The sequence below is a fragment of the Kitasatospora arboriphila genome (genome assembly GCF_039528095.1).
Classification (GTDB): domain Bacteria; phylum Actinomycetota; class Actinomycetes; order Streptomycetales; family Streptomycetaceae; genus Kitasatospora; species Kitasatospora arboriphila.
Window position 1 is genome coordinate 1 of record NZ_BAAALD010000062.1, and the last position, 48,912, is coordinate 48,912.

Consider the following 48,912-nt stretch of genomic DNA (forward strand, 5'->3'; position numbering starts at 1 on the left):
CCCCCGCCCCGGCCGCGCCCCCGCCCGCGGTCGGGGCGGCCTTCTGCGCCGCCGCCCGGGCGGGTGCCGCGGCGTCCGAGGAGGAACGGCCGCCGCCCTCCGCACCGCAGCCGCTCAGCAGCAGCACCGCCGCCAGCGCGGTGCCCGCCAGCACCCGTCTGCCCGCGCGTCCCGTGTCCGTGCGCCCCATGTCCGTCCTCCCCTGGTCCCTCCGCGCGGTCTTCCGCGCCGGTCGCACCATTGGACGCGCCCGCGGCCCGTCCGGACCCGTCCCGGCGGTCCCGAACGGGTCACGGTCCGGCCTCGCCCCGGTGTACACCGCCCGTGCGGGGAAGCGGAGTTGACGGGCCGCCGACAGTCCGGCCGGGACGGACCGGCCGCGGCCGAGCGGGGCACCCCCGGCCCGGGGGTTAAGGAGTGCAAGACTGCGGGACATGGCAGAACCTCATGTCGTGGTGATCGGCGGCGGCATCGCCGGACTCGCCGCAGCGGTGTTCCTGACCGACGGCCCGCACCGGGTCACCGTGCTGGAGGCGTCCGAGCGCTTCGGCGGCAAGCTGATGGCGGGCGAGGTCGGCGGCGTCCGGGTCGACCTCGGCGCCGAGTCGATGCTCGCCCGCCGCCCCGAAGCGGTGGAGCTGGCCCGCGCCGTCGGCCTCGCCGACGAACTGGAGCCGCCCACCGGCGCCAAGGCCGCCATCTGGACCCGCGGCGCCCTGCGCCCGCTGCCCGGCGGCCAGCTGATGGGCGTGCCCGGCGACCTCGACGCGCTGGCCGCCACCGAGGTCCTCTCCGCCGACGGCCTGGACCGCGCCCGCCACGAGCGCCCGACCAGCGTCGGCGAGGACGTCGCGATCGGCGCCTACGTCTCCGCCCGGCTCGGCCGCGAGGTCGTGGATCGGCTCGTCGAACCGCTGCTCGGCGGCGTCTACGCCGGCCACGCCGACGAGATCTCGCTGCGCGCCGCCGTCCCGCAGCTGCTCCCGCTCGCCCGGAGCGGCGGCACCCTGGTCGACGGCGTGCACGAGCTCGTCGGCCGGGCCCGCCCCGACGCCGGCCCGGTCTTCCAGGGCATCCGCGGCGGACTCGGCACCCTGCCGGAGGCCGCCGCGGCCCACCTGCGCCGCGCCGGCGCCGACCTGCGCACCGCGAGCCCCGTCGACGCACTGCGCCGCACCCCCGAGGGCTGGCGGGTGGCCGTCGGCGGCGAGCTGCTGCACGCCGACGCCGTGGTGCTGGCCGTGCCCGCCCCGCAGGCGGCCGCGCTGCTGCGCCCCGACGTCCCCGCCGCCGCGGCCGAGCTGGACGCCGTCGAGTACGCCGGGATGGCCCTGGTCACCATGGCCTTCGAACGCACCGACGCGGCCGCCCTCCCGTACGGCAGCGGCTTCCTGGTCCCGCCCGTGGACGGCCGGGCGATCAAGGCCTCGACCTTCTCCTCCTACAAGTGGGGCTGGCTGGACCGCGCCGCCCCCGGGGCCTTCCTGCTGCGCACCTCGCTCGGCCGGCACCGCGAGGAGGCCGCCCTCGACCTGCCGGACGAGGAGCTCGTCGCCCGCTCGCTGGCCGACCTGGAGCGGGCGACCGGGCTGCGCGCCGCGCCGTTCGCCACCGCGGTCACCCGCTGGCGGGCCGGCCTGCCGCAGTACCCGGTGGGCCACCTGGACCGGACGGCCCGGGTCCGCCGGCTGGTCGCGCAGGCCGGCCGGCTGGCGGTCTGCGGCGCCGCCTACGACGGCGTGGGCATCCCTGCCTGCATCGGCAGCGCCCGCCGCGCCGTCAACGACTTGTTGACCCCGGCGGACGGCGCCGGGGCCCCGGAAGGGACAATGAGGACATGACTGAGAGCACTGAACAGCAGCCCGTGAAGAAGAAGGCCCGCGACCTCAACCAGGTCATCCGCTACACCATGTGGTCGGTGTTCAAGCTCAAGGGCGAGCTGCCCGAGGACCGTGCCGCCCTGGCCGCCGAGGTGGACGAGCTCTTCGCCCAGCTCGCCGCCAAGGACGTCACCGTGCGCGGCACCTACGACGTGTCCGGCCTGCGCGCCGACGCGGACGTCATGGTCTGGTGGCACGCCGAGGACTCGGACGACCTGCAGGAGGCGTACAACCGCTTCCGCCGCACCGCCGTCGGCCGCGTGCTGGAGCCGGTCTGGTCGAACATGGCGCTGCACCGCCCGGCCGAGTTCAACAAGTCGCACATCCCGGCGTTCCTCGCCGACGAGCGCGCCCGCGACTACGTCTGCGTCTACCCGTTCGTCCGCTCCTACGAGTGGTACCTGCTGCCCGACGAGGAGCGCCGCGCCATGCTCGCCGAGCACGGCAAGATGGCCCGCGGCTACCCGGACGTCCGGGCCAACACGGTCGCCTCCTTCGCCCTCGGCGACTACGAGTGGCTGCTCGCCTTCGAGGCCGACGAGCTGCACCGGATCGTCGACCTGATGCGCGACCTGCGCCCGTCCCGGGCCCGGCTGCACGTCCGCGAGGAGGTGCCGTTCTTCACCGGCCGCCGCAAGCCGGTCGCCGAGCTCCTCGCCGGCCTGGTCTGAGCCGCGCCGGTCGGCTGCGGCCCGGTCGGCGGCGGCCCGATCGGCGGCGGCCCGATCGGTTGCGGCCCGGTCGAGGCCGGCCCGGCCGGTTGCTGCCCTGCGGGCGGCGCCGCGGACTCAGGTCCGCAGCGCCGCCCGCAGCCGTTCGTCGGTCAGCGCGGCCGGGCCGACCATCGCCACCGCGGTGAGCAGCGCCTGCTCCGGGTCGCGGGTGTGGCCGAGCTGCCGGGGCACCCGCGCGGTGCGCAGCACCTCCAGGCCGGCGGGCGCGGCGAACCGGGTGTAGGTGTGCACGTCCACCCGGGCCATCAGCAGGGTGCCGCAGGTGAGGATCAGCGGCAGCGAGAACCAGGCGATCGCCGCACTGGCGTCCCCGGTGCCGGGGGCGGCGAGGGCGAGCGAGGCGGCCAGCAGCAGGACGCACAGCAGCAGCGCCATCCGGACCTGCCGCACCGCCCGCGAGGTGTCCCGGCGGACGGTCTCCGGCGTCGCCAGGCCGGCCCGGGCGAGGCGGTCGCCGATCTCCCGCACGGTCGGGTGCGCCGCCAGCGAGGCCCGCAGCGGCCCCGTCCGGCACTGGCCCTCGGGGCCGATCTGCTCGATCAGCGCCCGCTCCAGCCGACTGCGGCCGCGCGGGTCGACCACGGTCGTCCAGCCGGTGTGCGCGAGGTGCAGCCGGCCGCGGCCGGCCATCAGCACCAGCGCCAGCTCCACCACCCGGCCCGGTCCACCGGCCAGGTAGGCGGTCTCGTACAGGCCGATCCCCACCGCCTCGGGGGGCCGGGGGCCGAAGCCGTCGAGCAGGTCGGCCCTGGTGGCGACCCGGACCAGCTGCAGGCAGGAGAACGCCGCAGCGGCGCAGGCCGGGATCAGGAGGAGCACCCACATGGGGCTGTTCTAGTCCCGGCAGGGGCGGGCGGGGAACACGTGCCCCGCCCGCGATACGAAACTGTGACAAGCCGGGTCAGGAGCTGCCGCATCCTCCGCCGCCGCAGCTGGAGCCGCAGGAGCTCCCCGACGAGCAGGAGCTGCCCGAGGATCCGCACGAGCTCCCGGACGAACCGCAGCCCGACGAGGAGCCGCAACTGGACGAGGAGGACCCGCAGCTGGACGAGCCGCAGCTCGACGAGGAACCGCTGTCCGAGCCGGAGCCGCACCAGGTCGCGGTGGAGCAGGACGAGGACGACGAGGCCGAGGACGAGGACGAGGAGGCGAGCTGCCGGGCGGTCAGCGCCGCCCGCATCTCCTCGTCCAGCTCGTCGGTGCCCTCCAGGGCCAGCGCGCCGAGCACCGTCAGCGCGGCGACGGGCGCCACCACGTCGTACGGGCGCCAGGCGCCGCCCTCCTTCATCATCGACAGCTGGCGGCGGCCCGCCGGGGTGACCCGGCCGCGGTCCGGCCTGGTCGCCACCATGGAGACCACGCCGGCCACCAGCAGCACCGCGAACGGGAAGACCGGCGGCGGGCCGGTGTACCGGCCGTTGAAGGTGCGGTCCGTCCAGTCGACCATCGCGAACACGCCGAGCACCACCGTCGCCAGCAGCGCCAGGCCCATCACCCGGCGGGCCCGCACCACCGCGCGGTGCCGGTCCGGCCGGCGCATCAGGCCGCGGTCGGCCAGCCGGTCGCCGATCTCCTGCACGGCGGCGCTGCGCGCCACCTGGCGGCGCAGCACGTCGGCGTCCTGCTGCCGGCCGGGTCCGGCCGCGTCGATCAGCGCCGCCTCCACGGCGTCCCGCGGCGCCGGGTCGGTGACGGTGACCAGGCCGGACCGCGCCACGATCACCCGGCCCTCCTGCTGCATCCGCACCAGGGCGGTGACCGCGACCCGGGTCGGGCCGCCGGCCAGGAAGGCCGTCTCCATCAGTTCCAGGCCGCGCCCGGACAAGCCCTGCGGGTGGGGCACCCGGCGCAGCCGCGCCCGGGTGACACCCACTGCCGTCCCGGTGACCAGCACCAGGACGAGGGCCACGGTGAACTCCGTGCTCCACATCGTTGTCTCCCCCGTGGGTCGAACGGGTCCGGTGGACCCGGTGGTGCCGTGCTCAGCCCCGGGACGGGGCCGGCCGGCCGTGGGTGGCCGCGCCGCCGCGGCGGCGCAGGCGGTCGTGCACCGCGCGGGCCAGCACCGCCCGGCCCGCCCGCAGCGGACCCGGGGCGTGCGTGTCGGCCGCGGGCCGCAGCCAGTGCTCCAGTTCGTCCCGCCAGGCGGCGGCCGGGTCCGCGGCCAGCGCCCAGGCGGCGAACTCCCGTGCGTCGGCCCGGTACCCGCCGCGCTGCGGGCCCTGCCGGGCGTACCGCTCGAACAGCGGGCGCCAGTCGGCGCCGAGAATCCGGGCCGGCTCGGGCACCACCCGCGCGGTGGTGTCCCGCCGTTTGGCGAGCAGCCCGCGGGCCTGGGTGGCGACCTGCGCCGGGTCGAAGCCCTCCGGTACCGGACCGCCCGCGACCAGCGCGGCCATCAGCCCGGTCTGCCGCTCGGCGAGCCGGGCCCGGGCCACGGCCAGCTCGGCGTCGTCCCCGCGCAGCAGGTACTCGTCGGGTTCAGCCACCGTGCCGCACCCCCTCGGCGAGCGGGGCCCGCTCCAGGACGGCCCGGATCGCGTCGAGTTCACCGGCCAGCTCGGCCGGCGGCGGGAAGGCGTCGTCGCGCTCCAGCAGCACACCGGGCGGCACCGCGCGCCCACACAGTTCGGCGAGCACCTCCAGCACCGGCTCGGTGACCGGGTGGGCGTGGGTGTCGTGCCAGACGCCGTCCCGCTCCACCCCGCCGGCGACGTGCACGTAGGCGAGGGCCTCCAGCGGCAGCCGGGCCAGTTCGGCGGTGACGTCCAGGCCCAGGTTGACCCGGTTGGTGTGCAGGTTGGCGACGTCCACCAGCAGCCGCACGCCCGTCCGCTCCACCAGCTCGGCGAGGAACTCGCCCTCGGTCAGCTCGTCGTCCGGCCAGCGCAGGTGGGCCGCGATGTTCTCCAGGGCCAGCGGCACCGGCAACTGCTCCTGCGCGATCCGGACGTTCTCCGCGACCACCCGCAGCGCGTCCCGCGACCGCGGCACCGGCAACAGGTGGCCGGACTCCATCCCGCCCGCCCGGACGAACGCCAGGTGCTCGGTGACCAGCGGCGCACCGAGCGCCTCGGCCACCCCGGCCAGCCGCTCCAGCCGGTGCGCGGCCGGCGGCTCGGCGCCCCCGAGGCCCAGCGACACCCCGTGCGGGACGACCGTGACGCCGCGCTCCCGCAGTACCTCCAGCGAACGCGGCAGGTGACCGGCGCAGACGTTCTCCGCGACCACCTCCACCCAGTCCACGCCGGGCAGCCGCTCGACCGCGGTGTCGATCTCCGCCCGCCAGCCGATCCCCACCCCCAGCCGGGGCGACTCCGTCGAGTGCGCCATGCGCGCTCCCCCCTCTCCTGCGTCCCGTGCTGCCTGTGTCCGCTGCTGAGGGTGTACCGGCCGGACACGGCTGCCAACCACCGGCAGCCGAACTCAGAGCTGAACTTGAGCTTTCTCCGCGGTGCCACCCGATTCGCGGGCAACTCCCGCCCTGGAGGCCGATATTCGAGGGCGCGGAGGCGGCCGAGTCGTTAACGTGACGTGTCTATGACGCTCACGATCCGCGCCTTCCGGCCCGACGACGCGACAGCGGCCTGCGCCGCCCTGCGCGCCGGCCGCCCGTATCTTGTCACCACCCCCGAGACGGTCGCCTGGCAGGTCGCCGCCCAGCCCCACCTGCGGATGCTGCTCGCCGAGGCGGACGGGCGGATCGTCGCCACCGCCCGGTTCGGCGCCTACCCCGACAGCGAGGAACCCGGCCACGGCTTCGCCGCCGTCCACGTCGTCCCCGGACACCGCGGGCAGGGCACCGGTACCGCCCTGCTCACCGCCACCGAGGAGGCGCTCGCCGCCGAAGGCGTCCGGCACGCGCACTGCTGGGTGGACGACGAACCGGCGGCGCACGGCTTCGCCACCGCCCGCGGCTACACCCGCGGCCGGGTCGCCTACTTCGCCGGACGCGACCTCACCGCCCCGCTGCCGCCACTGCCGGCCCGCCCGCCCGGCGTCGAACTGCGCACCGCCGCCGAGTACGCGGACGACCCGCATCCGCTCTACCTGGTCGACGTCGAGGGCACCCGGGACGAACCCGGCGACGTCGACCTCGCCGACCAGGGCTACGCCTCCTGGCTGGCCGAGATCTGGCACCGGCCCGACCTCGACCGCGAGCTCACCACCGTGGTGCTCGCCGACGGACGGCCGGTCGGCTTCTCCGCCGCACAGACCGACGGCGAGGGCCGCTACTGGTCGTCCTTCACCACCACCGTCCGGGCCCACCGCGGCCGCGGCCTCGCCAAACTCGCCAAGGCCGACTCCCTGCACCGGGCCCGCGCGGCCGGCATCACCGCCGCCTTCACCCACAACGACGGCGGCAACGCCCCGATGCTGGCGGTCAACGACTGGCTCGGGTACGAGCGCTGCGCCGCCGAATGGAAGTACAGCCGCGAACTCACTGCGTGAGCCGACACGGGGGCGCTGGGGGCACCTCCCGGCCGAAGGCTGGGGGCGGAACTGCGCAGTCCGAGTGCGGCTGTCACCACGGATTTGGGCCGACCCCGATCCGTACGGTGGCCCGCATCCGAATTGCGCAGTTCCCCGCGCCCCTGGGGTGTCGCCCCCTCAGCCGACGTCGACGCCGTGGGCGCGGGCGAGGCCGGCGAGGCCGTCCGCCCAGCCCTGGCCGACCGCGCGGACCTTCCACACCTCGGGGCCGCCGGCCGGCCGGTGCCGGTAGACCTCGGCGACCAGCATCGCCGACACCGCGGGGTCGGACGGCGGGCGGAACGACCAGGCGGTGCCGTCCTCGGTGTGCAGCAGCAGGTCCGCGTCGGTGAGTCCGGCGCAGGTCAGCCCGGTGTCGGCGTCCATGTTGACGGAGACGGCGACCCGGTGGACCTCCGGCGGGAGGTCGGCCGGCCGCAGCACCGCCGACTCGGTGCGCCGCCCGTCCGCGGCGGCCTTCTCGCCGAGCAGCACCGCCCCGTCCGCGGCGCTGCGCTGGTGGTAGAAGACGAAGTCGCCGTCGGAGCGGACCAGGCCCTCGGCGGTGAGCAGCAGCAGCGTCAGGTCGGCGTCCGCGCCGGCGGAGGAGAAGCGGACGGTCAGCGCGGCGAGCGCGCTCTCCGGCAGCACCGCGTTCTGTCCGGGCGCGAGCACCGTCGGCACCGCGGCCGCCGCGGGCACGGCGGGTGCCGGCCGCCGCCCGGTGCCGCGGCCCGCCGTGCCGTCCGTCCCGAGCCGTCCGGCGAGTCCGTGCTCGCGGAGCAGGGCGACCAGCATCGGGCCGTCCACCAGGGTCAGCGGCCGGCCCTCGACCCAGCGCCGGGAGCCGGGGCCGAAGCCGGAGGTGGTGACGAGGATGCCGCGGTTGGCGCCGCAGCGGGCCATGGTGGCGTCCAGGTCGCGGACGGCGGTGGGCGGCACGGTGTGCCGGTAGCGCTTGGCCTGGATGACGATCTGCCCGCCGGTGATCGGATCCGGGTCCTCCGCCAGCACGTCGACGCCCTCGTCGCCGCTGCGGGCGGTCGTCCGGGTGCGCAGGCCGCGGCGGCGGAAGAGTTCGGCGATCAGTTCCTCGAAGGCGATCGGGTCCATGGTGAACAGGTCCGGCCCCTCGTCGCCGGCCGGTGCGGCCGCCGCCGCGGGGGCGCCCGTGGCGTGCGGCCGGACGCCCTCCGGCTTGTCCGGGCGCGCGGACAGCCGGCCGTCCAGCGCCTCCACCAGGCAGTCCACGGCCTCCACCCGCTCCAGGTCGAGCGCGAGGAAGTCGGCCCGTTCGGCGGCCACCGAGACCAGGCAGCGGCTCTCCTCCCGGCCGGTCGCCGGGTCGACGGCCTCGACCACGCCGTGCACCACGACGGAGGAGAGCAGGTCCGCGTCGTCCGCCCGGAACGCCTCCGCGAGCACCCGCAGCGCGCACTGCGCCACGGCCTCCCGGTAGAGCGTCCGCCGCTCGCCGGCCGGGCGGGCCACCTCGGCGTCCCGGTCGTCGGCCTTCACGTACCGGTGCCGGGCGACGGCCGGCACCACCGAGAAGTCCGGCAGCGGCCACTCCACGACCAGTTGGCGGGCCCCGGCGTCCCAGCGGGCCTCGGCCGTGTGCGGGAAGCCCTCGGGCCAGTCGTCGCGCCAGCCGAGCGCCGTCTCGAAGTACTCCTCGACGGCCTCCGGGGCGCCCGAGCGCAGTCCGGCCACCAGCTGCCCGGCGTGGGCCGCGAGCTGCTGCCGGGAGGCCAGCCAGCCGTCGAACTCGGCCCGGTACTCGGCGAGCCGGCGCTGCCGTTCCTGCTCGGCGGCCTGCGCCGCGTACCAGTCCTGTTCGAACCGGGCGCGGGCCTGCGCGGCCTGCTCGTCCCACGCCCGCCGGGCCGCCGGGTCGAAGGCCTGCGCGCCCGTCAGCGGCGGTATCAGGTACCAGGACTGGTCGGGCACCGGCACCGGCACGCCCAGCTGACCGGGGGCGAAGGCGGCCGCGGGCGCCGCCAGGTCCGCGGGTGAGAAGGGCCGCCCGCGCAGGCCCGCGGCGAGCGTGCCGCGCAGTGCCGCGACGCGGTCCTCCAGTTCGGCCGTCCGCCGGGCCGCGTCCGCCTCCCGGCTCTGCCGGTACGCCTTCAGCGCCTCGCGCTGGCCCTGGGCGGCCGCCCGTTCCGCCTCCCGGCGGGCCCGCTCGTACTGCCGCTGCGCGGCCGCGTCGGCGCGGCGCTGCGCCTCCTCCCGGCGGTGCTGTTGGCGCTGTGCCTCCGCCAGCATGGCCAGTACTCCGGAAGTGCGACGCCCTGCCACCGTTGTCCTTTCGTGCGGTTCGACCGATGATCAGTCTGGCACGGTGTGGCGCCGCGGTGACAGGGCGTGCGGAGGTGTGCCCCCCGGGCCGGCCCTACTCGGCGGGCCGGAGGGTCAGCGAGATGCTGTTGATGCAGTAGCGCTGGTCGGTCGGGGTCTCGTAGCCCTCGCCCTCGAAGACGTGGCCGAGGTGGCTGCCGCAGCGGGCGCAGCGGACCTCCACCCGGCGCATCCCGAAGGACGTGTCCTGGATGTACTCGACGCGGTCCTCGGCCAGCGGCGCGTAGTACGAGGGCCAGCCGCAGTGGCTCTCGAACTTCGTCTCACTGCTGAAGAGCTCGGCCCCGCAGGCCCGGCAGCCGTACACGCCGACCGTCTTGGTGTCGGTGTACTCGCCGGTGAAGGCGGGCTCGGTGCCGGCCTCGCGGAGCACGCGGTACTCCTCGGGCGACAGCTCGGCACGCCACTCGGCGTCGGTCTTCTGGATCTCGTGGGTCACGGAAGTCCTCCCATCAGGCACCGGGTGCAACGTCCGCGAGGCGGGCGAGAATTTCCGGTCCCAGGTTGGTCACGTCGCCCGCGCCCATGGTGAGCACCAGGTCGCCCGGCTTCGCCAGGGCGGCCATCCGCTCCGGGGCGGCGGCGAAGGCGTGCTCCGCGGCCACGTCGGCGCCGGCCTTCCGGGCGGCGTCGATGATCAGCTCGCTGGTGACGCCGGGGATCGGGTCCTCGCGGGCCGGGTAGATGTCGAGCACCACCGAGGCGTCGGCCATCGCCAGCGCGTCGCCCATCTCCGCGGCCAGCTGCTGGGTGCGGCTGAACAGGTGCGGCTGGAAGACCACCAGCACCCGGCCGGCGCCCGCGGCCTCGCGGATCGCCTCCAGGTCGGCGGCCATCTCGGTCGGGTGGTGCGCGTAGGAGTCGATCACCTGCACACCGGCGGCCTCGCCCTTGAGCTGCAGCCGGCGGCGCACGCCGGTGTAGCTGCCGAGCGCCTTCGCCAGGTCCGCGGCGGGCACGCCGAGCGCCACGCCGGCGGCCAGCGCGGAGACCGCGTTGTGCGCGTAGTGCCGGCCCGGCACGGAGACGGTGAAGGAGAGCTCCTCGCCGCCCAGCTCCACGGTGACCTCGCTGGTCATGCCGCGCGGCGAGACCGAGAGCACCCGCACGTCGGCGTCCTCGGCGGCGCCGACCGTCACCACGTTCAGGCCCACCCGGCCGCGGACCCGGCGGGTCAGCTCCCGGGCGCCCTCGTGGTCGGCGGAGACCACCAGGGTGCCGCCGGGCACGATCCGGCCGACGAAGGTCTCGAAGGACTGGTGGATCTCCTCGATCGAGGCGTAGTTGGCGTGGTGGTCCAGCTCCACGTTGAGGACGATCGCCACCTCGGGCGCGTACTTGTGGAAGCTCCGGTCGCTCTCGTCGGCCTCCGCGACGAAGATGTCGCCGGTGCCGTGGTGCGCGTTGGAGCCCGGCGCGTCCAGGTCGCCGCCGATCGCGTACGAGGGGTCGAGGCCGAGCTCGCCGAGGCTGACCGCCAGCATGCTGGTGGTGGTGGTCTTGCCGTGGGTGCCGGCGACGGCGAGCGCGCGGCGGCCGCCCATCAGCGCGGCGAGGGCGTCGGACCGGTGCACGACCGGGATCCCGCGCTCCCGGGCGGCGGCGAGCTCCGGGTTGTCCGCGCGGATCGCGCTGGAGACGACCACGCTGCTGGTGCCGGCCGGCAGGTTCTCCGCGGCGTGGCCGACGGCGACCTCGGCGCCGAGCGCACGCAGCGCCAGCACCGTCTCGGACTCCTTCGCGTCGCTGCCGGAGACCTTGGCGCCCCGCACCGCGAGGATCTTCGCCAGTCCGGACATCCCGGCGCCGCCGATGCCGATGAAGTGCGGGGCGTGCAGGTCGTGCGCGGCGTCGTTCAAGGGATGCTCCGTACAGCCGGGGACTGGGAGGACGAGAACCGTCCTCGCGGTGGTTCCGCAAGGACGATTCTGCACCACCGGCGGAGGAGCTCAGGAGTCGCTGGCGAACAGCTTGAGCACCGGGACGCCGACCTTGTGCCGCGCCCGCGACGCCCAGTCGCGGTGGAAGAACTCCTCCACGAAGTGCGGCGAGGTCAGCACCAGCACCTCGTCCGCGCCGTGTTCCTCGACCACGCTCCGCAGGCCGTCGAGCGGATTGTCCTCCACCACCCGGCCGGTGGCCTCGGCGCCCGCCTCGCGCAGGTGCCGCAGGCTGTGCTCCAGGGACTCCTCGGCCACCGTGGGCACCGACTCGTCGTCGTGCTCGTGCACCGCCTTGTCGAGATGGCCCAGCGCCACGTCGTCGAGTGCTCTCAACAGCTCGTCCTGTCTTCCTCTCGGCTGCATGAGCACCACGAAGGAGACCTTCTCGTCGCCGTGCAGCGTGGTGACCAGCTCGACGTCCGCGTCGGACAGCGCCTTTTCGATCATCAGTACGGTCTTGAACACGTGAGTCCCTTCGTGCAGTGCAGGCCCCCCGGTCCGCTGCCCTCATCTTGCCCGGCGGAAGCTTTCCTCACGCTGCACACGCACCACACGGGCCACGGCGGCCGCCCGGGGTCACCCCGCGGCCGGACCGGTCGGTCCGTCCTCCACCCGGACGTAGCGGGTGAACAGGAAGCCGCCCTCCTCGATCAGCGACTCCAGCCGCATCGCCCGCACCTGCTCGACCGCGGCGCCGTACGCGATCCTCGGCGCGTCGCCGGCCGTCAGCAGCGGCGCCAGCGACAGGCACAGCTCGTCCAGCAGCCCGGCCGCCGCCAGCCCGCCCAGCAGCCGCGGGCCGCCCTCGGTCAGCTGCCGGGTCCAGCCGCGCGCCGCCAGCGCCGCCACCGCCGCGGCCAGGTCCACCGACCGCTCGCCGGCCACCACCACGTCCGCCACCGCGGCCACCGCCCGGCGCGCCTCGGCCGGGGAGTCCTCCGTGGTGACCACCACCGTGCGCACCAGCGGCTCGGTGAACAGCGGCGCCGAGAGGTCCAGCGCCAGCCGGCGGCTGACCACCGCGACCGCCGGCGCCGGGGCCTGGCCCGCCGCCGCCCGGGCCGCCGCGAACTCCTTCCGCGCCCGGGCCGGCCGGTAGCCCTCCGCCCGGACGGTCTCCGCCCCGACCAGCACCACGTCCGCGAGCGCCCGCAGCACCCCGAAGATCCGCTTGTCCGCGGCGCTCGACAGGCCCTCCGACAGGCCCGCCAGCCGGGCCGAGCCGTCCAGGCTGGACACCATGTTGGCGCGCAGCCACGGCCGCCCCCCGCGCACCCCGTCCGGGTACGCGTACAGCGCGGCGAGCGCCTCCAGCGCGGCCGGGTCGGCGACGGGGGCTGTGAGCGGATTCATCAAGAGCTGCATGGTGGCGAGTCTTCCACGGGGCGTACCCTGTACTACCGTGCCCGCAGCCCCCCACGCCGACGCCACCGCCCCCGAGACGGCCACCGTGACAGCCCTCACCGACCGACGACCGGTCGTGCCCGCCGAGCGCCTGGTGGCCGAGATGGTCCCGCCGCCGCGGTTCGCCGGCGTCAGCTTCGGCAGCTACCTCCCGGACAGCACCCAGCCCAGCCAGTACGAGGCGGTGCAGGTCCTGGAGCAGTTCGCGGCCTCCCTCAACGGCAGCGGCGCGGCCCCGAAGCGCAGCTGGTTCCGGCGCGGTCCCGCCGCCCCGGCCGGCCCGGCCGGCATCTACCTCGACGGCGGCTACGGCGTCGGCAAGACCCACCTGCTCGCCTCGCTCTGGCACGCCACCCCCGGGCCCAAGGCCTTCGGCACCTTCGTCGAGCTGACCAACCTGGTCGGCGCCCTCACCTTCAAGGGCGCCGTCGAGACCCTCTCCGGGCACCGGCTGCTCTGCATCGACGAGTTCGAGCTCGACGACCCGGGCGACACCGTCCTCGTCTCCACCCTGCTCAGCCGCCTCGTGGAGAACGGCGTCAAGCTCGCCGCCACCTCCAACACCCTCCCCGACAAGCTCGGCGAAGGGCGCTTCGCGGCCGCCGACTTCCTCCGCGAGATCCAGGGCCTGGCGGCGCACTTCCGGCCCGTCCGGATCGACGGCCAGGACTACCGCCACCGCGGCCTGCCCGACGCCCCGCCGCCGTACACCGACGACGAGGTCACCGCCCGCGCCGCCACCGCCCCCGGCGCCTCGCTGGACGACTTCGACGCCCTGCTCGAACACCTCAAGAACGTCCACCCGAGCCGGTACGGCGCCATGCTCGACGACGTCCACGCCGTCTTCCTGCGCGGCGTCCGGCCGGTCGACGACCAGTCCACCGCCCTGCGGCTGGTCGTCCTCGCCGACCGCATGTACGACCGGGAACTCCCCGTCACCGCCTCCGGCGTCCCCTTCGACCGGGTCTTCCCCGAGGACATGCTGCGCGGCGGCTACCGCAAGAAGTACCTCCGCGCCGTCTCCCGCCTGGTCGCCCTCGCGCGCGACAGCTCCAAGGGCTGACACCGGTCGCCCGGGCAGGGCCCGGCTCCCCGTACCGCCCAGCACTGTCGGTGCGGGGCCGTACGGTGGAGTGGTGCGCCCCATCACGAGTATCGAGCGGTCCACGACGCCCTTCGAGGTCGTCAGCCCCTACCAGCCCAACGGCGACCAGCCGGCGGCCATCGCCGAGTTGGAGCGCCGCATCCGCGGCGGCGAGAAGGACGTCGTCCTGCTCGGTGCGACCGGCACCGGCAAGTCCGCGACCACGGCGTGGATGATCGAGAAGCTGCAGCGCCCCACCCTGGTGATGGCGCCGAACAAGACGCTGGCGGCCCAGCTGGCCAACGAGTTCCGCGAGCTGCTGCCCAACAACGCGGTCGAGTACTTCGTCTCGTACTACGACTACTACCAGCCCGAGGCGTACGTCCCGCAGACGGACACCTACATCGAGAAGGACTCCTCGATCAACGAGGAGGTCGAGCGGCTGCGGCACTCCGCGACCAACTCCCTGCTGACCCGGCGCGACGTGGTCGTGGTCGCCTCGGTGTCCTGCATCTACGGCCTCGGCACCCCGCAGGAGTACGTCGACCGGATGGTGCCGCTCAAGGTCGGCGAGGAGATCGACCGGGACGCCCTGCTCCGCCGGTTCGTCGACATCCAGTACACCCGCAACGACCTCGCCTTCACCCGGGGCACCTTCCGGGTCCGCGGCGACACGATCGAGATCTTCCCGGTGTACGAGGAGCTCGCCGTCCGGATCGAGATGTTCGGCGACGAGATCGAGGCCCTCTACACGCTGCACCCGCTCACCGGCGAGATCATCAGCCAGGACGACTCGGTCTACGTCTTCCCCGCCTCGCACTACGTCGCCGGCCCGGAGCGGATGGAGCGCGCGGTCAACGACATCGAGAAGGAGCTCGGCGAGCGCCTGGCGGTGCTGGAGAAGCAGGGCAAGCTGCTGGAGGCCCAGCGGCTGCGGATGCGCACCACGTACGACATCGAGATGCTCCGCCAGATCGGCAGCTGCTCCGGCGTCGAGAACTACTCGATGCACTTCGACGGCCGCGAGCCCGGCACCGCGCCGAACACCCTGCTCGACTACTTCCCGGAGGACTTCCTCCTGGTCATCGACGAGTCGCACGTGACGGTGCCGCAGATCGGCGCGATGTACGAGGGCGACGCCTCCCGCAAGCGCACCCTGGTCGACCACGGGTTCCGGCTGCCGTCCGCGATGGACAACCGCCCGCTGAAGTGGGAGGAGTTCCTGGAGCGGATCGGGCAGACGGTCTACCTCTCGGCGACCCCCGGCAAGTACGAGCTGTCCCGCGGCGACGGCGCGGTCCAGCAGATCATCCGCCCGACCGGCCTGATCGACCCCGAGGTGATCGTCAAGCCCACCGAGGGCCAGATCGACGACCTGGTGCACGAGGTCCGCACCCGCGTCGAGCGGGACGAGCGCGTCCTGGTCACCACCCTCACCAAGAAGATGGCCGAGGACCTCACCGACTACATGCTCGGCCTGGACATCCGGGTGCGGTACCTGCACAGCGACATCGACACGCTGCGCCGGGTCGAGCTGCTCCGCGAGCTGCGGGCCGGCGAGTACGACGTGCTGGTGGGCATCAACCTGCTCCGCGAGGGCCTGGACCTGCCCGAGGTGTCGCTGGTGGCGATCCTGGACGCCGACAAGGAGGGCTTCCTGCGGTCGGGCACCTCGCTGATCCAGACCATCGGCCGTGCGGCGCGCAACGTCTCCGGCCAGGTCCACATGTACGCGGACCGGATCACCCCGGCGATGGAGCTGGCGATCGAGGAGACCAACCGGCGCCGGGCCGTGCAGCAGGCGTACAACGAGGCGAACGGCATCGACCCGCAGCCGCTGCGCAAGAAGATCGGCGACATCCTGGACACCCTCGCCCGGGAGGACGTCGACACCGAGCAGCTGCTCTCCACCGGCTACCGCGGGTCGGGCGGCAAGACCCGTACCCCCGTCCCGGCGCTCGGGGCGGACCGCAAGCCGGCCAAGAGCCTGCCCGCGGCCGAGCTGGCCCAGCTCATCCAGGACCTCACCGACCGGATGCACGCCGCCGCCGCCGAGCTGCAGTTCGAGGTGGCCGCCCGGCTGCGCGACGAGGTCGGCGAGCTGAAGAAGGAGCTCCGGCAGATGCGCGAGGCCGGGATGGCCTGAGCCCGCCCGGCCGGACGCGCTCCCACGGGCCGTCCCCGAGCAGGAACACCCTGCATGACATGTGCCCGCAGGCCCTAGGCTGGCCTGCGGGCACCGGTCGTCGAACAGGAGACCAGGCCGCGCGGGCGCGGCGGGCGGCGGCGGTGCGGTCGCAGGGCACTGGGGGCCTCAGCCGGGGGACGGCAACGGGGTGTTCCGTCCGAGCGCGGTGGGACCGCTCCCGCCGGGCCGAGCAGAGAGAGGGAAGCACCGTGTCGGTGAATCTGGCCAAGGGGCAGAGCGTCAGCCTGCAGAAGAGCTCGGGGGAGTCGCTGACGGTCGTGCGGATGGGCCTGGGCTGGCGGGCCGCCGTCCGCAAGGGTCTGTTCGGCAGCCGCAGCCGCAGCCGCCAGGTCGACCTGGACGCCTCGGCCCTGCTGTACGCCGAGCGCACCCCCTCCGACGTGGTGTTCTTCCAGCACCTGGCGAGCAACGACGGCTCGGTCCAGCACACCGGGGACAACCTGACCGGTGGTGCCGGCGGGGGCGACGACGAGGTGATCCTGGTCGACCTGATGCGGGTGCCGGTGCACATCACCCAGATCGTGTTCACCGTCAGCTCGTACACCGGGCAGAGCTTCACCGAGGTGCAGGACGCGCACTGCCGGCTGGTCGACGAGTCCACCGGCCAGGAACTGGCCCGCTACGAGCTGGCGGCGGGCGGCCGGCACACCGGGCAGATCATGGCGAAGGTGTACCGCGAGCCGGAGGGCGGCTGGGCGATGCAGGCGATCGGCGCACCGGCGCGGGCCAGGACCTTCCAGGACATGCTGCCCGCGATCGAGCCCTACCTCTGAGACCGCCGGGGCGTCCGGCGGCACCCCCCGGGCGGCCCCGCCCCCGACGGCTCTTTACCTTCTTTACCTTGTCTTGGGGATTCTGTTAGCCTCGGTGTAGACGGAGGGGAGTACTCCCCAGCGGCAGCCCCGTCATCACGGACGTCCGCCCATCGGGTGTCCCGGGGTGCCGGCCCGCGTGCTCCTTCGGTGAGCCGCAGGGTGGAGGAGACCTCCGGCAGTGACGATGCCTGTTCGCCTACCTGCCGGAGGAGCAGACGTGGACGTTTCCCTTGGCCTGTGGATCGGCACGATCGGGGTGCTGGTCGCCCTGATCGTGGCCGACTTCTTCATCGGCGGCCGCAAACCGCACGAGGTCTCCGTCAAGGAGGCCGGGATCTGGACGGTCGTCTGGATCGTCCTCGCGGTGCTGTTCGGCGCCTTCCTCTGGAAGCAGTACGGATCGCAGCCCGCGAGCGAGTTCTTCGCCGGCTACATCACCGAGAAGTCGCTGAGCGTCGACAACCTCTTCGTCTTCATCCTGATCATGGGCAAGTTCGCGGTGCCGCGGATCTACCAGCAGCGCGTGCTGATGTTCGGCGTGATCATCGCGCTGGTGCTGCGGGCGGTCTTCATCGCCGGCGGCGCGGCCCTGGTCTCCACCTTCTCGTGGGTCTTCTACATCTTCGGCGCCTTCCTCGTCTGGACGGCGTGGAAGCTCATCCAGGACGCCCGCTCCGACGAGGAGGAGGAGTTCGAGGAGAACCGCCTGCTCAAGGCGATCGAGAAGCGCTTCCCGGCGACCGACAAGTACCACGGCACCAAGCTCTTCGTCGTGGAGAACGGCCGCCGGCTGATGACCCCGATGCTGATCGTCATGCTGGCGATCGGCACCACGGACGTGCTCTTCGCCCTGGACTCGATCCCCGCGATCTTCGGCCTGACCCAGGACCCGTACATCGTGTTCACCGCGAACGCCTTCGCGCTGATGGGCCTGCGCCAGCTGTACTTCCTGATCGGCGGCCTGCTGAAGAAGCTGGTCCACCTCGCCTACGGCCTGTCGGTGATCCTCGGCTTCATCGGCGTCAAGCTGGTGCTGCACGCGCTGCACGAGAGCGGCGTGCACGTGCCGGAGGTCAGCATCGGCGTCTCGCTGGGCTTCATCGTGGCGGTGCTCGCCGTCACCACGGTCACCAGCCTGGTCGCCTCCCGCCGGCAGGAGCGCGCGGCCCTCGAAGCGGTGGGCGAGCGCGACGGCGCGGACGTCTGACCCACCCGATCCCGCAGCGGCGGGGTGCGACCGCGGGGACCGGTCACACCCCGCCGCTGCGTCCGCGTGCGGCGGCCACCGCGTCGGTGTACGCCTCGGCCGTGAGGTCCGCGGGCGGCACGCCCAGCTCGGCCAGGACGCCGCGGACGGCCGCCAGGGCCGCCGGCAGCTCGTCCTCCCCACAGACCGTCTCCACCTCCAGGAAGACCCCGGTGAGCTCCGGGACCTCGACCAGGGTGGCCAACAGCTCGCGGCCGTCCCGGCGGAGCGGATGGTTGCGGCAGTGCTTCTCGAAGGCCAGCGCCGGCCGGTAGCCGAGCCCGTGCAGCACCGCCGCGGCGCCCGCCGGGTCGGCGACGGCGGTCTCGGCCTCCGGCTTGGCCCCGGACACCGTGTCGAGGCGGGCGTCCTTCCAGGTCAGCAGGGTGCGGCTGCCCGCCGGGCCGGTGACGGTGCGCAGCCGCAGCTCGCGGTCGCCGCGGGCCAGCGAGCCGTCCGGCAGGTCGTAGTAGGTGTCCCGGTACACCTCGGCCCGGCCGGGGCCGGCCAGCGCGTGGAGCCGGGCCCGGACGGCGGCGGGGTCGCGGACGACGGCCTTGAGCTCGGCCTCGACCGTGCGGCCCGGCGGCGCGCCGCCGCCGTCCCGGTGCGGGGTCACCGGCCGGTCACCAGCCGCGCTCGCGCCACTCGCCGAGGTGCGGGCGCTCGGCGCCGAGCGTGGTGTCGTTGCCGTGGCCGGGGTAGACCCAGGCCTCGTCCGGCAGCACGTCGAAGATCTTCTCGTTGACGTCGCGGAAGAGGCTGGCGAAGGCCTCCGGGTCCTTCCAGGTGTTGCCGACGCCGCCGGGGAAGAGGCAGTCGCCGGTGAACACGTGCGGATGGCCCTGCGGGTCGTCGTAGACCAGCACGATCGCGCCGGGGGTGTGGCCGACGAGCTTGCGCACGGTGAGCTCGACCTGGCCGACCCGCAGCACGTCGCCGTCGTCCAGCAGCAGCTCGGTGGGGACGTCGATGGCCTCGGCGTCGATCCGGCCGGCCGCGGTGCGGGCGCCGGTGGCGGCCACCACCTCGGCCAGCGCGGCCCAGTGGTCGTGGTGCCGGTGGGTGGTCACCACCGTGGCCAGGGTGTCGCCGACCGTCTCCAGCAGGGTGGGCGCGTCGGCCGCCGCGTCGATCAGCAGCTGCTCGTCGGTGGCGCGGCAGCGCAGCAGGTAGGCGTTGTTGTCGTACGGCCCGACCGCCACCTTGGTGACGATCAGGTGGGCGAGCTCCCGCACGTCGGGCGGGCCGCCGACCTTGACCGCTCCGTGGTAGGACATCGCTACGCTCCTCGATCGTCGGGGCCGGGCACCGCGGCGCGGCCGGGTGCCGGCTGAAGGTCCGTCACCTGCAATCATCGCCTGTTCAGTTCAGCGGCGGAAGCTGCGGCAGCACGGTCCTCGGGTCGGGCAGCAGCACACCGGCCCGGTGCACCTGCAGGCCGTCGCCGTCGGAGCGGCCGGAGAGCCAGGCGGTGAGCGCCCGGACGGGGCCCTCCACGGCCAGCTCGGGGCCGGCCGGCTCGCCGATCCTGGCCCGGGTCCCGGTGTCCTCGGCGGTCAGCGCGACGCCGGGCAGCCCCTCGGCGCCGTCCAGCCGGGCGGCGAGGCGGGCCAGCTCGGCCGAGGCGAAGGACTCCGGCCAGTGCGCGGGGGTGTACCCGGCGTCCAGGTCGACGTGGTGGTACTCGACCTCCATCAGCCGCTTCCAGGGCACGTCGTACGCGGGGAAGACGTAGCCGGTGCGGTGCCGCAGCGGCACCGTCCAGGCGGTGTCCGGCAGGCTCTCGGCGGCCGCGGCCAGCCGCTCGGAGCTCCGCCGCAGGTCGGCCAGCTGCTCGTCGAGCGGGCGGCCGGCGCCGTCCCGGATGCCCTGCTCGCGCGCCTCCGGGCTCGCGTACTGGGGGACGTCGACGCCGGTGCGGGCGGTCTCCAGCAGGTTCACCAGGGAGTCGGCGTTGCGCGAGAGGTGGGCCAGCACGTGGCCGCGGGTCCAGCCGGGCAGTGCGGAGGGGCCGCCGAGGGCGTCCGGGCCGAGGTCGGCGACGGTGCGCAGCAGGTGGCCGGTGCCCTCGGCGACGGCCTTGAGGCTCTCGGCGGCCCTGGCCGCGGCCTCCTCGGGCGGGATGCCGGCGGATGCGGGGTCGGTCATGGCGGTCTCCCGGGTGGTGCGGTGGTGCGTCCGGCGTTTCCCCTCGGGGCCGCCGGTCGTTGTCACGGCGACGCTACCGCCCGTCGACCGCGCCGAGCTGGGGCTTTCCCCGCCTTGATGATCAACGTGTCGAGGCCGCATCACTCATTCGGGTGGTCTCCACTGGACAAGGTCGATATTCGAACGCCTGCGCTATAGGCTGGCTGTCCCGAGTCGGAAGAAATCGCCCGTCCAGCTGGTTGCCTTCCCTGGGGCATGCCCGCGGCCGCCACCGGTGCGGCCGCTGCCGCCAGGGCCGGGCCGCGGTGGGATCCGAGGACGCGCCGACCGCCCGCACGCATGCCCAGAAGCACCCAGAAGCACTCTGAAGCGCTCCAGAAGCACTCTGAAGCGCTCCGAAGCCCTCAAGCCCCCGAAGCCCCACCTCCCCGGAGAAAGGCGCCAGAAGCAGTGGCCGACCGCCTGATCGTCCGCGGTGCTCGCGAGCACAACCTCAAGAACGTCTCGCTGGACCTGCCCCGCGACTCCCTCATCGTCTTCACCGGCCTCTCCGGGTCCGGCAAGTCCTCGCTGGCCTTCGACACGATCTTCGCCGAGGGCCAGCGCCGCTACGTCGAGTCGCTGTCCTCCTACGCCCGGCAGTTCCTCGGCCAGATGGACAAGCCGGACGTGGACTTCATCGAGGGCCTGTCGCCCGCGGTCTCGATCGACCAGAAGTCCACCAGCCGCAACCCGCGGTCCACGGTCGGCACCATCACCGAGGTCTACGACTACCTCCGCCTGCTGTTCGCCCGGATCGGCAAGCCGCACTGCCCGCACTGCTCGCGGCCGATCGCCCGGCAGTCGCCGCAGGCCGTCGTCGACCGGGTGCTGGAGCTCACCGAGGGCACCCGCTTCCAGGTGCTCAGCCCCGTGGTGCGCGAGCGCAAGGGCGAGTTCGTCGACCTCTTCGCCGACCTGCAGTCCAAGGGCTACGCCCGGGCCCGGGTGGACGGCGCGACCGTCCAGCTCACCGAGCCGCCGGTGCTCAAGAAGCAGGAGAAGCACACCATCGAGGTGGTCGTCGACCGCCTGACGGTCAAGGAGAGCGCCAAGCGCCGGCTGACCGACTCGGTCGAGACGGCGCTCAAGCTCTCCGGCGGCATGGTGGTGCTCGACTTCGTCGACCTCGCGGAGGACGACCCGGAGCGCGAGCGGATGTACTCCGAGCACCTCTACTGCCCGTACGACGACGTCTCCTTCGAGGAGCTGGAGCCGCGCTCCTTCTCCTTCAACTCGCCGTTCGGCGCCTGCCCGGAGTGCTCCGGCCTCGGCAACCGGATGGAGGTCGACCCGGAGCTGGTGATCCCGGACGAGGAGAAGTCGCTCGACGAGGGCGCCATCCACCCGTGGTCCCAGGGCCACACCAAGGAGTACTTCCAGCGCCTGATCGACGCGCTCGCCGGCGAGCTCGGCTTCCGCACCGACATCCCCTGGGCCGGGCTGCCCGCCCGCGCCCGCAAGGCCCTGCTCTACGGCCACCGCACCCAGGTCGAGGTCAAGTACCGCAACCGGTACGGCCGCGACCGCTCGTACACCACGTCCTTCGAGGGCGCGGTGCCGTTCGTGCAGCGCCGCCACTCCGAGGCCGAGAGCGACTCCAGCCGCGAGCGCTTCGAGGGCTACATGCGCGAGGTGCACTGCCCCGCCTGCAACGGCACCCGGCTCAAGCCGGTGGTGCTCGCCGTGACGATCCAGGACAGGTCGATCGCCGACGTCTCGGCGATGTCGATCAGCGACTGCGCCGAGTTCCTCGGCGCGATGAAGCTGACCGCCCGCGACAAGAAGATCGCCGAGCGGGTCCTCAAGGAGGTCAACGAGCGGCTGCGCTTCCTGGTCGACGTCGGCCTGGACTACCTCTCGCTCAACCGCGCCGCGGGCACCCTCTCCGGCGGCGAGGCCCAGCGCATCCGGCTCGCCACCCAGATCGGCTCCGGCCTGGTCGGCGTGCTCTACGTCCTCGACGAGCCGTCCATCGGCCTGCACCAGCGGGACAACCACCGGCTGATCGAGACGCTGGTGCGGCTGCGCGACATCGGCAACACCCTGATCGTCGTCGAGCACGACGAGGACACCATCAAGACGGCCGACTGGGTCGTCGACATCGGCCCCGGCGCCGGCGAGCACGGCGGCAAGGTCGTGCACTCCGGCTCGCTGAAGGAGCTGCTGGCCAACGACGAGTCGCTGACCGGCCAGTACCTCTCCGGCCGGCGCTCCATCCCGACCCCGGCCGTCCGCCGCCCGCGGGACAAGAAGCGCCAGCTCGTCGTGCACGGCGCCCGCGAGCACAACCTGCAGGACGTCACCGTCGGCTTCCCGCTCGGCACCTTCACCGCGGTCACCGGCGTCTCCGGCTCCGGCAAGTCCACCCTGGTCAACGACATCCTTTACACCCACCTCGCGCGGGAGCTCAACGGCGCCCGCAGCGTGCCCGGCCGGCACACCCGGATCACCGGCACCGACCTGGTGGACAAGGTGGTGCACGTCGACCAGTCGCCGATCGGCCGCACCCCGCGGTCCAACCCGGCCACCTACACCGGGGTCTTCGACCACGTCCGCCGGCTCTTCGCGGAGACCCAGGAGGCCAAGGTCCGCGGCTACCTGCCCGGCCGGTTCTCCTTCAACGTCAAGGGCGGCCGCTGCGAGAACTGCTCCGGCGACGGCACCATCAAGATCGAGATGAACTTCCTGCCGGACGTCTACGTCCCGTGCGAGGTCTGCCACGGCGCCCGCTACAACCGGGAGACGCTGGAGGTCCACTACAAGGGCAGGTCCATCGCCGAGGTGCTGGACATGCCGATCGAGGAGGCGCTGGCCTTCTTCGAGGCCGTCCCGGCGATCGCCCGGCACCTGCGCACCCTCAACGACGTCGGCCTCGGCTACGTCCGGCTCGGCCAGTCCGCGCCGACCCTGTCCGGCGGCGAGGCCCAGCGCGTCAAGCTCGCCTCCGAGCTGCAGAAGCGCTCCACCGGCCGCACCGTGTACGTCCTCGACGAGCCGACCACCGGTCTGCACTTCGAGGACATCAGCAAGCTGATCAAGGTGCTGGAGGGCCTGGTCGACAAGGGCAACACCGTGATCGTCATCGAGCACAACCTCGACGTGATCAAGACCGCCGACTGGATCGTCGACATGGGCCCGGAGGGCGGCAACGGCGGCGGCACGGTCGTCGCCGAGGGCACCCCGGAGGAGATCGCCGCGATCACCGCCAGCCACACCGGCAAGTTCCTGCGGGACATCCTCGCCGGGGTCTCCGACGCGGCCGTTCCCGCCGCCCGCCGCGGCGGCAGCCGCAGCACGGCGGCCAAGGCCGCGGGCAGCACCGCCGGGGCCGCGGGCGCCGCCGCCAAGACCGGCACCGGCACCGCCCGCAAGCGGGCCGCCGCCAAGAAGTAGCCGGGCACACGCTCACCGAACCTCCCCGGCCCCCTGCCGGCCGGGGAGGTGGTGTGTCAGTACCTCTCGGCCGGGCGGGAACGCCCAGGTACGGGGCATAGACTGCGGCCGGTCCGCCCGTACCCGCGTCCGAGGAGCCGCCCGCATGAACGAGCCCGTCGCCACCGCCTCCGCCGCCGAGACCGACCGCGGCCCCGCCGCCTCCCGCCGCACCCTGCTGTGCGGCGCGGCCGCCGTGCTCGCCGCGGGCGGCACCGTCGCGGTCACCGGCTGCTCGTCCTCGGGATCCTCCGGGTCCTCGGGCTCGTCGGGCTCGACGGGCGGCTCCGGCGGCACCCAGGCCCAGAACGCGGCCCCGGTCGACCTCGGCCCGGCCGCCGACATCCCGGTCGGCGGCGGCAAGGTCTTCCGCGAGCAGAAGATCGTGGTCACCCAGCCCGCCGCGGGCGAGTACAAGGCGTTCAGCGCCAAGTGCACCCACGCCGGCTGCATCGTCGACGAGGTCAAGGACAAGACGATCGACTGCCCCTGCCACGGCAGCCGCTTCTCGATCACCGACGGCGCCGTCGAGGGCGGCCCGGCCCCCAAGCCGCTGCCCTCCTACAAGGTGGCCGTCGTCAACAACAACGTCCAGGTCACACCCGCCTGATCGGTTCGCGGCCGCACCCCGGGAAACCGGCCACGGGCGGTCATCGGCAGTCGGTACGGTAGGGGGCATGGCAGACCCGTCCACCTACCGTCCGGCGCCCGGTGCGATCCCGCTCTCACCCGGGGTGTACCGGTTCCGCGACGAGCACGGCCGGGTCATCTACGTCGGCAAGGCCAAGAGCCTGCGTCCCCGGCTCTCCTCCTACTTCCAGGACCTCGCCGGCCTGCACCCGCGCACGGCCACCATGGTCACCACCGCCGCCTCGGTGGAGTGGACGGTGGTCGGCACCGAGGTCGAGGCGCTGCAGCTGGAGTACTCCTGGATCAAGGAGTTCGACCCCCGCTTCAACGTCAAGTACCGCGACGACAAGAGCTACCCCGAGCTCGCCGTCACCCTCAACGAGGAGTTCCCCCGCGTGCAGGTCATGCGGGGGGCGCACAAGAAGGGCGTGCGCTACTTCGGCCCGTACGGCCACGCCTGGGCGATCCGCGAGACCGTCGACCTGCTGCTCCGCGTCTTCCCCGTCCGTACCTGCTCCAACGGCGTCTTCAAGCGCGCGAGCCAGGTCGGCCGGCCCTGCCTGCTCGGCTACATCGGCAAGTGCGCCGCACCCTGCGTCGGCAAGGTCTCCGCCGACGAGCACCGCGCCCTCGCCGAGGAGTTCTGCGACTTCATGGCCGGCCGCACCGGCGGTCACCTGCGCCGCCTGGAGCAGCAGATGCAGGAGGCCGCCGCCGCCATGGAGTACGAGAAGGCGGCCCGGCTCCGCGACGACATCGGCGCCCTCAAGCGCGCCATGGAGAAGAACGCGGTCGTCCTCGCCGACGGCACCGACGCCGACGTGCTCGCCCTCGCCGAGGACGAGCTGGAGGCCGCCGTCCAGATCTTCCACGTCCGCGGCGGCCGGGTCCGCGGCCAGCGCGGCTGGGTCACCGACCGGGTCGAGGACGTCGACACCGCCTCCCTGGTCGAGCACGCCCTGCAGCAGCTGTACGGCTCCGGCACCGAGAACGTGCCCCGCGAGGTGCTCGTCCCGGCGCTGCCCGAGCCGGCCGGGCCCGTCCGCGAGTGGCTCACCGGCCTGCGCGGCGCCCAGGTCGACCTCCGCGTCCCGCAGCGCGGTGACAAGAAGGACCTGATGGCGACGGTGCACCGGAACGCCCAGCAGGCGCTCGCACTGCACAAGACCAAGCGCGCCTCCGACCTCACCACCCGCAGCCGCGCCCTCCAGGAGATCGCCGACGCGCTGGAGCTCGACTCCGTGCCGCTGCGCATCGAGTGCTTCGACATCTCCCACCTGCAGGGCGAGGACGTGGTCGCCTCGATGGTCGTCTTCGAGGACGGTCTGGCCCGCAAGAGCGAGTACCGGCGCTTCCAGATCAAGGGCTTCGCCGGCCAGGACGACGTCCGCTCGATGCACGAGGTGATCGGCCGGCGCTTCCGCCGCTACCTCCGGGAGCGCGAGCAGACCGGCGAGTGGGCCGTCCCCGAGGACACCGGCGCCGACGAGGCACCCGACGGCGTCCCCGGGGCCGGCGGGGACGCCGCCGGCCCGGTCGACCCGGAGACCGGCCGCCCCCGCCGCTTCGCCTACCCGCCGCAGCTGCTGGTCGTCGACGGCGGTCAGCCGCAGGTCGCCGCCGCCCGCCGCGCCCTCGACGAGCTCGGCATCGACGACGTCGCCCTCTGCGGCCTCGCCAAGCGGCTGGAGGAGGTCTGGCTGCCCGGCCAGGACGACCCGGTCGTGCTGCCGCGCACCAGCGAGGGCCTCTACCTGCTGCAGCGGGTGCGCGACGAGGCGCACCGCTTCGCCATCGCCTACCAGCGCTCCAAGCGCTCCAAACGCCTCACCACCGGCGGGCTGGACGCGGTGCCCGGGCTCGGCGAGACCCGCCGCCAGGCACTGCTCAAGCACTTCGGCTCCCTCAAGCGGCTGCGGTCCGCCACCGTGGACGAGCTGTGCGAGGTGCCCGGGATCGGCCGCCGCACCGCGGAGACCGTTGCGGCAGCGTTGGCCTCCCGGCCACCTGCCGCACTCGCGGTGAACACCGCCACCGGCGAGATCATTGACGACAGCGCCGACCCCGCAGGGGCCGGCGCGCCCCGGGAGACGCCATGACGGTCGATGACGCCCGTCGCCGCGCTGTCCCCGGCACCGCCCCCACCGGCGGTGCCGGGAAGCACCGCCGGGTCCGGGGCGTTCTTCCGAAGCGAACCACCGAGAGCGGGGAACCGAAGTGAACGTGTCCGACGTGGGCGACAACGCGCCGGAGCTGGTGATCATCTCCGGCATGTCCGGCGCCGGCCGGAGCACCGCGGCCAAGTGCCTGGAGGACCTGGGCTGGTTCGTGGTGGACAACCTGCCGCCCGCGCTGATCCCCACCATGGTGGACCTCGGCGCCCGCTCGCAGGGCTCCGTGCCCCGGATCGGCGCCGTCGTCGACGTCCGCGGCCGCAGCTTCTTCGACGACCTGCTCACCTCGCTGGAGGAGCTGGAGAAGCGCGGCGTGCGGCTGCGCGTCGTCTTCCTGGACTCCTCGGACGAGGCGCTGGTGCGCCGCTTCGAGTCCGTCCGCCGCCCGCACCCGCTGCAGGGCGACGGCCGGATCGTCGACGGCATCGCCCAGGAGCGCGAGCTGCTGCGCGACCTGCGCGGCGAGGCCGACCTGGTGATCGACACCTCCAACCTCAACGTCCACCAGCTGCGCGCCAAGCTCGACGCCCAGTTCGCCGACAACGACGAGCCCGAGCTGCGCGCCACCGTGATGTCCTTCGGCTTCAAGTACGGCCTGCCGGTCGACGCCGACCTGGTGGTGGACTGCCGCTTCCTGCCGAACCCGCACTGGGTGCCGGAGCTGCGGGCCCACACCGGCACGGACAGCGACGTCGCCGACTACGTGTTCAAGCAGCCCGGTGCCCAGGAGTTCCTGGACGGTTACGCGGAGTTGCTGAAGATCGTGACCGAAGGGTATCGCCGTGAAGGCAAGCGCTACATGACTCTTGCCGTAGGCTGCACCGGTGGCAAGCACCGCAGCGTCGCCATGTCCGAGCGGCTGACCAGGCGTCTGATCGCGGACGGCGTCGAAACGGTGCTCGTCCACCGCGACATGGGCCGGGAGTGACCGGCCGGGGCTGACCCCGGCCGGACGTTCCGGTCCGCCCAAGGGAGCACGAGACAGGAACATGGGGTCGGTGTGACGGGATACTCGCCAGCACGGCAGTTCCAGCAGAGGTCTGGCGAGCGAGCCCCGGCCGGAAGCAGTCCGGCTGCCCAGAAGTCGCGCCCCGGCGCACCCAGGATCACCGCGCTCGGCGGCGGCCAGGGGCTGTCCGCCTCGCTCTCCGCGTTGCGCCGGCTGACCAACGAGCTCACTGCCGTGGTCACCGTCGCCGACGACGGCGGCTCCAGCGGGCGGCTGCGCGCCGAGCTCGGCGTGCTGCCGCCGGGCGACCTGCGCAAGGCGCTCGCCGCGCTCTGCGGCGACGACGACTGGGGCCGCACCTGGTCCGAGGTGATCCAGCAGCGCTTCACCGGCGACGGCGACCTCGGCGGCCACGCCGTCGGCAACCTGCTGATCGTCGCCCTGTGGGAGAAGCTCGGCGACCCGGTCGAGGCGCTCAACTGGGTGGGCCGGCTGCTCAACGTGCAGGGCCGGGTGCTGCCGATGTCGGCCGTCCCGCTGGAGATCGAGGCCGAGGTCCGCGGGCACGACCCGGCCCGTCCGCACGAGCTCAGCGCCGTCCGCGGCCAGGCCGCCGTCGCCGTGACCCCCGGCACCGTGCAGTCGGTGCGGCTGCTGCCGGAGGAGCCGCCCGCCGTGCCGGAGGCCGTGGAGGCCGTGCTGGAGGCGGACTGGGTGGTGCTCGGCCCCGGCTCCTGGTTCACCAGCGTGCTGCCGCACCTGCTGGTGCCCGAGCTCGCCAAGGCGCTGGTCGAGACCCGCGCGCGCCGGCTGCTCACCCTGAACCTCGCCCCCCAACCCGGGGAGACCGAGGGCTTCAGCCCGCAGCGGCACCTCGACGTGATCGCCGACCACGCGCCGGACCTCGAGGTCGACGCCGTGCTGGTCGACGAGCGGGCGGTCACCGGCGGGGCGTTCGGCCTCGCCGACCTGGCCGGGCTGGAGAAGGCCGCCGAGCGGATGGGCGCGGCCCTGGTGCTCGGGCGGGTCGCCCGGGCGGACGGGACCCCGCGACACGACCCGGAGCTCCTGGCGGCTGCGTACGACCGGATTTTCCGGACACATGGAAGGATCGGCCCATGGCGATGACTCCTGCGGTGAAGGACGAAATCTCCCGGCTCCCGGTCACCCGGGCTTGCTGCCGGAAGGCCGAGGTCTCGGCGATCCTGCGGTTCGCGGGCGGTCTGCACATCGTGAGCGGCCGGATCGTGATCGAGGCGGAGCTGGACACGGCCATCGCGGCCCGGCGCCTGCGCAAGGACCTGCTGGAGATCTTCGGGCACTCCTCGGACCTGGTCGTGATGGCCCCCGGCGGGCTGCGCCGCGGCAGCCGGTACGTGGTCCGGGTGGTCAAGGACGGCGAGCTGCTCGCCCGGCAGACCGGCCTGGTGGACGGGCGGGGGCGGCCGATCCGCGGCCTGCCGCCGGCCGTGGTGTCCGGTGCGACCTGCGACGCCGAGGCCGCCTGGCGCGGCGCCTTCCTGGCGCACGGCTCGCTCACCGAGCCCGGCCGCTCCTCCTCGCTGGAGATCACCTGCCCCGGCTCCGAGGCGGCGCTCGCCCTGGTCGGCGCGGCGCGCCGGCTCGGCATCCCGGCCAAGGCCCGCGAGGTCCGCGGCGTCGACCGGGTGGTCATCCGGGACGGTGACGCGATCGGTGCGCTGTTGACCCGGCTGGGGGCGCACGAGGCGGTGCTCGCCTGGGAGGAGCGCCGGATGCGGCGCGAGGTGCGCGCCACCGCGAACCGGCTGGCGAACTTCGACGACGCCAACCTGCGCCGCTCGGCGCGCGCGGCGGTCGCGGCGGGCGCGCGCGTGCAGCGCGCGCTGGAGATCCTGGGCGACGAGGTGCCCGAGCACCTGGCCGCCGCCGGCCAGCTGCGGATGCAGCACAAGCAGGCCTCGCTGGAGGAGCTCGGTGCGCTCGCCGACCCGCCGCTGACGAAGGACGCGGTGGCCGGCCGGATCCGCCGCCTGCTGGCGATGGCCGACAAGCGCGCCGCGGAGCTCGGGCTGCCGAGCACCGAGGCCAACCTCACCGACGAGATGGCGCTCAGCTGACAATCCGTGTTTCGCTATTCGGACACATAAAGGGGCGCGGGGAACGGCGCGAATCGGAAGGCGCGACTGCGCGTCAGCCGATTCGCGCCGTTCCCCGCGCCCCTTTATGCACGCCCGCCACAGGAGTTACTCGCGGGTAATCCGATGGGCGGTCCGCACGGTGCCGTGCCGCCCCGGGCGGAGAGGCGATGTGCCCAGCGGAGCCGCGGGGAGGTAGGGTCATGGGTGGTCGGGGACATCCCATTTCAACCCCCGTCGGAATTCAGTCCGGCGTACCTAAGAGGAGATCGGTTCGTGACGATCCGGGTAGGCATCAACGGATTCGGCCGCATCGGCCGCAACTTCTTCCGTGCGGTTCAGGCTCAGGGCGCGGACATCGAGATCGTCGGTGTCAACGACCTGACCGACACGAAGACCCTCGCGCACCTGCTCAAGTACGACTCGATCCTCGGCACCCTGCAGTCCGAGGTCTCCCACACCGCCGACAGCATCACCGTGGACGGCAAGACCTTCAAGGTCGTCGCCGAGCGCGACCCCGCGAACCTCCCCTGGGGCGAGCTGGGCGTCGACATCGTCATCGAGTCCACCGGTATCTTCACCAAGGCCGAGCTTGCAAAGAAGCACGTCACGGCCGGCGCGAAGAAGGTCATCATCTCGGCGCCCGCGACGGACGAAGACGTCACCATCGTCATGGGTGTCAACGACGACAAGTACGACCCGGCGAACCACACCGTCATCTCGAACGCCTCCTGCACCACCAACTGCGTCGCCCCCCTGGCGAAGGTGCTGAACGAGAACTTCGGGATCGTCAAGGGTCTGATGACCACCGTCCACGCGTTCACCAACGACCAGGTCACGCTGGACTTCCCGCACAAGGACCTGCGCCGTGCCCGTGCCGCGTCGCTGAACATCATCCCGACCTCGACGGGTGCCGCGAAGGCCACCGCCCTGGTCCTGCCCGAGCTCAAGGGCAAGCTCGACGGCACCTCGCTGCGCGTCCCGGTGCCGACCGGCTCGATCACCGACCTGGTCGTGACCCTGGAGCGCGAGGTCACCGTGGAGGAGGTCAACGCGGCCTTCCAGAAGGCGGCCGAGGGCGACCTCAAGGGCATCCTGCAGTACACCGAGGACCCGATCGTCTCCTCCGACATCGTGAACTCGCCGTTCTCCACGATCTTCGACTCCCTGATGACCATGGCCCAGGGCAACCAGGTCAAGGTCTTCGGCTGGTACGACAACGAGTGGGGCTACTCGAACCGTCTCGTCAACCTGACCACGCTCGTCGGCGGCCAGCTCTGACCCCTGCGCGGGAGCTGACGTGACGTGAGGTGCGGGGCCCGGAAGGCTGACGCCGTCCGGGCCTCCGCTTCGCGTCCCCACCCTCGCCCGTCGTGTTATCTGGTGGCCCGCCGCCGTGCCGCCGACACGCACCACCTTCCTCGGGAGACCCAAGACCGTGAAGACGATCGAAGACCTCCAGGTCGCCGGCAAGCGGGTGTTCGTCCGCGCCGACCTGAACGTGCCGCTGTCCGGCGGGATCATCACCGACGACGGCCGGATCCGCGCCGTCGCGCCGACCATCGCCAAGCTGGTGCAGGCCGGCGCCAGGGTGGTCGTCGCCTCGCACCTGGGCCGCCCGAAGGGCGAGCCCGACCCGCAGTACTCCCTCGCGCCGGTGGCCGTCCGCCTCGGCGAGATCCTCGGCGTCCCGGTGTCCTTCGCCACCGACACCGTGGGCGAGAGCGCGAAGGCCACCGTCGCCGCCCTGGCCGACGGCGAGGTCACGCTGCTGGAGAACCTGCGCTTCAACGCGGGCGAGACCGCCAAGGACGACGCCGAGCGCGGCGCCTTCGCCGACGAGCTGGCCGGCCTGGCCGACGTGTACGTGGGCGACGGCTTCGGCGCGGTGCACCGCAAGCACGCCTCGGTGTACGACCTGCCGGCCCGCCTGCCGCACGCGGTCGGCGACCTGATCGCCACCGAGGTGGGGGTGCTGAAGCGCCTCACCGACGAGGTGGCCCGCCCGTACGTCGTGGTGCTCGGCGGTTCGAAGGTCTCCGACAAGGTCGGCGTGATCGAGAACCTGCTCGGCAAGGCCGACAGGATCCTCATCGGCGGCGGCATGATGTACACCTTCATCGCGGCCCAGGGCCACGGCGTCGGTGCCTCGCTGCTGCAGGAGGACCAGATCCCGGTCGTCCAGGACTACCTGAAGCGCGGCGCCGAGCAGGGCGTGGAGTTCGTGATCCCGGTGGACACCGCGGTGTCCGGTTCCTTCCCGGACGTCAAGGGCGGGGCCCCGGTGGAGGACTTCGCGGTGGTCGACGCGGACGCCATCCCGGACGGCGCGCTCGGCCTGGACATCGGCCCGCGGACGGCGCAGCTGTTCGCGGAGAAGATCGCCGACGCGAAGACCGTGTTCTGGAACGGCCCGATGGGCGTGTTCGAGCACCCGGCGTTCGCCGAGGGCACCCGGGTCGTGGCCCAGGGCCTGATCGACTCCGACGCGTTCACCGTGGTCGGCGGCGGCGACTCCGCCGCGGCCGTCCGCACCCTGGGCTTCGACGAGACGAAGTTCGGGCACATCTCGACCGGCGGTGGCGCAAGCCTCGAGTACCTGGAGGGCAAGACCCTCCCCGGTCTCGCCGCCCTGGAAGGCTGAGGAAGATGACTGAGCGCCTCCCGCTGATGGCGGGCAACTGGAAGATGAACCTCAACCACCTCGAGGCCATCCAGCACACCCAGAAGCTGGCCTTCGCGCTGGCCGACAAGGACTACGAGGCCGTCGAGGTCGCCGTGCTGACCCCGTTCACCGACCTGCGGTCGGTGCAGACGCTGGTCGACGGCGACAAGCTGAAGATCAAGTACGGCTCGCAGGACATCTCGCAGTACGACTCCGGTGCCTACACCGGTGAGATCTCCGGCCCGATGCTGGCCAAGCTGAAGGTCACCTACGCGGTGATCGGCCACTCGGAGCGCCGCCAGTACCACGGCGAGGACGAGGAGATCGTCAACGCCAAGGTGAAGGCCGCCTACCGCAGCGGGATCACCCCGATCCTGTGCATCGGCGAGCCGCTGGACGTCCGCAAGGCGGGCACCCACGTCGAGCACACCCTGGCGCAGCTGGACGGCGCCCTGGAGGGCGTGCCGGCCTCGGACGCGGAGACGGTCGTCGTCGCGTACGAGCCGGTCTGGGCGATCGGCACCGGCGAGGTGGCGACCCCGGAGGACGCCCAGGAGGTCTGCGGTGCGATCCGCGCCCGCCTGGCCGAGCTGTACGACGCCGAGCTGGCCGGCAAGGTCCGCATCCTGTACGGCGGTTCGGTGAAGTCCTCCAGTGCGGCCGGCCTGATGGCCAAGCCGGACATCGACGGCGGTCTGATCGGCGGTGCCTCGCTGGACGCCGAGGAGTTCGTCAAGATCGTGCGCTACCGCGAGCAGGCAGTAGGCTAACGCCGCCGCAGCAACGTAGGCTTTGGGGCCGGACCGCTTCCACGCGGCCCGGCCCCTTCGCCGAAGATACGAGAGAGTTGGTCCCGCCGTGGTTCTCGGGTTCTCGATTGCCCTGATCATCTTCAGCCTGCTGATGATCCTCCTGGTGCTGCTGCACAAGGGGAAGGGCGGCGGCCTGTCCGACATGTTCGGCGGTGGCGCGATGTCCACCGGCGGTGGCTCCGCGGTGGCCGAGCGGAACCTCGACCGCATCACGATCCTGGTGGGCCTCGCCTGGTTCGCCTGCATCGTGGTGCTGAGCCTGCTGCTCAAGTACAAGTAGCCGACGTCCCGTCCGGCCCTCCGCGGGCCGGTCGCAGCCCGGTTCGGCAGGCGGTGGTGGCAGAGCTTTAACTCCCGCTTACACTAGGACGACTTCGCCACCGTCCGCACAGCCGCGGCCGGGCGGCACCAGCACGCAGGGAGTCCAACCGTGGCAAGTGGCAACGCCATCCGAGGAAGCAGAGTCGGCGCAGGCCCCATGGGCGAGGCGGAGCGCGGCGAGTCCGCCCCCCGTAACCGGATCTCCTTCTGGTGCGCGAACAAGCACGAGACGCGCCCCAGTTTCGCCGCCGAAGCGGCGATCCCGGAGACCTGGGACTGCCCGCGTTGCGGGTTCCCGGCAGGCCAGGACGAGCACAACCCTCCGGCCCCGGCCCGCAACGAGCCCTACAAGACCCACCTCGCGTACGTGCGCGAGCGCCGTACCGACGCCGACGGCGAGGCGATCCTCGCCGAGGCGCTGGCCAAGCTCCGCGGCGAGATCTGAGGAAGCAACACGAAGGGCGCCGCCGGTGACGGCGGCGCCCTTCGGGCTGTTCCGAGCGAGCCGTCCCCCGTACCACCGACTGGAGTGACCCCGTGCGCAAGCTGACCCACGCCGAGTTCCTGGGGATGCGCAGGTTCGACGCGCTCGACGGTCTGCGCGCCTTCGCCGCGGTGATCGTGGTGTTCTTCCACTTCGCGGGGCCGCGTGCGGCGTTCCTCTCCGGCTGGATCGGGGTGCACGTCTTCTTCGTGGTGTCCGGCTTCCTGATCACCACGCTGATGCTCCGCGAACGGGACCGGACCGGCCGGATATCCCTGCGCGACTTCTACCTGCGCCGGATCTTCCGCATCATGCCCCTCTACTACGTGGTGCTGGCGGCGACCGCGGTCACCCAGTACCGCAACGGCCAGGGCTGGAAGCTGCTCCGCGGCCACCTGGCGCACTACGCGACCTTCCTCAACGAGTACGACCTGGCCGCCGGCACGCCGTTCCTCCATTCCTGGACGATCGGCGTCGAGCAGAAGTTCTACCTGGTCTGGCCGCTGGCGCTGATCCTGGCCGGCGCGGTCGCGCTCCGGCTGCGGATCCCGGTGGCGCTGCTCGGCATCGCGGTGCTGCTGGTGCCGTTCTCCGCGGCGTGGGAGTCGCTGGCCGTCCACTACACGGTGCTGATGACCGGCGCCCTGCTGGCCCTCGTCCTGCACAGCCGCCGCGGGTTCGCCCTGCTCGCCCCGCTGACCCATCCCGCGGTCGGGGCCGTGGTGGGGGCCGCATTCGTGGTGCTGCACCTGTCGGTGCCCCGGCTCACCGAAGCCCTGCACGGCCAGCGCCACACCGTCGTGGTCTACGGCGTGGGTGTGGCGCTGCTGCTGCCCTCGCTCCTCGGTCCGGGAGCCGGGCGCTGGCTCCTCTCCCGCCGCCCGCTGGTGTTCGTCGGCGAGCGCTCGTACGGCCTCTACCTGGTGCAGGTGCTGGCCGCGTCCGCGGTCTTCGGCATGGCGCCGAAGCTGCACCACGGTTCCCCGGCCGCGGGCCTGGCGGTGGTGGTCGTCGCGCTGCTCGCGGCGGACGTGCTGTACCACCGGGTCGAGCAGCCGATGATCGTCCTCGGCCGGAAGCTGATCAAGCGGCTGGACGCCCGCGGTGCCGCGGGCGGGCCGACCCCGCCCGCGCCGGAGGCCGACCCGGCCGTCGAGGAGCGGGCGCCCGCCCCGGCCGCCGTCTGACCCCGGCCGCCGCCCGACCCCGTACGCACGTGCGCCCCGCCGGACAGGACGTCCGGCGGGGCGCAGGCGTGTGCCGCGGGCCCGGTCAGGCCGAGGCGGGCGGGTACAGCTGGGGCGGCAGCTCGGCCGCCGCGGAGCGGTCGAGCAGCCAGAGGGTCCGGGCGGTGCCGTACGCGCCGGAGGCGGGTGCCTGGAGCTCCCCGGGGCCGCGCAGGGCGAGGGAGACCGCCCCCGCCTTGTCCTCGCCGGCGGCGAGCAGCCAGACCTCACGGGCCGCCCGGATCGCCGGGAGGGTGAGCGAGATCCGGGTGGGCGGCGGCTTCGGCGCCCCGCGGACGCCGATCACGGTCAACTCCTTCTCCCGGACACCGGGGTGCTCCGGGAAGAGCGAGGCGACGTGGGTGTCCGGGCCGACGCCGAGCAGCAGCACGTCGAAGGCCGGCACCCCGGCGTGCTCGCCGGGCCCGGCGGCCCGGGCGAGCTCCTCGGCGTACCGGGCGGCGGCCGCCTCGACGTCCGAGCCGTCCGGGCCGTCCGAGGCCGGCATCTCGTGCACCCGGGCCGGGTCCAGCGGGACGCCGTCGAGCAGTTCGGCACGGGCCTGGACGGCGTTGCGGTCCGGGTCGCCGGCGGGGACGAAGCGCTCGTCGCCCCACCAGAGGTCGAGCCGCGCCCAGTCGACCGCGTCGCGTGCCGGGGAGGCGGCGATCGCGGCCAGCAGGGCGTTGCCGTTCCGCCCGCCCGTCAGCACCACCGAGGCGGTGCCGCGGGCGGACTGGGCGTCCACGATGCGGGTGATCAGCCGGGCCGCCGCGGCCTGCGCCATCAGCTCCTTGTCCCGGTGCACCACCAGCTGCGGGGTCGCCGCCGTCACGAGGTGCTCCGCTTGCGTGGGGCGGCCTTCTTGGCGGACGGCTTCTTCGGCGTCGGCTCGGCATCCGTCGGCTCGGGACCGGCCGGCACGGGACCGGCCGGCTCCGCAGCCGCCGGCTCGGCGTCCGGCAGCTTGGCGGTGACCCGGGCAGGGGCCGCGACATCGGCCGGGACGGCCTCGGTCGACGGAGCGGGCTCCGCGGGCAGCTTCTCGCGCAGCCGGTCCACCGGGGTGCGGACGGCCGACGCGTAGATGTCGTCCGGGTCGAGCCGGCGCAGCTCCTCCGCGATGAGCTCGGCGGTGTCGCGACGCTTGAGCGCGACCATCCGGTCCGGCGAGCCGGGCATGGACAGCGTGCCCATCAGGCCGTCGGGACGGTCCAGGACGATCTCGCCGTCCTGGGTGCGCAGCCGGACGGCGGTGATGCCGGGGCCGCCGGTGACGATCCGCTCGACCGGCACCCGCAGCCGGTTGGTCATCCACAGGCCGAGCAGCTCGACGCTGGGGTTGTACGACTCGCCCTCGACGACCGCGCCGGTGATCGTGGCGGGCCGCTGGTCGAGCGCGGCGGCCAGCATGGAGCGCCAGCCGGTGATGCGGGTCCAGGCGAGGTCGGTGTCGCCGGGGGTGTAGCTGGCCGCCCGCTGGGCGAGCTGGCCGACCGGGGACTCGGCGGTGACCGCGTCGGTGATCCGGCGCTGGGCGAGCGCGCCGAGCGGGTCGTTCGCCGGGTGCAGCGGGGCGTTGTCCGGCCACCAGACGACGACCGGGGCGTCCGGCAGCAGCAGCGGCAGGACGACGGACTGGGCGTGCGCGGCGAGCTCGCCGTGCATGCGCAGGACGACCGTCTCGCCGGAGCCCGCGTCGCTGCCGACCAGGATCTCGGCGTCGAGGCGGGTCTCGGCCCGGGCGCGCGGCGAGCGTCCGGCCCGCTTGATGACCGCCAGGGTGCGCGAAGGGTGCTCGCGGGAGGCGTCGTTGGCGGCCTTGAGGGCGTCGTAGGCGCTGCCCTCGTCGGTCACGATCACCAGGGTCAGGACCATGCCGGCCGCGGTGGAGCCGCTGGCCCGGCGGGCGTCCATCAGCGCCGCGTTGATCCTGCCGGAGGTGGTGTGGGTCAGGTCGATCTTCATGGCCGGCGCCAGCTCCTGCCGTCTCGTGCGAGCATCTCGTCGGCCTCGATCGGGCCCCAGGTCCCGGCCGCGTACTGCGCGGGCTTGTCGTGGGCGTCCCAGTACTGCTCGATCGGGTCGAGGATCTGCCAGGAGAGCTCGACCTCCTGGTGCCGCGGGAAGAGGTTGGCGTCGCCGAGCAGCACGTCGAGGATCAGGCGCTCGTACGCCTCCGGGCTGGACTCGGTGAAGGACTCGCCGTAGGCGAAGTCCATCGTGACGTCGCGGACCTCCAGCGCGGTGCCGGGCACCTTGGAGCCGAACCGCACGGTGACGCCCTCGTCCGGCTGTACCCGGATGACCAGGGCGTTCTGCCCCAGCTCCTCGGTGGCGTAGGAGTCGAACGGCAGGTACGGGGCCCGCTGGAAGACGACCGCGATCTCGGTCACCCGGCGGCCGAGGCGCTTGCCCGTCCGCAGGTAGAACGGGACGCCGGCCCAGCGCCGGTTGTTGATCTCCAGCTTGATCGCCGCGTAGGTGTCGGTCTTGGACTCGGGGTTGATGCCGTCCTCGTCCAGGTAGCCGACGACCTCCTCGCCGCCCTGCCAGCCGGACGCGTACTGGCCGCGCACGGTGTGCTTGCCGAGGTCGGCGGGGAGCTTCACGGCGCTGAGCACCTTGAGCTTCTCGGCGACCAGGGCCTTGGGGTGGAAGGACGCGGGCTCCTCGATGGCGGTGAGCGCCATCAGCTGGAGCAGGTGGTTCTGGATGACGTCGCGGGCCGAGCCGATGCCGTCGTAGTAGCCGGCGCGGCCGCCGATGCCGATGTCCTCGGCCATGGTGATCTGCACGTGGTCGACGTACGACCGGTTCCAGATCGGCTCGAACATCTGGTTGGCGAAGCGGAGCGCCAGGATGTTCTGGACGGTCTCCTTGCCCAGGTAGTGGTCGATCCGGAAGACCTCGTCCCGGGGGAAGACCTCGTGGACGATCCGGTTCAGCTCCTGGGCGCTCTCCAGGTCGTGGCCGAACGGCTTCTCGATCACCGCGCGGCGCCAGGAGCCCTTCGGCGGGTCGGTCAGACCGTGCTTCTTGAGCTGCTGGACGACGGTGGGGAAGAACTTCGGCGGCACCGACAGGTAGAAGGCGAAGTTGCCGCCCGTGCCCTGGGCCCGGTCGAGGTCCTCGATGGTCTTCCGCAGGGTGTCGAAGGCCTCGTCGTCGCCGAAGTCGCCCTGGACGAACCGCATGCCCTTGGCGAGCTGCTGCCAGACCTCCTCGCGGAACTGCGTGCGCGCGTGCTCCTTGACCGCGTCGTGCACCTCCCGCGCGAAGTCCTCGTCCTCCCACTCGCGGCGGGCGAAGCCGACGAGCGAGAAGCCCGGCGGCAGCAGTCCGCGGTTGGCGAGGTCGTAGACGGCCGGCATGAGCTTCTTGCGCGACAGGTCGCCGGTGACGCCGAAGATCACCAGGCCGGACGGCCCGGCGATCCTCGGCAGCCGGCGGTCCGCCGGATCGCGCAGCGGGTTGGAGGGCAGCAGGGGGTCACCCTGCCCGACCTCGGCCCCCTCGACATCGGGAAAAGCAGGGGTGTTGCTCACTGGTGTTGGCTCCGCTCTCCGTGCGCTTGGTCGTGAGCAGTCGTGTCAGTTCTGGTCGCCGTGCGCGGCGAGCGAGGCCGCGACCGTGTCCAGCAGTTCCTTCCAGGAGGCCTCGAACTTCTCGACGCCCTCGTCCTCCAGCAGCTGGACGACGTCGTCGTAGTCGACGCCGGCCGCGGCGACGGCGTCCATCACGGCCTTGGCGTCGCCGTAGTTCGGGGTGATGGCGTCGCCGGTGACCACGCCGTGGTCGTCGGTGGCGTTGAGGGTGGCCTCCGGCATGGTGTTGACGGTGCCGGGGGCGGCCAGCTCGGTCACGTAGAGGGTGTCCGGCAGGTTCGGGTCCTTGACGCCGGTGGACGCCCAGAGCGGGCGCTGCGGCTTGGCGCCGGCGGCCTCCAGGGCCTTCCAACGGTCCGAGCCGTCGCGCTTGGCGTCGACCGGGCCGAAGACCTCCTCGTACGCCTGGTAGGCGAGGCGGGCGTTGGCCACACCGGCCTTGGAGCGCAGCTCCTTGGCGTCGCCGCCGACCTTGTCGAGGCGCTTGTCGATCTCGGTGTCCACGCGGGAGACGAAGAAGGAGGCGACCGACTCGATCTGCGAGAGGTCGAGGCCGGCGGCCTTGGCCTTCTCCAGGCCGGAGAGGTAGGCGTCCATCACGGCGCGGTACCGCTCGAGCGAGAAGATCAGCGTGACGTTGACGCTGATGCCCTTGGCGATGACCTCGGTGATGGCGGGCAGGCCGGCCTCGGTGGCGGGGATCTTGATGAACACGTTCGGGCGGTCCACCAGCCACCACAGCTGCTTGGCCTCGGCGATCGTGGCGGCGGTCTCGTGCGCCAGGCGCGGGTCGACCTCGATGGAGACCCGGCCGTCGCGGCCGTTCGAGGCGTCGTAGACCGGGCGCAGCACGTCGGCCGCGTCGCGGACGTCCGAGGTGGTGATCATCCGGACGGCCTCGTCCACGGTGACCTTGCGGACGGCCAGGTCGTTCAGCTGGCCGTCGTAGGCCGCGCTGCCGCCGCCGATCGCCTTCTGGAAGATGGTCGGGTTGGTGGTGACGCCGACGACGTGCTTCTCCTGCACCAGCTCGGCCAGGTTGCCGCTGTTGAGCCGCTCGCGGCTGAGGTCGTCCAGCCAGATCGCCACGCCTTCGTCGCTGAGGCGCTTCAGAGCGTCAGTCATGGTGCTACATCCTCTTTTTTCGTACGTCTGCTGTGGGGTCGTCAGACAGGCCGGGCGTCCGATGTGCGGTCGGACACCCGGCCCGGAGGCACTGCTAGCGGGAGACGGCCTCGACCGTGCGGAGCGAGGCGCGGGCGGCGTTGGCCACGGCGTCGGCGGTCAGGCCGAACTCCTGGTACAGCACCTTGTAGTCGGCGGAGGCGCCGAAGTGCTCCAGGCCGATGATCCGGCCGGCGTCGCCGACCAGCTCGCGCCAGCCCTGGGCGATGCCCGCCTCGACCGAGACCCGGGCACGGACGTTCGGCGGCAGCACGCTGTCGCGGTACGCCTGGTCCTGCTCGTTGAACCACTCGATCGACGGCATCGACACGACGCGGGTCGGGATGCCGTCCGCCTCCAGGGCCTCGCGGGCCTGGACGGCGAGCTGCACCTCGGAGCCGGTGCCGATCAGGATGACCTTCGGCGAGGCGCCGGAGGCCTCGGCCAGCACGTAGCCGCCCTTGGCCGCGCCCTCGGCGGAGTGGAACACCTCGCGGTCGAAGGTGGGCACGCCCTGGCGGGTGAGCGCCAGGCCGACCGGGCCGGGGCGGCTGGTCTGCCGCTCCAGGATCGTGCGCCAGACGACGGCGGTCTCGTTGGCGTCGCCGGGGCGGACGACCGAGAGGCCGGGGATGGCGCGCAGCGCGGCCAGGTGCTCGACCGGCTGGTGGGTCGGGCCGTCCTCGCCGAGGCCGATGGAGTCGTGCGTCCACACGTAGGTGACGGGCAGCTTCATCAGCGCGGCGAGGCGCACCGCCGGGCGCATGTAGTCGGAGAACACCAGGAAGGTGCCGCCGTAGATGCGGGTGCGGCCGTGCAGCGCGATGCCGTTCATGATCGCGCCCATGGCGTGCTCGCGGATGCCGAAGTGGATCGTCCGGCCGTACGGCGAGGCGGTCTTCAGCGGGTTGCTCGCCGGGAGGAAGGAGGAGTCCTCGTCGATGGTGGTGAGGTTGGACTCGGCGAGGTCCGCCGAACCGCCCCACAGCTCCGGAACGTGCCGGCCGACCGCCTTGAGGGTGTCGCCGGAGGCCTTGCGGGTGGCGACGTCCTTGCCGGCCGGGAAGACCGGGATCGCCTTCTCCCAGCCGTCGGGCAGCTCGCCGATCTGGATCCGGTCGAACTCGGCGGCGCGCTCCGGGTTGGCCGCGCGCCACGCGTGGAAGGAGGCCTCCCACTCGGCGCGGGCGGCCTTGCCACGGTGCACCACCTGGCGGGCGTGCTCGATGACCTGCTCGGTGACCTCGAAGGTCTTCTCCGGCGAGAAGCCGAGCACCTTCTTGGTGGCGGCGATCTCGGCGTCGCCGAGCGCGGAGCCGTGCGCCTTGGCGGTGTCCTGGGCGTTCGGGGCCGGCCAGGCGATGATGGTGCGCATCGCGATGATCGACGGGCGCTCGGTCTCGGCCTTGGCGGCGGCCAGCGCGGTGGCCAGCGCGTGCACGTCGACGTCGCCGTCGGACTTCGGCGTGATCCGCTGGACGTGCCAGCCGTACGCCTCGTAGCGGGCGAGGACGTCCTCGGAGAAGGCCGTCTCGGTGTCGCCCTCGATGGAGATGTGGTTGTCGTCGTAGAGCGCGACGAGGTTGCCCAGCTTCTGGTGGCCGGCCAGCGAGGACGCCTCCGCGGAGATGCCCTCCTCCAGGTCGCCGTCGGAGACGATGGCCCAGACGGTGTGGTCGAAGGGGGACTCGCCCTCCGCGGCCTCCGGGTCGAACAGGCCGCGCTCGTAGCGGGCGGCCATCGCCATGCCGACCGCGTTGGCGACGCCCTGTCCGAGCGGACCGGTGGTCGTCTCGACGCCCGCGGTGTGGCCGTGCTCGGGGTGGCCCGGGGTGCGGCTGCCCGCGACCCGGAAGGCCTTCAGGTCGTCCAGGGACAGACCGTAGCCCGAGAGGTAGAGCTGGGTGTAGAGAGTCAGCGACGTGTGCCCGGGGGAGAGGACGAAGCGGTCGCGGCCGACCCAGGCGGGGTCGGTCGGGTCGTGCCGCAGGAAGCGCTGGAAGATCACGTATGCAGCCGGGGCCAGCGACATCGCGGTGCCTGGGTGCCCGTTGCCCACCTTCTGCACGGCATCCATCGCGAGGACGCGGGCCGTGTCGACGGTCCGCTGGTCCAGTTCGGTCCATTCGAATGCGTTCGTCGGCGTGGTGCTCACCCTGTCTCAGGGCTCCTTCCTGGTGGTGAAGAGTGACCCCGTGAAGGGGACCGGTCGGCCACGTCGCTGTGGTCCTGACGTTCGCTGGTGCCGGTCACGGAGGGTTGATCCCGCTTCTCTGTGCGAGCCTACCGCTCACAAGGGGCCTCACCTTGCGTGCCGGGGCAACCGGGGTGGCGCTATCGGCATTCCCGAAGGGCTTCGCGGGCTCTGTCCTACCCTCACCCGGACGCGAACGGTCCGCTCGTCCGAGGGGCAAGACGGGCGGGCCGCGCCCGTCCGGTGCGAGCTGCGGCGATTCACCCGCGGGTGTGCGGCTCCGGCTCGCCGGGGCACCCCGGGGCGGGACGGGACATATGGAGCGTCTAAGGTGGCGTGGTACGCGCAGCGCGGACGCACCGGAGCCCACGGGCCCAGAGGACGCCTGTGGAAGTTCATCGTGAGTTGGGGTGTTCGTGACCGCCGTCGAATCCCGCCCCGCCGGGGCGGTCGGGGCGACGCCTGCGCACCGGCCGTTCGGGGCCCGTGTCGGCGCATTCGTCGCACTGACCAAGCCACGGATCATCGAGCTGCTGCTGATCACCACCGTCCCGGTGATGTTCCTGGCGCAGCACGGTGTACCCGACCCGTGGCTGGTCGTCAAGGTCGTGGTCGGCGGCTACCTCTCCGCGGGTGGCGCCAACGCCCTCAACATGTACATCGACCGCGACATCGACGCGGTGATGTCCCGTACCGAGCGGCGGCCGATCGTCACCGGCATGGTGTCCCCGCGCGAGGCGCTGGTCTTCGGCATCGCGCTGGCGATCGGCTCGACCCTCTGGCTGGGCCTGCTGGTCAACGCGCTCTCCTCGGCGCTGGCGCTGGCCGCGCTGCTGTTCTACGTCTTCGTCTACACCCTCGGCCTGAAGCGCCGCACGGCCCAGAACATCGTCTGGGGCGGCATCGCCGGCTGCATGCCGGTGTTCGTCGGCTGGGCCGCGGTGACGAACTCGCTCTCCTGGTCCGCGCTGGTGCTCTTCCTGGTGATCTTCTTCTGGACGCCGCCGCACTACTGGCCGCTGTCGATGAAGGTCCGCGAGGACTACGCCAAGGCCGGCGTGCCGATGCTCCCCGTCATCAAGGGCAACCTGGCCGTCGCCCGGCAGATCGTCGCCTACTCCTGGGTGATGGTCGCCGTCTCGCTGGCCCTGTGGCCGCTCGGCCACACCAGCTGGCTGTACCCGGTCTCCGCGGTGCTGCTCGGCGGGTTCTGGCTGAAGGAGGCGCACGGCCTGCACGCCCGCGCCAAGGCCGGGGTCGTCGGCGCCAAGCTCAAGGAGATGCGCCTCTTCCACTGGTCCATCACCTACCTGACCCTGCTCTTCGTGGTCATCGCGGTGGACCCGTTCGTCAAGTGACGGCGAGCGCCCGACACCGACCGGAGCCCCGGGGCCTGCGCCCCGGGGCTCCGTCGTTCCCGCTGTCCTTGTCGCGCTCCTGCGGCTAGCGGCCGAGGACGGCCATCGCGGCGTTGTGCCCGGGGATCCCGCTGACCCCGCCGCCGCGCACCGCGCCGGCCCCGCAGAGCAGCACGTTCGGGTGGGCGGTGGCGACGCCCCAGCGGTCGGCCGGGTCCTCGCCCCAGGGGAAGGCCAGCTCGCGGTGGAAGATGTTGCCGCCCGGCAGGCCCAGGTCGGCCTCCAGGTCCAGCGGGCTCTTCGCCTCGATGCAGGGCCGGCCCTCGCCGTCCACCGCCAGGCAGTCGGCCAGCGGCTCGTCCAGGCACTCCTGCAACGGTGCGAGCACCGCCTCCAGCGCCGCCGCCCGGGCCTTCTCCGGGTCGTCGGCGAACAGCCGGGCCGGCTGGTGCACCCCGAACAGGGTGAGCGTGTGGAAGCCCTGCGCGGCGAGCTCCGGGCCCAGGATCGACGGGTCGGTCAGCGAGTGGCAGTAGATCTCGGACGGCGCCGGCGCGGGCGTCCGGCCCTCGGCGGCCTGCCGGTAGGCGGTCTCCAGCTCGGTGTACGACTCCGCCAGGTGCAGGGTGCCGGCGAAGGCGTCCCGCGGGTCCACCGCGGTGTCCCTCAGCCGGGGCAGTCGGCGCAGCAGCATGTTGACCTTCAGCTGGGAGCCCTCCGGGGCGGGCTCCGGCGGCGCCTCGCCGAGCAGCCGGGCGAGGGTCTGCGGGGCGGCGTTGCACAGCACCGCCTTGGCGCCCACCCGGTGCTCGCGGCCGTCGTGCCGGAAGACGACCTCGGCGGCGCCGCCGGCGGTGCCCGGGTCGATCGCGGTGGCCTCGCAGCCGGTGCGGATCTCGGCGCCGGCCGCCCGGGCGGCGTCCGCCAGCGCGTCGGTGAGCGCACCCATGCCGCCCACCGGCACGTTCCAGTCGCCGGTGCCGCCGCCGATCACGTGGTAGAGGAAGCAGCGGTTCTGCGCCAGCCCCGGGTCGTGGGCGTGGGTGAAGGTGCCGATCAGGGCGTCGGTGAGGACCACGCCGCGGACGAGGTCGTCGGCGAAGGCGCCCTCCACGGCCTCGCCGATCGGCCGCTCGAACAGCGCCTCCCAGACGGCCGGGTCGTCGATCCGCCGCCGCAGCTCCGCGCGGGTGGGCAGCGGCTCGGTGAGGGACGGGAAGACCCGCTCGGCGACCCGGGTGGTCCGCCCGTAGAACTCCTGCCAGGCCGCGTACTCCCGGTCGGAGCCGGTCAGGGCGCGGAAGGACGCGGCGGTGCGGGAGTCGTCCGCCCGGTCCACCAGCAGCCCGGTCGGGCGCCCGCCGCGCACGGCCGGCGTGTACGAGGAGATCCGCCGGGGCCGCACCGCGAAGTGCAGCCCCAGCTCGTCGACGATCTTCTGCGGCAGCAGGCTCACCAGGTACGAGTACCGGGAGAGCCGGGCGGCGACGCCGGGGAAGGCCTCGGTGGAGACCGCGGCCCCGCCGGTGCGGCCGAGCCGCTCCAGCACCAGCACGCTGCGGCCGGCCCGGGCCAGGTAGGCGGCGGCCACCAGGCCGTTGTGGCCGCCGCCGACCACGACGACGTCGTAGCGGCCGCGGACGGGGGAGTCGGGCGTGTTCGCGTCACCTCGGGAGGGCTGCATGCGGCAGGTCTACCAGAGGCGGTGCGGGGCGGCCAGGGTGCGGACAGGAGTGTCGGGCGGCTGAGCCGGTGTCAGCGCGGCGGGAGCTCGCTCGGGCCGACGTGCCCGTCCAGCCAGTCCTTGAGCGGGCGGGAGGCGCGCAGGAAGCCGGCGATCCGCCCGTACGCCTGCGCGGTGCCCAGCCAGGCGGCGGGCTCCCACTCCTGCCAGGCGATCAGGCCCTTGTTCCGCAGCAGCCCGATCCGCGGATGGTCCTTGGGGTAGCCGCGGGGCGCCGACTTCAGCGGGTCCCGGCCGACCACCGAGGGCCCGGCCGCCTCGACCGAGGCGATCACCCGCTCCAGCTCGGCGCCGGTGACGTCCTCCGCGACCGCCTCCCGGTAGCGGCGCAGCTGGTCCGTCGCCAGCTGGTACATGCCGTTGCCGCAGGCCAGGCCGTCCGCCGAGAGCTGGATGTAGCCGCCGGCCTCCAGGAAGGCGCCGATGTGCGTCTTGTACGGCGACTTGTCGGCGCTGAACCGGACGTCGCGGTTCGGACGGAAGATCTTTCCCGGGCCGAACTCGTCCTCCAGGGCGTCCAGCAGGTCGGCCGTCGGGGCCCGGACGGACTGCTCGTAGCGGTCCTTGTGCGCCGTCCAGAAGGTCTTGGAGTTGTCGGCCTCCAGCTGCTCGTAGAACTCGAGCGCCTCGGCCGGCCAGCCATCGAAGGTCATCCCGCCAGGGTAGGGGGCGCCGGTGTGGCCCGCCGCACACCTCGCCGCCGTCGCCACGCGTTCTACCGCTCGGTAGCATGCGGGCATGACCAGCGCAGAGACCGCCACCCCCACCGCGCAGGACGCGCGCGCCGAGCGGCGCGCCAAGCGCATCGCCAAGCACATCACCGCCTTCGCGAACCAGCACGGCGGCAGCGCGGACGGCGTCGTCGAGTACGTCGGCCGCACCGCCACCCGGATCGTGCTCGTCGGTGCGGACGGCACCTGGGGCGACCAGGTCGCCCCGACCTACGCCATCGGGCAGCGTGCGGCGCAGCTCGCCGGCGTCACCCTGCACGACACCTTCGAGGGCGAGCTCGGCCTGAAGGTGAAGACCAGTGCCTACGAGTGGAAGCGGATGGCCGGCATCCAGATCTGAGGCCTGCGGAGAACCGCCCAGGGGCGCGGGGAACCGCGCGAGACGGGAGAGGCCGACGGCGGCCTTCCGATTCGCGCAGTTCCCCGCGCCCCTGTCTTGTTGTGAGCCCTGTTCAGCAGGGACGGCCGCACCCGGATTGCGCAGTTCCACGCGCCCCTGGGTGGCCGCCCCTGGGCGTCAGCTCGCGGGCACCAGCTGGGCGGGGACGGGGGCCGGGTCGGTGGCGGGGCGGGTGCGCAGGGCCAGCGGGATGCGGAGGGCGGCGGCCCAGGTGAGGGCGGCGCCCAGCATGTGCAGGCCGACCATGATCTCGGGGGCGTCGGTGAAGTACTGGACGAAGCCGAGGACGCCCTGCAGCAGCAGCACGACCAGCAGGTCCCGGACCCGCGCCCGGGCCGCCCGCGGGGCCTTCACCGCGGCGAGCACGAACACCGCCGCCAGCGTCAGACCGATCGACAGGAAGGCCAGGTCGGCGTGGGCCTGGGCGAGCCGGTCGTAGTCGATCGGGATGCGCCAGACGTCGCTGGAGGAGCCGGGGTGGTGGCCCGCGCCGGTGACCAGGGTGCCGGCCGCGACCAGCAGGCCGACCACGGTGACGAGGACGTACGACAGCTGCTGCAGCGGCCGCGGCACCAGGAGTTCGGGGGTGCCGTCGCCCTCCGCGGTGCGCTCCCACATCAGCACGGCGACCCAGACCAGGCCCATCGCGGCGACCATGTGCACCGCCACCACGTACGGGTTCAGGCCGGTGAGCACGGTGATGCCGCCGATCACGGCGTTGCTCATGACCAGCCAGAACTGCGCCCAGCCGAGCCGGGTGAGCGAGCGGCGCCACGGCGTGGCGCAGCGCGCGGCCAGGGTGGCCCAGGCGATCGCCGCGCACAGCACGTAGGTGAGCATCCGGTTGGTGAACTCGATGACGCCGTGGATGCCCATCTCGGGCGTCGGCGTGATGCTCTCGCCGGTGCAGCGCGGCCAGGTGGTGCAGCCGAGGCCGGAGGCGGTGAGCCGTACGGCGCCGCCGGTGAGCACGATGACCACGCTCATCACCAGGGCGGACAGCGCCGCCCGGCGGACGGTCGCGGCCGTCGGGTGCCAGCGGTCGGCGAGGAGTGCGGTGGGGGTGAACACCGCTTCATCCTAGATTGCCCTTATCCGATCACCGACCGCGGCCCGACCGCGGGCCGCCCGTGCGGGGCGGCGCGCGACCGGGCCGCGGTCGTCAGGCTGCGGCCCGCCGTTTTCCGCGGGCCTTGCGGGGATACGGGAAGAGCCGTGGCGAGCGTTTCGCCGCGACGTCCTCGATCCAGCCGAAGCAGAGGACGAACAACCCGATCAGCGGGATCGCCGCGAAGAGCTGCGGATAGGGGCTGCCGAGCACCGAACCCCAGTTGTCGGCGAGGTAGTCGACCCGCCAGAGCTGGTCGATCACCGGGACGGACAGCTCCAGGGCGAGGGTGTGCCAGAGGTAGACGCTGACGGCCCGGGCGTTCAGCAGGCTGACGATGCCGTTGAACGGTTCCAGGCGTCGCGGCCACTGCTCCCACGAGGGGCTGAGGTGGAGCAGCAGCAGCACGTAGCCGAAGGACCAGACGGCCTGGGCGATCGGCACGCCCTCCAGGTCGCCGACGTCGGTCGGGTCGAGCACCGGCCGGCTGACGTACCACCAGTACCCGGCGACCATGATCATCGGTGCCACCGAGGGGGCGACGTACTGCGGGAGCTTCTTGAGCAGGCCCTCGTTGTGGGCCATGCCGAGGATCCAGCAGGAGCCGAAGATCGTGAAGTCGGACCAGGTCTCCCAGATCCGGCCGTCCTCCGGGAGCAGGCCGGAGAAGAAGGTCAGCACCAGCGGGGTGAGCACCGTCACCAGCGGGAAGCGGCGCAGGGCGCGCAGCATCAGCGGCGACAGCAGCACGTACCAGAGGTAGGCGCGCAGGTACCAGAGCGGGACGCCGACCTGGGTGCCCCAGCTGTCCTCCATGAGTCCGAAGCCCGGCAGGTCCCCCTGGGGGTAGGGCGGAGTGCTCACCGGCAGGATCCAGAAGGCGAGCTTGCCCCACCACCAGTTCGGGTGGCCCTCGGCGTCCGGGCCCCAGCCGTCCAGGATCCACAGGGTCATCACCACGACGCCGAACAGCCACATCGGCGGCAGCAGGCGGCGCAGTCGGCCGCGGATGACGGTCAGCGCGGGCCGCTTCAGCGAACGGGCCATCAGCGAGCCGGCCAGCGCGAACATCACGCCCATGGACGGGAAGACCAGCGGCAGCCAGGCCCAGCTGAAGTTGTGGTACAGCACGACGCGGACGAGGGCCAGGCCTCGCAGCAGGTCGAGGTAGCGGTCGCGGCCGCCGCCGGAGCGGGCGGGCTTCTGCTCGGGGGCGGCCTCCTCCTCGTCCTCCGCGGGGGTGCCCGGCGGCCGGGCGTACTGGGCGTCGAAGGCCTTGGCGAGCGCGGCGAGCTCGTCCGGGACGCGGAGCTTGAGGGTCTCCTCGTGCCGGGGCAGGGCGCTGCGGCCCGTGTCGGGCGGGGCCGTCCGCGCGGCCTCGGCGGCCGGGTCGTGCAGGGGCTCGTCGAAGGACGGCCGCTCGGCGGTGCGCTGTGCGGCCGCCGGCCCGGGC

40 protein-coding genes and 2 pseudogenes are annotated in these 48,912 nt (G+C 73.1%); 21 read left to right on the plus strand and 21 right to left on the minus strand.

Annotation, left to right across the window (positions count from 1 at the left end):
* Positions 1–190, minus strand: a pseudogene (locus ABD353_RS26680) (hypothetical protein); the annotation flags it as partial.
* A 244-nt stretch (positions 191–434) separates the two neighbouring features.
* Between ABD353_RS26680 and hemG the strand changes: the two are divergent.
* Both hemG and hemQ read left to right on the plus strand, forming a co-directional pair.
* A complete protein-coding gene (hemG, locus tag ABD353_RS26685; protein ID WP_344626222.1) occupies positions 435–1,841 on the plus strand; it encodes a protoporphyrinogen oxidase in 1,407 nt (468 codons plus the stop codon).
* Positions 1,838–2,551 carry a hydrogen peroxide-dependent heme synthase gene (hemQ, locus tag ABD353_RS26690; protein ID WP_344626223.1) on the plus strand — a complete coding sequence of 238 codons (714 nt, stop codon included), beginning with the start codon at positions 1,838–1,840 and terminating at the stop codon, positions 2,549–2,551. Before hemG ends, hemQ begins: the two co-directional genes overlap by 4 nt.
* Before the next feature lie 117 nt (positions 2,552–2,668).
* On the opposite strand, the gene ABD353_RS26695 is transcribed toward hemQ, so the two are convergent.
* The 3 genes and pseudogenes from ABD353_RS26695 to ABD353_RS26705 form a co-directional block, all read right to left on the minus strand.
* A complete protein-coding gene (locus ABD353_RS26695) occupies positions 2,669–3,439 on the minus strand; it encodes a TIGR04222 domain-containing membrane protein (RefSeq protein ID WP_344626224.1) in 771 nt (256 codons plus the stop codon).
* Positions 3,440–3,515: 76 nt separating this feature from the next.
* Positions 3,516–4,544 (minus strand): TIGR04222 domain-containing membrane protein, encoded by a 1,029-nt coding sequence (locus tag ABD353_RS26700; RefSeq protein WP_344626225.1) that lies wholly within the window; start codon positions 4,542–4,544, stop codon positions 3,516–3,518.
* 52 nt (positions 4,545–4,596) lie between these two features.
* A pseudogene (locus ABD353_RS26705) lies at positions 4,597–5,947 on the minus strand (MbnB/TglH/ChrH family RiPP precursor modification enzyme).
* Between the two features lie 207 nt (positions 5,948–6,154).
* Between ABD353_RS26705 and ABD353_RS26710 the strand changes: the two are divergent.
* Positions 6,155–7,066, plus strand: a complete 912-nt coding sequence (locus ABD353_RS26710; protein ID WP_344626226.1) for a GNAT family N-acetyltransferase — start codon at positions 6,155–6,157, stop codon at positions 7,064–7,066.
* Positions 7,067–7,225: 159 nt separating this feature from the next.
* Here the strand turns inward: ABD353_RS26710 and ABD353_RS26715 are convergent, their stop codons facing one another.
* The 5 genes from ABD353_RS26715 to ABD353_RS26735 form a co-directional block, all read right to left on the minus strand.
* Positions 7,226–9,355, minus strand: a complete 2,130-nt coding sequence (locus ABD353_RS26715) for a restriction endonuclease (protein WP_344626227.1) — start codon at positions 9,353–9,355, stop codon at positions 7,226–7,228.
* A 127-nt stretch (positions 9,356–9,482) separates the two neighbouring features.
* Complete coding sequence (msrB, locus tag ABD353_RS26720) at positions 9,483–9,887, minus strand: peptide-methionine (R)-S-oxide reductase MsrB (RefSeq protein ID WP_344626228.1); 405 nt, start codon at positions 9,885–9,887, stop codon at positions 9,483–9,485.
* Positions 9,888–9,900: 13 nt separating this feature from the next.
* The gene (gene murC / locus ABD353_RS26725; RefSeq protein ID WP_344626229.1) at positions 9,901–11,307 is read right to left on the minus strand and encodes a UDP-N-acetylmuramate--L-alanine ligase; all 1,407 of its coding nucleotides are present in this window, start codon (positions 11,305–11,307) and stop codon (positions 9,901–9,903) included.
* 90 nt (positions 11,308–11,397) lie between these two features.
* A complete protein-coding gene (locus tag ABD353_RS26730; protein WP_344626230.1) occupies positions 11,398–11,856 on the minus strand; it encodes an indole-3-glycerol phosphate synthase in 459 nt (152 codons plus the stop codon).
* A gap of 111 nt (positions 11,857–11,967) precedes the next feature.
* A complete protein-coding gene (locus ABD353_RS26735; protein WP_344626231.1) occupies positions 11,968–12,756 on the minus strand; it encodes a dihydrofolate reductase family protein in 789 nt (262 codons plus the stop codon).
* On the opposite strand from ABD353_RS26735, the gene zapE reads away from it, so the two are divergent.
* The 4 genes from zapE to ABD353_RS26755 all read left to right on the plus strand — a co-directional run bounded on the left by zapE (position 12,755) and on the right by ABD353_RS26755 (position 18,110).
* Positions 12,755–13,858, plus strand: a complete 1,104-nt coding sequence (gene zapE / locus ABD353_RS26740) for a cell division protein ZapE (RefSeq protein WP_425555254.1) — start codon at positions 12,755–12,757, stop codon at positions 13,856–13,858. The genes ABD353_RS26735 and zapE overlap by 2 nt on opposite strands.
* A gap of 73 nt (positions 13,859–13,931) precedes the next feature.
* Positions 13,932–16,025 (plus strand): excinuclease ABC subunit UvrB, encoded by a 2,094-nt coding sequence (uvrB, locus tag ABD353_RS26745; protein ID WP_344626233.1) that lies wholly within the window; start codon positions 13,932–13,934, stop codon positions 16,023–16,025.
* A gap of 251 nt (positions 16,026–16,276) precedes the next feature.
* The gene (locus ABD353_RS26750; protein WP_344626234.1) at positions 16,277–16,861 is read left to right on the plus strand and encodes a TerD family protein; all 585 of its coding nucleotides are present in this window, start codon (positions 16,277–16,279) and stop codon (positions 16,859–16,861) included.
* 259 nt (positions 16,862–17,120) lie between these two features.
* On the plus strand, positions 17,121–18,110 hold the full coding sequence (locus ABD353_RS26755; protein WP_344626235.1) for a TerC family protein: 990 nt from the start codon (positions 17,121–17,123) through the stop codon (positions 18,108–18,110).
* A gap of 43 nt (positions 18,111–18,153) precedes the next feature.
* On the opposite strand, the gene ABD353_RS26760 is transcribed toward ABD353_RS26755, so the two are convergent.
* From ABD353_RS26760 to ABD353_RS26770, 3 genes are all read right to left on the minus strand, one after another.
* Complete coding sequence (locus ABD353_RS26760; protein ID WP_344626236.1) at positions 18,154–18,768, minus strand: class IV adenylate cyclase; 615 nt, start codon at positions 18,766–18,768, stop codon at positions 18,154–18,156.
* A gap of 7 nt (positions 18,769–18,775) precedes the next feature.
* Positions 18,776–19,429 (minus strand): MBL fold metallo-hydrolase, encoded by a 654-nt coding sequence (locus ABD353_RS26765; RefSeq protein WP_344626237.1) that lies wholly within the window; start codon positions 19,427–19,429, stop codon positions 18,776–18,778.
* 85 nt (positions 19,430–19,514) lie between these two features.
* Positions 19,515–20,300: a maleylpyruvate isomerase family mycothiol-dependent enzyme gene (locus tag ABD353_RS26770; RefSeq protein WP_344626238.1), complete on the minus strand. Its 786-nt coding sequence runs from the start codon at positions 20,298–20,300 to the stop codon at positions 19,515–19,517.
* Positions 20,301–20,750: 450 nt separating this feature from the next.
* Here ABD353_RS26770 and uvrA point away from each other — a divergent pair, with 450 nt between their 5' ends.
* The 12 genes from uvrA to ABD353_RS26830 all read left to right on the plus strand — a co-directional run bounded on the left by uvrA (position 20,751) and on the right by ABD353_RS26830 (position 35,113).
* Positions 20,751–23,735, plus strand: a complete 2,985-nt coding sequence (gene uvrA, locus ABD353_RS26775) for an excinuclease ABC subunit UvrA (RefSeq protein WP_344626239.1) — start codon at positions 20,751–20,753, stop codon at positions 23,733–23,735.
* Positions 23,736–23,880: 145 nt separating this feature from the next.
* Positions 23,881–24,384: a Rieske (2Fe-2S) protein gene (locus ABD353_RS26780; RefSeq protein WP_344626240.1), complete on the plus strand. Its 504-nt coding sequence runs from the start codon at positions 23,881–23,883 to the stop codon at positions 24,382–24,384.
* A gap of 67 nt (positions 24,385–24,451) precedes the next feature.
* Positions 24,452–26,503, plus strand: coding sequence for an excinuclease ABC subunit UvrC (gene uvrC, locus ABD353_RS26785; RefSeq protein WP_344626241.1), 2,052 nt, complete (start codon positions 24,452–24,454; stop codon positions 26,501–26,503).
* A 118-nt stretch (positions 26,504–26,621) separates the two neighbouring features.
* Entirely contained in the window at positions 26,622–27,506 is an 885-nt protein-coding gene (gene rapZ, locus ABD353_RS26790) for an RNase adapter RapZ (RefSeq protein WP_425555255.1), read from the plus strand.
* Between the two features lie 72 nt (positions 27,507–27,578).
* Entirely contained in the window at positions 27,579–28,655 is a 1,077-nt protein-coding gene (locus ABD353_RS26795; protein ID WP_344626242.1) for a gluconeogenesis factor YvcK family protein, read from the plus strand.
* Positions 28,646–29,626 carry a DNA-binding protein WhiA gene (gene whiA, locus ABD353_RS26800; RefSeq protein WP_030266394.1) on the plus strand — a complete coding sequence of 327 codons (981 nt, stop codon included), beginning with the start codon at positions 28,646–28,648 and terminating at the stop codon, positions 29,624–29,626. The genes ABD353_RS26795 and whiA overlap by 10 nt, the downstream gene beginning before the upstream one ends.
* A gap of 294 nt (positions 29,627–29,920) precedes the next feature.
* Positions 29,921–30,925 (plus strand): type I glyceraldehyde-3-phosphate dehydrogenase, encoded by a 1,005-nt coding sequence (gene gap, locus ABD353_RS26805; RefSeq protein ID WP_344626243.1) that lies wholly within the window; start codon positions 29,921–29,923, stop codon positions 30,923–30,925.
* Positions 30,926–31,082: 157 nt separating this feature from the next.
* Complete coding sequence (locus ABD353_RS26810; RefSeq protein ID WP_344626244.1) at positions 31,083–32,288, plus strand: phosphoglycerate kinase; 1,206 nt, start codon at positions 31,083–31,085, stop codon at positions 32,286–32,288.
* A gap of 5 nt (positions 32,289–32,293) precedes the next feature.
* Entirely contained in the window at positions 32,294–33,079 is a 786-nt protein-coding gene (tpiA, locus tag ABD353_RS26815; protein ID WP_344626245.1) for a triose-phosphate isomerase, read from the plus strand.
* Between the two features lie 88 nt (positions 33,080–33,167).
* Positions 33,168–33,401 (plus strand): preprotein translocase subunit SecG, encoded by a 234-nt coding sequence (gene secG, locus ABD353_RS26820; RefSeq protein WP_030266403.1) that lies wholly within the window; start codon positions 33,168–33,170, stop codon positions 33,399–33,401.
* A gap of 198 nt (positions 33,402–33,599) precedes the next feature.
* A complete protein-coding gene (locus ABD353_RS26825; RefSeq protein ID WP_257019256.1) occupies positions 33,600–33,887 on the plus strand; it encodes an RNA polymerase-binding protein RbpA in 288 nt (95 codons plus the stop codon).
* Positions 33,888–33,979: 92 nt separating this feature from the next.
* Positions 33,980–35,113, plus strand: coding sequence for an acyltransferase family protein (locus ABD353_RS26830; RefSeq protein ID WP_344626246.1), 1,134 nt, complete (start codon positions 33,980–33,982; stop codon positions 35,111–35,113).
* Between the two features lie 85 nt (positions 35,114–35,198).
* Here the strand turns inward: ABD353_RS26830 and pgl are convergent, their stop codons facing one another.
* The 5 genes from pgl to tkt form a co-directional block, all read right to left on the minus strand.
* Positions 35,199–35,987 carry a 6-phosphogluconolactonase gene (gene pgl, locus ABD353_RS26835; RefSeq protein ID WP_344626247.1) on the minus strand — a complete coding sequence of 263 codons (789 nt, stop codon included), beginning with the start codon at positions 35,985–35,987 and terminating at the stop codon, positions 35,199–35,201.
* A complete protein-coding gene (opcA, locus tag ABD353_RS26840) occupies positions 35,984–37,120 on the minus strand; it encodes a glucose-6-phosphate dehydrogenase assembly protein OpcA (RefSeq protein WP_344626248.1) in 1,137 nt (378 codons plus the stop codon). The genes pgl and opcA overlap by 4 nt, the downstream gene beginning before the upstream one ends.
* Positions 37,117–38,640: a glucose-6-phosphate dehydrogenase gene (zwf, locus tag ABD353_RS26845; RefSeq protein WP_344626258.1), complete on the minus strand. Its 1,524-nt coding sequence runs from the start codon at positions 38,638–38,640 to the stop codon at positions 37,117–37,119. The genes opcA and zwf overlap by 4 nt, the downstream gene beginning before the upstream one ends.
* A 105-nt stretch (positions 38,641–38,745) precedes the next feature.
* A complete protein-coding gene (gene tal, locus ABD353_RS26850; protein ID WP_344626249.1) occupies positions 38,746–39,885 on the minus strand; it encodes a transaldolase in 1,140 nt (379 codons plus the stop codon).
* A 94-nt stretch (positions 39,886–39,979) separates the two neighbouring features.
* Positions 39,980–42,079 carry a transketolase gene (gene tkt, locus ABD353_RS26855; protein WP_344626250.1) on the minus strand — a complete coding sequence of 700 codons (2,100 nt, stop codon included), beginning with the start codon at positions 42,077–42,079 and terminating at the stop codon, positions 39,980–39,982.
* 455 nt (positions 42,080–42,534) lie between these two features.
* Here tkt and ABD353_RS26860 point away from each other — a divergent pair, with 455 nt between their 5' ends.
* Complete coding sequence (locus ABD353_RS26860; protein WP_344626251.1) at positions 42,535–43,476, plus strand: heme o synthase; 942 nt, start codon at positions 42,535–42,537, stop codon at positions 43,474–43,476.
* Between the two features lie 85 nt (positions 43,477–43,561).
* Here ABD353_RS26860 and ABD353_RS26865 read toward each other — a convergent pair whose 3' ends face one another.
* On the minus strand, positions 43,562–45,160 hold the full coding sequence (locus tag ABD353_RS26865) for a phytoene desaturase family protein (protein WP_344626252.1): 1,599 nt from the start codon (positions 45,158–45,160) through the stop codon (positions 43,562–43,564).
* 71 nt (positions 45,161–45,231) lie between these two features.
* The gene (locus ABD353_RS26870; RefSeq protein ID WP_344626253.1) at positions 45,232–45,873 is read right to left on the minus strand and encodes a DUF2461 domain-containing protein; all 642 of its coding nucleotides are present in this window, start codon (positions 45,871–45,873) and stop codon (positions 45,232–45,234) included.
* Between the two features lie 85 nt (positions 45,874–45,958).
* Here ABD353_RS26870 and ABD353_RS26875 point away from each other — a divergent pair, with 85 nt between their 5' ends.
* Complete coding sequence (locus tag ABD353_RS26875; protein WP_344626254.1) at positions 45,959–46,291, plus strand: hypothetical protein; 333 nt, start codon at positions 45,959–45,961, stop codon at positions 46,289–46,291.
* Between the two features lie 177 nt (positions 46,292–46,468).
* On the opposite strand, the gene ABD353_RS26880 is transcribed toward ABD353_RS26875, so the two are convergent.
* Positions 46,469–47,422: a COX15/CtaA family protein gene (locus tag ABD353_RS26880; RefSeq protein WP_344626255.1), complete on the minus strand. Its 954-nt coding sequence runs from the start codon at positions 47,420–47,422 to the stop codon at positions 46,469–46,471.
* 91 nt (positions 47,423–47,513) lie between these two features.
* The coding region (locus ABD353_RS26885) for an acyltransferase family protein (RefSeq protein WP_344626256.1) at positions 47,514–48,912 on the minus strand (1,399 nt) is incomplete at its 5' end.

Coding starts and splice junctions, on each gene's coding strand:
- hemG (WP_344626222.1), top strand. CDS start 435: ATGGCAGAACCTCATGTCGTGGTGATCGGCGGCGGCATCGCCGGACTC.
- hemQ (WP_344626223.1), top strand. CDS start 1,838: ATGACTGAGAGCACTGAACAGCAGCCCGTGAAGAAGAAGGCCCGCGAC.
- ABD353_RS26695 (WP_344626224.1), bottom strand. CDS start 3,439: ATGTGGGTGCTCCTCCTGATCCCGGCCTGCGCCGCTGCGGCGTTCTCC.
- ABD353_RS26700 (WP_344626225.1), bottom strand. CDS start 4,544: ATGTGGAGCACGGAGTTCACCGTGGCCCTCGTCCTGGTGCTGGTCACC.
- ABD353_RS26710 (WP_344626226.1), top strand. CDS start 6,155: ATGACGCTCACGATCCGCGCCTTCCGGCCCGACGACGCGACAGCGGCC.
- ABD353_RS26715 (WP_344626227.1), bottom strand. CDS start 9,355: ATGCTGGCGGAGGCACAGCGCCAACAGCACCGCCGGGAGGAGGCGCAG.
- zapE (WP_425555254.1), top strand. CDS start 12,755: ATGGTGGCGAGTCTTCCACGGGGCGTACCCTGTACTACCGTGCCCGCA.
- ABD353_RS26735 (WP_344626231.1), bottom strand. CDS start 12,756: ATGCAGCTCTTGATGAATCCGCTCACAGCCCCCGTCGCCGACCCGGCC.
- ABD353_RS26765 (WP_344626237.1), bottom strand. CDS start 19,429: ATGTCCTACCACGGAGCGGTCAAGGTCGGCGGCCCGCCCGACGTGCGG.
- ABD353_RS26770 (WP_344626238.1), bottom strand. CDS start 20,300: ATGACCGACCCCGCATCCGCCGGCATCCCGCCCGAGGAGGCCGCGGCC.
- ABD353_RS26780 (WP_344626240.1), top strand. CDS start 23,881: ATGAACGAGCCCGTCGCCACCGCCTCCGCCGCCGAGACCGACCGCGGC.
- uvrC (WP_344626241.1), top strand. CDS start 24,452: ATGGCAGACCCGTCCACCTACCGTCCGGCGCCCGGTGCGATCCCGCTC.
- whiA (WP_030266394.1), top strand. CDS start 28,646: ATGGCGATGACTCCTGCGGTGAAGGACGAAATCTCCCGGCTCCCGGTC.
- tpiA (WP_344626245.1), top strand. CDS start 32,294: ATGACTGAGCGCCTCCCGCTGATGGCGGGCAACTGGAAGATGAACCTC.
- ABD353_RS26825 (WP_257019256.1), top strand. CDS start 33,600: ATGGGCGAGGCGGAGCGCGGCGAGTCCGCCCCCCGTAACCGGATCTCC.
- opcA (WP_344626248.1), bottom strand. CDS start 37,120: ATGAAGATCGACCTGACCCACACCACCTCCGGCAGGATCAACGCGGCG.
- tal (WP_344626249.1), bottom strand. CDS start 39,885: ATGACTGACGCTCTGAAGCGCCTCAGCGACGAAGGCGTGGCGATCTGG.
- ABD353_RS26865 (WP_344626252.1), bottom strand. CDS start 45,160: ATGCAGCCCTCCCGAGGTGACGCGAACACGCCCGACTCCCCCGTCCGC.
- ABD353_RS26870 (WP_344626253.1), bottom strand. CDS start 45,873: ATGACCTTCGATGGCTGGCCGGCCGAGGCGCTCGAGTTCTACGAGCAG.
- ABD353_RS26875 (WP_344626254.1), top strand. CDS start 45,959: ATGACCAGCGCAGAGACCGCCACCCCCACCGCGCAGGACGCGCGCGCC.